Annotated in this window: 50 protein-coding genes and 1 tRNA gene (1 of these 51 running past the window's edge); 7 read left to right on the forward strand and 44 right to left on the reverse strand. The window is 46.7% G+C overall.

Annotation, left to right across the window (positions count from 1 at the left end; all coding sequences use genetic code 11):
* Positions 1-413: 413 nt before the first annotated feature.
* Positions 414-490: transfer RNA gene (locus E5336_RS01740), tRNA-Arg, on the reverse strand.
* Positions 491-549: 59 nt separating this feature from the next.
* Here E5336_RS01740 and E5336_RS01745 point away from each other — a divergent pair.
* Together E5336_RS01745 and E5336_RS01750 are read left to right on the forward strand one after the other, a co-directional pair.
* On the forward strand, positions 550-1,341 hold the full coding sequence (locus E5336_RS01745) for an InlB B-repeat-containing protein (RefSeq protein ID WP_168353510.1): 792 nt from the start codon (positions 550-552) through the stop codon (positions 1,339-1,341).
* Positions 1,320-2,690 (forward strand): MATE family efflux transporter, encoded by a 1,371-nt coding sequence (locus E5336_RS01750; RefSeq protein WP_135979377.1) that lies wholly within the window; start codon positions 1,320-1,322, stop codon positions 2,688-2,690. Before E5336_RS01745 ends, E5336_RS01750 begins: the two co-directional genes overlap by 22 nt.
* A 52-nt stretch (positions 2,691-2,742) precedes the next feature.
* Here the strand turns inward: E5336_RS01750 and E5336_RS01755 are convergent, their stop codons facing one another.
* Genes E5336_RS01755 through E5336_RS01775 form a run of 5 tightly spaced genes read right to left on the reverse strand, consistent with a single transcriptional unit; the run spans position 2,743 to position 8,850 of the window.
* Positions 2,743-3,282 (reverse strand): metallophosphoesterase family protein, encoded by a 540-nt coding sequence (locus E5336_RS01755; protein WP_135979378.1) that lies wholly within the window; start codon positions 3,280-3,282, stop codon positions 2,743-2,745.
* Positions 3,282-4,331 (reverse strand): M15 family metallopeptidase, encoded by a 1,050-nt coding sequence (locus tag E5336_RS01760; protein WP_277820735.1) that lies wholly within the window; start codon positions 4,329-4,331, stop codon positions 3,282-3,284. The genes E5336_RS01755 and E5336_RS01760 overlap by 1 nt, the downstream gene beginning before the upstream one ends.
* A gap of 18 nt (positions 4,332-4,349) precedes the next feature.
* Positions 4,350-6,110 (reverse strand): excinuclease ABC subunit UvrC, encoded by a 1,761-nt coding sequence (gene uvrC / locus E5336_RS01765; RefSeq protein ID WP_135979379.1) that lies wholly within the window; start codon positions 6,108-6,110, stop codon positions 4,350-4,352.
* A 15-nt stretch (positions 6,111-6,125) separates the two neighbouring features.
* Positions 6,126-8,447: an endonuclease MutS2 gene (locus E5336_RS01770; protein WP_135979380.1), complete on the reverse strand. Its 2,322-nt coding sequence runs from the start codon at positions 8,445-8,447 to the stop codon at positions 6,126-6,128.
* Positions 8,422-8,850: a CvpA family protein gene (locus tag E5336_RS01775; protein WP_135979381.1), complete on the reverse strand. Its 429-nt coding sequence runs from the start codon at positions 8,848-8,850 to the stop codon at positions 8,422-8,424. Before E5336_RS01775 ends, E5336_RS01770 begins: the two co-directional genes overlap by 26 nt.
* A gap of 63 nt (positions 8,851-8,913) precedes the next feature.
* On the opposite strand from E5336_RS01775, the gene rnhC reads away from it, so the two are divergent.
* Entirely contained in the window at positions 8,914-9,768 is an 855-nt protein-coding gene (gene rnhC / locus E5336_RS01780; RefSeq protein ID WP_135979382.1) for a ribonuclease HIII, read from the forward strand.
* Here the strand turns inward: rnhC and E5336_RS01785 are convergent.
* From E5336_RS01785 to E5336_RS01805, 6 genes are all read right to left on the reverse strand, one after another.
* Complete coding sequence (locus E5336_RS01785) at positions 9,758-10,258, reverse strand: deoxycytidylate deaminase (RefSeq protein WP_135979383.1); 501 nt, start codon at positions 10,256-10,258, stop codon at positions 9,758-9,760. The two genes, rnhC and E5336_RS01785, sit on opposite strands and share 11 nt — an antisense overlap.
* Positions 10,255-11,172, reverse strand: a complete 918-nt coding sequence (locus tag E5336_RS01790) for an RluA family pseudouridine synthase (protein ID WP_135979384.1) — start codon at positions 11,170-11,172, stop codon at positions 10,255-10,257. Before E5336_RS01790 ends, E5336_RS01785 begins: the two co-directional genes overlap by 4 nt.
* Positions 11,151-11,651: a signal peptidase II gene (lspA, locus tag E5336_RS01795; RefSeq protein ID WP_135979385.1), complete on the reverse strand. Its 501-nt coding sequence runs from the start codon at positions 11,649-11,651 to the stop codon at positions 11,151-11,153. The genes E5336_RS01790 and lspA overlap by 22 nt, the downstream gene beginning before the upstream one ends.
* 9 nt (positions 11,652-11,660) lie before the next feature.
* Positions 11,661-13,259, reverse strand: a complete 1,599-nt coding sequence (locus tag E5336_RS01800; protein WP_135979386.1) for an ABC1 kinase family protein — start codon at positions 13,257-13,259, stop codon at positions 11,661-11,663.
* Positions 13,256-13,420 carry a hypothetical protein gene (locus tag E5336_RS12335; RefSeq protein ID WP_168353511.1) on the reverse strand — a complete coding sequence of 55 codons (165 nt, stop codon included), beginning with the start codon at positions 13,418-13,420 and terminating at the stop codon, positions 13,256-13,258. The genes E5336_RS01800 and E5336_RS12335 overlap by 4 nt, the downstream gene beginning before the upstream one ends.
* Positions 13,421-13,507: 87 nt before the next feature.
* Entirely contained in the window at positions 13,508-14,950 is a 1,443-nt protein-coding gene (locus E5336_RS01805) for a leucine-rich repeat domain-containing protein (protein WP_135979387.1), read from the reverse strand.
* A gap of 305 nt (positions 14,951-15,255) precedes the next feature.
* On the opposite strand from E5336_RS01805, the gene E5336_RS01810 reads away from it, so the two are divergent.
* Both E5336_RS01810 and E5336_RS01815 read left to right on the forward strand, forming a co-directional pair.
* Positions 15,256-15,468, forward strand: coding sequence for a cold-shock protein (locus E5336_RS01810; RefSeq protein ID WP_135979388.1), 213 nt, complete (start codon positions 15,256-15,258; stop codon positions 15,466-15,468).
* Between the two features lie 85 nt (positions 15,469-15,553).
* Positions 15,554-16,015 carry an HD domain-containing protein gene (locus E5336_RS01815; RefSeq protein WP_135979389.1) on the forward strand — a complete coding sequence of 154 codons (462 nt, stop codon included), beginning with the start codon at positions 15,554-15,556 and terminating at the stop codon, positions 16,013-16,015.
* On the opposite strand, the gene E5336_RS01820 is transcribed toward E5336_RS01815, so the two are convergent.
* From E5336_RS01820 to sufC, 7 genes are read right to left on the reverse strand one after another with little or no spacing between them, the layout of a single operon-like run.
* Positions 16,012-17,076, reverse strand: coding sequence for a hypothetical protein (locus E5336_RS01820; RefSeq protein ID WP_135979390.1), 1,065 nt, complete (start codon positions 17,074-17,076; stop codon positions 16,012-16,014). The two genes, E5336_RS01815 and E5336_RS01820, sit on opposite strands and share 4 nt — an antisense overlap.
* A 55-nt stretch (positions 17,077-17,131) precedes the next feature.
* Positions 17,132-17,617 carry a 5-formyltetrahydrofolate cyclo-ligase gene (locus E5336_RS01825; RefSeq protein WP_135979391.1) on the reverse strand — a complete coding sequence of 162 codons (486 nt, stop codon included), beginning with the start codon at positions 17,615-17,617 and terminating at the stop codon, positions 17,132-17,134.
* Complete coding sequence (sufB, locus tag E5336_RS01830; protein WP_135979392.1) at positions 17,610-19,013, reverse strand: Fe-S cluster assembly protein SufB; 1,404 nt, start codon at positions 19,011-19,013, stop codon at positions 17,610-17,612. The genes E5336_RS01825 and sufB overlap by 8 nt, the downstream gene beginning before the upstream one ends.
* The gene (gene sufU, locus E5336_RS01835; protein WP_135979393.1) at positions 19,006-19,461 is read right to left on the reverse strand and encodes a Fe-S cluster assembly sulfur transfer protein SufU; all 456 of its coding nucleotides are present in this window, start codon (positions 19,459-19,461) and stop codon (positions 19,006-19,008) included. The genes sufB and sufU overlap by 8 nt, the downstream gene beginning before the upstream one ends.
* An 18-nt stretch (positions 19,462-19,479) precedes the next feature.
* A complete protein-coding gene (locus E5336_RS01840) occupies positions 19,480-20,733 on the reverse strand; it encodes an aminotransferase class V-fold PLP-dependent enzyme (protein WP_135979394.1) in 1,254 nt (417 codons plus the stop codon).
* Positions 20,717-21,508 (reverse strand): SufD family Fe-S cluster assembly protein, encoded by a 792-nt coding sequence (locus E5336_RS01845; protein ID WP_135979395.1) that lies wholly within the window; start codon positions 21,506-21,508, stop codon positions 20,717-20,719. The genes E5336_RS01840 and E5336_RS01845 overlap by 17 nt, the downstream gene beginning before the upstream one ends.
* Positions 21,509-21,510: 2 nt before the next feature.
* Complete coding sequence (gene sufC, locus E5336_RS01850; protein WP_135979396.1) at positions 21,511-22,329, reverse strand: Fe-S cluster assembly ATPase SufC; 819 nt, start codon at positions 22,327-22,329, stop codon at positions 21,511-21,513.
* A gap of 134 nt (positions 22,330-22,463) precedes the next feature.
* Between sufC and E5336_RS01855 the strand changes: the two genes are divergently transcribed.
* Both E5336_RS01855 and E5336_RS01860 read left to right on the forward strand, forming a co-directional pair.
* Entirely contained in the window at positions 22,464-23,492 is a 1,029-nt protein-coding gene (locus E5336_RS01855; RefSeq protein ID WP_135979397.1) for a peptidylprolyl isomerase, read from the forward strand.
* Entirely contained in the window at positions 23,485-24,390 is a 906-nt protein-coding gene (locus E5336_RS01860; RefSeq protein WP_135979398.1) for a hypothetical protein, read from the forward strand. Before E5336_RS01855 ends, E5336_RS01860 begins: the two co-directional genes overlap by 8 nt.
* Positions 24,391-24,479: 89 nt before the next feature.
* Here the strand turns inward: E5336_RS01860 and E5336_RS01865 are convergent, their stop codons facing one another.
* The 25 genes from E5336_RS01865 to E5336_RS01980 all read right to left on the reverse strand — a co-directional run.
* Positions 24,480-26,642, reverse strand: coding sequence for an ATP-dependent helicase (locus tag E5336_RS01865; protein ID WP_135979399.1), 2,163 nt, complete (start codon positions 26,640-26,642; stop codon positions 24,480-24,482).
* A 96-nt stretch (positions 26,643-26,738) separates the two neighbouring features.
* On the reverse strand, positions 26,739-26,873 hold the full coding sequence (locus E5336_RS12530; RefSeq protein WP_277820736.1) for a hypothetical protein: 135 nt from the start codon (positions 26,871-26,873) through the stop codon (positions 26,739-26,741).
* A gap of 18 nt (positions 26,874-26,891) precedes the next feature.
* A complete protein-coding gene (locus tag E5336_RS01870) occupies positions 26,892-28,133 on the reverse strand; it encodes a glycoside hydrolase family 5 protein (RefSeq protein ID WP_168353512.1) in 1,242 nt (413 codons plus the stop codon).
* Positions 28,134-28,233: 100 nt separating this feature from the next.
* The gene (locus tag E5336_RS01875) at positions 28,234-29,766 is read right to left on the reverse strand and encodes an LTA synthase family protein (protein ID WP_135979401.1); all 1,533 of its coding nucleotides are present in this window, start codon (positions 29,764-29,766) and stop codon (positions 28,234-28,236) included.
* A 134-nt stretch (positions 29,767-29,900) separates the two neighbouring features.
* On the reverse strand, positions 29,901-31,931 hold the full coding sequence (locus E5336_RS01880; protein WP_135979402.1) for an LTA synthase family protein: 2,031 nt from the start codon (positions 31,929-31,931) through the stop codon (positions 29,901-29,903).
* A gap of 106 nt (positions 31,932-32,037) precedes the next feature.
* Positions 32,038-34,260: a phage tail tip lysozyme gene (locus tag E5336_RS01885; protein WP_135979403.1), complete on the reverse strand. Its 2,223-nt coding sequence runs from the start codon at positions 34,258-34,260 to the stop codon at positions 32,038-32,040.
* A 103-nt stretch (positions 34,261-34,363) separates the two neighbouring features.
* Positions 34,364-37,255 (reverse strand): RICIN domain-containing protein, encoded by a 2,892-nt coding sequence (locus E5336_RS01890; protein ID WP_135979404.1) that lies wholly within the window; start codon positions 37,253-37,255, stop codon positions 34,364-34,366.
* 24 nt (positions 37,256-37,279) lie between these two features.
* Complete coding sequence (locus tag E5336_RS01895) at positions 37,280-39,574, reverse strand: RICIN domain-containing protein (RefSeq protein ID WP_135979405.1); 2,295 nt, start codon at positions 39,572-39,574, stop codon at positions 37,280-37,282.
* 15 nt (positions 39,575-39,589) lie between these two features.
* Positions 39,590-42,331, reverse strand: coding sequence for an RICIN domain-containing protein (locus E5336_RS01900; protein WP_168353513.1), 2,742 nt, complete (start codon positions 42,329-42,331; stop codon positions 39,590-39,592).
* Positions 42,332-42,646: 315 nt separating this feature from the next.
* Positions 42,647-43,504 carry a dTDP-4-dehydrorhamnose reductase gene (gene rfbD, locus E5336_RS01905; protein WP_135979407.1) on the reverse strand — a complete coding sequence of 286 codons (858 nt, stop codon included), beginning with the start codon at positions 43,502-43,504 and terminating at the stop codon, positions 42,647-42,649.
* On the reverse strand, positions 43,504-44,538 hold the full coding sequence (gene rfbB / locus E5336_RS01910) for a dTDP-glucose 4,6-dehydratase (RefSeq protein ID WP_135979408.1): 1,035 nt from the start codon (positions 44,536-44,538) through the stop codon (positions 43,504-43,506). Before rfbB ends, rfbD begins: the two co-directional genes overlap by 1 nt.
* Positions 44,535-46,226: a hypothetical protein gene (locus E5336_RS01915; RefSeq protein WP_135979409.1), complete on the reverse strand. Its 1,692-nt coding sequence runs from the start codon at positions 46,224-46,226 to the stop codon at positions 44,535-44,537. The genes rfbB and E5336_RS01915 overlap by 4 nt, the downstream gene beginning before the upstream one ends.
* 1 nt (position 46,227) lies before the next feature.
* Entirely contained in the window at positions 46,228-46,611 is a 384-nt protein-coding gene (locus tag E5336_RS01920; protein ID WP_135979410.1) for a GtrA family protein, read from the reverse strand.
* Positions 46,608-47,534, reverse strand: a complete 927-nt coding sequence (locus tag E5336_RS01925; protein ID WP_135979411.1) for a glycosyltransferase family 2 protein — start codon at positions 47,532-47,534, stop codon at positions 46,608-46,610. Before E5336_RS01925 ends, E5336_RS01920 begins: the two co-directional genes overlap by 4 nt.
* A gap of 14 nt (positions 47,535-47,548) precedes the next feature.
* Positions 47,549-49,654, reverse strand: coding sequence for a DUF7657 domain-containing protein (locus tag E5336_RS01930; RefSeq protein ID WP_135979412.1), 2,106 nt, complete (start codon positions 49,652-49,654; stop codon positions 47,549-47,551).
* Entirely contained in the window at positions 49,654-50,229 is a 576-nt protein-coding gene (rfbC, locus tag E5336_RS01935; protein WP_135979413.1) for a dTDP-4-dehydrorhamnose 3,5-epimerase, read from the reverse strand. The genes E5336_RS01930 and rfbC overlap by 1 nt, the downstream gene beginning before the upstream one ends.
* A 12-nt stretch (positions 50,230-50,241) precedes the next feature.
* Entirely contained in the window at positions 50,242-51,120 is an 879-nt protein-coding gene (gene rfbA / locus E5336_RS01940; RefSeq protein WP_135979414.1) for a glucose-1-phosphate thymidylyltransferase RfbA, read from the reverse strand.
* A gap of 68 nt (positions 51,121-51,188) precedes the next feature.
* Positions 51,189-52,361 (reverse strand): MerR family transcriptional regulator, encoded by a 1,173-nt coding sequence (locus E5336_RS01945; protein WP_135979415.1) that lies wholly within the window; start codon positions 52,359-52,361, stop codon positions 51,189-51,191.
* Positions 52,362-53,345: a glycosyltransferase gene (locus E5336_RS01950; protein ID WP_168353514.1), complete on the reverse strand. Its 984-nt coding sequence runs from the start codon at positions 53,343-53,345 to the stop codon at positions 52,362-52,364. It lies immediately after the preceding gene.
* Positions 53,342-54,049, reverse strand: a complete 708-nt coding sequence (locus E5336_RS01955) for a glycosyltransferase family 2 protein (RefSeq protein ID WP_135979417.1) — start codon at positions 54,047-54,049, stop codon at positions 53,342-53,344. The genes E5336_RS01950 and E5336_RS01955 overlap by 4 nt, the downstream gene beginning before the upstream one ends.
* Positions 54,037-54,834, reverse strand: coding sequence for a glycosyltransferase (locus tag E5336_RS01960; RefSeq protein ID WP_135979418.1), 798 nt, complete (start codon positions 54,832-54,834; stop codon positions 54,037-54,039). The genes E5336_RS01955 and E5336_RS01960 overlap by 13 nt, the downstream gene beginning before the upstream one ends.
* Positions 54,835-54,861: 27 nt before the next feature.
* Positions 54,862-55,980: a glycosyltransferase family 4 protein gene (locus E5336_RS01965; protein ID WP_135979419.1), complete on the reverse strand. Its 1,119-nt coding sequence runs from the start codon at positions 55,978-55,980 to the stop codon at positions 54,862-54,864.
* Complete coding sequence (locus E5336_RS01970) at positions 55,977-56,825, reverse strand: NAD-dependent epimerase/dehydratase family protein (protein WP_135979420.1); 849 nt, start codon at positions 56,823-56,825, stop codon at positions 55,977-55,979. Before E5336_RS01970 ends, E5336_RS01965 begins: the two co-directional genes overlap by 4 nt.
* Positions 56,822-57,412 carry a sugar transferase gene (locus tag E5336_RS01975; protein WP_135979421.1) on the reverse strand — a complete coding sequence of 197 codons (591 nt, stop codon included), beginning with the start codon at positions 57,410-57,412 and terminating at the stop codon, positions 56,822-56,824. The genes E5336_RS01970 and E5336_RS01975 overlap by 4 nt, the downstream gene beginning before the upstream one ends.
* A gap of 142 nt (positions 57,413-57,554) precedes the next feature.
* Positions 57,555-57,671, reverse strand: partial view of a nucleoside-diphosphate sugar epimerase/dehydratase gene (locus E5336_RS01980; RefSeq protein ID WP_277820737.1) — the 3' portion only. It continues 1,758 nt past the right edge of the window; only the last 117 of its 1,875 coding nucleotides appear in the window; its start codon lies beyond the right edge, outside the window; its stop codon occupies positions 57,555-57,557.

Here is a 57,671-nt window from a genome sequence, read left to right on the forward strand (position 1 = left end):
GGGCCTTTCATGATCACTCCGCTTAAGCTTTTTGGACCCCCAGACAATCTGGGGGTTTTTGAGTTACAAGAAAAAGGGCAGAACGGATCTGCCCAATATCGAAGAATTGTTAGTCAAAGAAATACTACCAGTCCGCCACAATCGCCAAAATGAGCGGAAGATAAAATCCAAAAATGCGATAGGATTCAACTATCGCTATGACTAACAGTTAAATTATAAACTTAAAAAAATGGAGTGACAACACTTCAGTTTTTTGTCGTGCACATTTCAAAAAAAACCATCTGGAAATTAATCTCCAGATGGTTAAGCCATTTCTTAACTAAATGACATTGCTTCGCAAAGCTCTTTTCTTTTGCCCGGTCCCCATGACGGATTCCGGTTTTTATGTTAAAGTTAATTCGTTCAAAAAAAAATGGCGTCCTTGGAGGGATTCGAACCCCCGACCGTGCGCTTAGAAGGCGCATGCTCTATCCAACTGAGCTACAAGGACAACACGGATATTATAAACGATAAGTATTGAAATTTCAATGGGAATAGAGGAGAAAGATGATGAATCAAGAAGAACGAGATGGGTATCGGTTTATCGGTTGGTATATTGATCCCGAATGCACGAAGCGAATCAATCCGGGCGGCAAACTGCCAAGCGCGATCACGCTTTACGATAAGTGGGTCCCGATTCTCTACCCGATCCATTACGACTGCCATGGCGGGATCAATTCCCGTCGCAATCCTCGCTATGTGACGGTGGAAACCGGGTTGCTGCGCCTGTTTCCCGCCCGCAAGCGCGGGATGCGTTTTATCGGCTGGTGTCTGGATGGCGAGCGAATCGAATACTTGCCGCCCCACATCACCAAACCGCTGACACTGGAGGCAATGTTTTGCGAGCCAAGCCTCGTGCGCTTTGAAACCAACGGCGGCGGGCGCATCGCCGAGCGAACGACAACGGACAGCGGCCTGCTTGAACGGTTCCGGCCGCCAATGCGGCTTGGATACACGTTCGATGGATGGTACCTGGACGAGCGGCTCACGTTTCCGTTTGATTTCGACATGCCGCTCAACGAATCCATCACGTTGTACGCGAAATGGAAAATCACATTGTTTCGGATCACCTACCATTTGGATGGCGGGCTGGCCAGCCGAATGAATCCAAGATCGTACTCGTATTTTGACTTGGATATCGAGCTGCTGCCCGCCCGCAAAAAAGGATATCGCTTTTTAGGCTGGTTTGACGCCCGCGGCAACGCGCTGGACTGGATCCGGCACAATTCGATTGGCGACAAAGAATTGTTCGCCCGCTATGAGAAAGAGAGGGAATTTGAATGCACGCCCAAAATCCGCTAGGTTATGAACGCCTGGGCAAGCTGCTGGCCCGCTTTGCGGTTCCCAGCGTCATTTCGATGCTTGTCAGCGCCCTTTATAACATTGTCGATCAGATTTTTATCGGACAAGGCGTCGGGTATTTAGGGAACGCCGCGACCAACGTCGCCTTCCCGCTCACGACGATTTCCCTGGCGATCTCGCTGCTGATCGGAATTGGTTCCTCTTCCCGCTTTTCTTTGTATCTCGGTCAAAAGAGGCCGGAAAAAGTACGGGAAATCACCGGGAACGCCCTCTTTTTGATGATTGCCTGCGGTCTTGCGTACATGGGATTGATTTTGCTCTTCGTCCACGACTTGCTTTTTGCTTTTGGCGCGACCAGCGAAGTGTATCCGTACGCGGTCGCCTACACAAACATCACCGCGTTTGGCTTCCCGTTCCTGATTTTCACCAACGCGATGAGCGCGCTGATTCGCTCGGATGGCTCGCCAAATTACTCCATGGTGTGCATGGTTGTGGGCGCCATCATCAACATCGTCCTTGATCCGATTTTTATTTTCGTATTCCATCAAGGCGTGGCCGGCGCGGCGTGGGCGACGATTTTAGGGCAAATCATCTCGTGTTTTGTATGCTTTGCCTATATCCCCAAATTCAAGCACGTCGAAATCAAAGCGAAAGACATTCGGTTCTCGTGGCAAGCTACGCTGGAGGCGTTTTCGATTGGCGTGAGCAGCAGCGTGAATCAAATCGCGATTTTGTTCGTGCAAATCGTCATGAACAACTCCATGGTGCACTATGGCGCGCTCAGTCCCTACGGAGCGGAAATTCCGCTGGCGGCCGCGGGCGTCGTCATGAAAGTGAACGCGATCCTGTTCGCGTTCATGATCGGCTTGTCGCAAGGCCTTCAGCCGATTGTCGGCTTCAACTATGGCGCGAAAAAATACACGCGGGTGAAAAAGACGATGCTTCTCGCGCTCGCCAGCGCGCTGGTCATCGGCGCCCTGGGCTGGACGTTGTTCGAGTTCGCCCCGTATCCTGTGCTTTCGTTGTTTGGCTCCGAGAACGCGCTGTATATGGAATTCGCGGTGCATTTTATGAAAGTGTTCCTGCTACTGTCGTGCGTCAATGGCGTCCAAATCATTTCTTCCGGGTTTTTCTCGGCCATCGGCAAACCGCTCAAAGGCTTGTTCTTATCCATGATTCGACAAGTCATTCTTTTCATTCCTTTGGCCGTCCTTTTGCCGCTCTCCTTCGGGCTGGAAGGCATTTTATGGTCGGCGCCCGTGGCGGACACGATCAGTTTTGGCGTGGCGATCGTCTTGCTGGCGGTGGAATTCCACAAGTTGGACAACCTGCAAAAAGAAAACGACTAAATCGAAAAAAAGAGACAAACCGCGAATTGAAACGTTTGTCTCTTTTTAATGCTTAAAAACGGAAAAATCTTTTTTTCTGAACCGGTGGCTTTTCCTTGGACGCAACCCATTGCGACTCGAATACAAGCTCGGCCTCGGCTTGCGGACCTTCGAGCGTCAAAACGGCGTAGCTTGGCTCCTTGCCATCGCGCGGCGACCACGTCGAGCCCGGATTGACAAGCAGCACGCCATGAACCCGCTTGATCATGGAACAATGCGTATGCCCGAAACAAACAATGTCGCAATCGTTTTCCTGCGCCATCCGCACAAGATCCATCTCGCGGTTCATATAAGAGCAACGATGCGAATGCACGACAAGCAGCCGGTGCTCCCCGACCCGGATGACTTGCTGTTCCTTCATATTTCCCGCGGAAAAGAAATCGTTGTTTCCTCTGGCGAAGATCCAGTTATCAAACAAAGCCGGATTGTCTTCCAAATCGCCGCAATGCACATACAGGTCCGCGTCCGGATTCCAGCGCTCAATCTCGCTCACGAGATTCGATGTGCCGTGCGAGTCGGACACGACCACCACTTTGTATTTTTTTTGATCCATTACTGAAGTTCCTCCTCGAAGTCCATTTCCTCCATCGTCTTGTTTTCATCGACCATCGCCTTGGCGGTTTTTTGGCCGACATACCGAAGCAAATACGGTTGGTAATAATGGCCTGTCACCTCTTCTTTTCCTTGCGGATAGCGAACGACAAATCCATACCGCCACGCGTTGGCCCGCAACCAGGCCTGCGTTTCCAGTTCAGCTTCGCCAAGCTCTTCCTCCACCTTGGTGTAGTCGTAGTCGACAAACGCTTTGTTTTCGGCGACAAGCGTGTCCCAGCGTTGGGCGCCGGTCAGTGCCACCGTGTACCCGAGCTGCTGCTCGTTCTCTCCGCCGGACAACGCGAAACGGTCGACATACTCGCCATAGACGAGCGTCGCCCGCAAATACCGGTCCAGCACTTGCTCGTAATTCAAGTATCCGCTTTCCAAGCCGAGGGATTCATTTTCTCCCACGATTTTTTTATAGTCGTCCAGCATGGCTTTCAACCGTTGCGCCGCTTCGCTCTTGAGCGAGGTTCCTTCCAAATCGCTCAACCCATCCGGGACGTAACGGTATACCGACAAGTTTTCATTCAGTACCAAATATGGATACGCCGGATCCGGCGCGAGCTGCACATCTTCATGCAAAATCTGCTCGTTTTCATAAAACGACGTTAAATCGGCGTAAGAATAGTGCGACAAGTACCGCGTCAGCGTGTCCAGCGAAAAATTCGAGCGGTACTTGTTAATGAAATTGACAATATACGCCGCCGGCGCGTCCTGGGCTTTTTTCGCCCGCGCGTAAAACAGCGTATTGTAAATCGAAAAGTCCGGCTCGTTGATAAATTCAAGATATTGATCCGGTTTCAGCTGCTGCGTAATCATGTAGTCGATTTCCTTGGCATCCAAATGCGCCAAAATAACAGGTCTGTTTTGTTCGGTCACATAAGGATAGCGCGCCAGAGGATCGTACGTCTCGTTGATTTTGATCATACACGTGATCGCCACGCCGGCGCATACGCCAAGCAGCAACAGCCTTAAACCGAGTGTTTTCGAATCCACTTTCATAAGTCAAATTATAACGAATCACTCCGAAGGATGCAATCGGTCGAACAAACGACGTGCCACATCTTCGGGCACGACCCGGGCGAGCGCCTCCACATCCGCCTGCCGCAAGCTTTTCATCGACTTGAACGTCTTCATCAGCTCTTTTTTGCGTGTTTCGCCAATGCCGGGCACTTCGTCCAAAACCGACTTTGTCATCGACTTGCTGCGCAGCTTGCGATGGTACTCGATCGCGAACCGGTGCACTTCGTCCTGTAGTCTGGTAAGCATAAAAAACAACGGGTCCTCCTTGGACAGCGGCACTTCCTTCAAGTCTTCCAGCATCAAGGCCCTCGTCGCGTGCCGGTCGTCTTTTACGAGTCCCGCGATGGGAAAATCGAGCATCAAGTCGTCGCGAATCGACTTGGCGGCGTTGATTTGCGCCGCCCCGCCATCGACAATCAGCAAATCCGGCATGGGCTTGCCGTCTTTGAGCAGCCGGAAATACCGCCGGTAAACGACTTCTTTCATCGAGTCGATATCGGAACGGTACGTATCCAAATGATAATGGCGATACTGTGCCTTGTCCGGCCGGCCATCCTCGAACACGACTAAGCCCGACACGTTGTTCGAGCCCTGGATATGCGAATTGTCAAAGCTTTCAATCGTGTGGACTTCGCGCTGGACGATCCGGGACAAATGCTGCATGGCCATGTCGAGCTCTTTGTCTTTTTTGTACACGAGCTGGAATTTTTGATCGTGCGCCTCCTTGGCGTTTTGAATGACGAGATCCACCAGCTTCTTTTTCTCTCCGCGCTCAGGAACTTTCACCTTCACATCGAGCGCGTGCTCCAGCGCCTCCACATCGGTGCCTTTGGGAACGAGAATTTCCTTGGGCTTGGTGTTGTTGGCGTAGTACTGCACGATAAAGCTGACAAACGCCTCGTCTTTTTCCTCGTAAATCGGCGTGATGGAAAGCGTTCGCTCCAGCAGTTTTCCGTCGCGGATAAAGAAGCCGTAAAAGCTAATATAGCCTTTGTCTTCGTAATAACCAAACACGTCGCGGGCCGTCCGGTCCGAAAAATCAATCGACTGCTTTTCCTTGATGTGCTCGATATGCTGGATCTGGTCCCGCAGCTCCTTCGCGCGCTCGAATTGCAGCTCCTCGGCCGCGTTTTGCATTTTAAGGTGCAAATCGTCCAGCACAACATCCACATCGCCCTTTAAAAACCGGATGACTTCCGCGCGGATCTTGGCTACCTCTTTCGGATCGGTTTTTTTGACGCAAGGCGCCAGGCACTGATGCATGTGGTAATACAAACAAGCCTGCTTGCCAAGGGTCCGGCATTTGCGAATCGGAAAAATTTGATTGACGAGCTTCACCATTTCATAGGCGGCGCTGGAACTCGGATACGGGCCAAAGTAGCGGGATTTTTTATGATTCGGCTTTCGGGATATGCGCACGGAAAAATCCTGATCGCCGCTTACTTCGATGTATGGATACATTTTGTCGTCCATGAACATGATATTGAACGGAGGACGATGCTTTTTGATCAAGTTGATTTCCAGTAGCAGCGCCTCTTTTTCCGAACCCGTCACGATGTACTCAAAGTCGCGGATATGGGAAACCAGGCGGGTGGTTTTGTTGTTGTGGACCCCCGTAAAATACGAACGCACCCGGTTTTTCAGAACTTTCGCCTTGCCCACATACAAAATCTTCCCCTTCTCGTCTTTCATGATGTAACAGCCGGGTTGTTCCGGCAGCAAAGACAATTTATCCTGCAAATGTTTTGAAACCGCCATAACTCCTCTTTTCTTTTATTTCAACGTCACGATAGTCGCGCCCAGGCCGCCTTCGTTTGGGCCGGCCGATTCAAACGACTTCACGGTGTTGCGCTTGCGTAAATCGTCCCAAACGGCCTTTCGAAGCTTTCCCGTCCCCATGCCGTGAATGATGCGCACGCTAATCGCTTTGTGGACGATGGCCTGGTCCAAATACCGGTCCAGCGCGTTCAGCCCTTCCTCGACCCGCATGCCAATCAAGTTCAATTCCAGCGGAAACCGCTTCGTGACGCGCTCCAGCCTTGGCTTGGGCGCCGTTTTCGGCACGTTGGGACGCTTCATTTTCGTCAACACGTTCGTTTTGACGTTGACTTTCATTCCGTTGGTCAGCACCGTGGCTTGTTTTTTGCGAATCTCGAGAATTTCGCCATGGGCGTTCAGCGAATCAATGTGGACATAGTCGCCGACCGCAAACGTTTCTTTCGCGGCTTTTTCCTCTTTTTGTTCGGGCGCGAGATCGTTGATCGCGTGCAGCGACTCGATTTGTTCATGCACCTTGACTTCGGGATGGTTTTTCATTTTCGCCAAAATGGCTCTGGCTTCCTCGCGCTTCTCGTCCAGCATCGCCTCCAGCTCGTGTTCGTACTCCGCTTCCAGCGTTTCGCGCTTGCCGATCCATTTTTGTTTTTCGGCTTCCGCTTCTTTTTGAATGCGATGCGCGTTTTGAATGAGGACGTCGAAACGCTCTTGTTTTTTCATGACTTCCTTTTGCTCGATTTCCAGCCGCTCCAGCGCCTTTTGCGACTCCTTCATGTTTTCCTCTTTCAGCGTCCGGGCATGCGCGATGATCGCCGGCTCCAGCTGAAGCTGCGAAGCGATCGCGAACGCGAATGATCCGCCCGAAATGCCCGGCAAGTACCGGTACGTCGGCCGCAGCGTTTCCACGTCGAATTCCACGCTGGAAACAAGCGTGTGCAAATCGGCCTTGCCAAACTCCTTCACCTGATCGTAATGCGTCGACGTCACAATGGTCGACTGGCAGTCAATCAAATACGCTAAAATCGCGGAAGCCAGACTCGCGCCTTCCAGCGGATCGGTTCCATTGCCGATTTCATCCAGCAAAATAAACGTATGCTCGTTGGCCGCCTGGCAAATCCGGGCGATTTTGGACATATGGGACGAAAAAGTAGACAAGTTGTTTTCAATCGACTGGTCGTCACCGATGTCAAACCACATCGACGTGTACCACGGCAGCATCGCGTCGTGCGCCAAAACCGGAAAGCCGGCGTGCGCGAGCACGACAAACAAGCCGATCGTCTTTAGCGTGACGGTCTTTCCGCCCATATTCGGGCCTGAAATCATTAAGCAAAACTGGTCTTTTTGACTGGCGTACGTGTTGGCGACGACTTTTTGCTCGTCAATCAGTGGATGGCGGGCATGCGCGAAACGAAACGAATGATCCCGGGTTTGGAACTTTGGAACGCACCCGTCGTACCGGTTCGCCCATTTGGCGCGCGCCATCACGGTGTCTAAAAACGTCATCGTTTCCAAATCGCTTCCAAGCGCGAGCGCGCTGGCCGCCACTTGCGCGGTCAACTCCCGGCAGATCCGGCGTTTTTCCTCTTCGATTTCCAAGGCGAGCGACTGGATCTTGTTGTTGCGCACCACGAACTCGCGCGGTTCCACATACGTGGCCATCCCGCTTTGACTCGTGCCATGGATCATGCCGCCAAAGCTGTTTTTTTCCGGCGTCTTCGCCAGCACGCAAAGGCGGCCCTGGATCGTGGTCGTCGTCGTGTCCATGAGCCGCGTCGCGTGCTGCTTCGTATAGCCGCGGGCGAACACGCTTAAATCCGCTTTCGCCTGACGCAGCGCCTGCGTCCGGCCATACAGCGTCGGCGTGGCATCTTCCTTGATGTCGCCGCCCAGGTCAATCATCGCCTCGATTTTCTTTCGAAGCTTGTCGCAAGGATCCATGGTCGCCGCGTACTCGGCAAGCCTTGGCTCCCGCTCTTCCTCAAACGCCTGGACGGCCCGGCGGACGGCGGACAAGAAAAGCGCGATGGCGTTGAGCTCGCCAGGCAGTAAAACGATGGATTTCGATGCCGAGTCAAGAAATGGCTCGATATCCGTGACACCACCCATGGAAAGATCCTTCCCGAGCCGGACGTATTCCATTCCTTCCTGGACAAAGTCCAGCTGCTCCCGGGCGAGCTGGACGGTTTCGAGCGGCATGGCGTTTCGGATCATCGCCACGGAACGCGAAAACGCCGCATATCCGGCAATTTGCTCCAAAACGGCCGCGTAGTCGATGGACCGATCCATTTGTTTTTTAAACCCCGATCGCTTGTCGGACATATGTTTCTACCTCCTTGAAATATGGATACACGATCGAAGACTCTGGCTGGATCGTGCCAACTGAAAAAAAAGAAAGCGCGTAAAAAACGAGCGCGTAAACGATATAAATTCGCACCAGCCCCAGCAAAACGCCAAGGATCCGGTCAAAAAGCGAAAGGATCCCTTGCCGCCGCGGCAGAAGCAGCGCCTGCACCATCGCGAGCGCGAGACGAATCAAACAAAAAACAATAAAAGAAGCCTGAAAAGCAATCGTTCCACGAACGACAAAATATCCGGTGAGCGCCAGCGACAAAAGCAGGCAGATGACATCGCACAACGGCCGAATAAACCCTTTGCGCCACGCCCCGATCAAGACTGCCGCCCCAAACACAAGCAGCGCCAAATCAATTTCATGTATGGACATACATCCATTCTAATCATTTCATCATAGTCTGTAAAGTTTTCCGGGATAGTGTATACTATGGTCATGCCTTCTATCACAAAAACGATGACCAAAGCGCAAATCGAAGCGCTGCGCGAGCGAATCGAGCCCCAGGCTCTTTCCGTCACCCGCCCCCCGTATACTTACTTTCAAATGAAACTCCCGTCTTTGACCATTACCGCCTACCAATCCGGCAAGGTCGTTTACCAGGGACAGGATGTGTCGTTTCTGGAACCATCCGAATCCTCCCGCGACGAGGAAACCTTTCCGCAGGCGGGAAGCGACGAAGTCGGAACCGGCGACTATTTCGGCCCTGTCGTGGTGGCCGCCTGCATTGTCAGCGCCCAGGCCGCGCCACGTTTACGGGCGCTAGGCATTCAGGATTCCAAGCAAATGGACGACACCCGGATTCGCGCCATCGCGCCCGAGGTAAAATCGCTTTGCCCTTATTCGCTGATGATCGTCAGCAATCCGAAATACAACGCCATTCACGCGCGCCACAACATGAACGCCATCAAAAGCCTGCTGCACAATCAGGCGTACTTGAACTTAATGGACAAAGGCCACGAGCTTCCCGCCCTTTGCGTCGTGGATCAGTTCGCCAAGCCGGCGGTTTACTACCGCCACCTGGAAGGACAGCCGCGCGTGGTGCGCAACTTGACGTTCGAAACAAAAGCTGAAAACAAGTACCTCGCCGTCGCTTGCGCGAGCGTCCTTGCCCGCGCGGCTTTTTTGGACTATTTTGACAAAATGGCCGCGAAATACGATTTTCCTTTTGAAAAAGGCGCGGGACCGAAAGTTGATCAATGCGGGCGCCGCTTCGTGGAGCGCTATGGATTCGAAAAGCTTGGCGAAGTCGCGAAAATGCACTTTAAAAACACAGAAAAGATCAGGAGCTGACTTCCTGATCTTTTTTGACGGGTTCCACATTCACCTTTAAGGCGTACGGCAGCCGGACAAGCTCGACTTGCGCATCTTTGAACATTTTCTTGCTTGCGACGTTGTTGGGTGTGCCGTCGTACTTGTCGTCTTCGTACACGACTTTCGAGATTCCCGACTGGATGATCGCCTTGGCGCACTCGTTGCACGGAAACAGCGACACATACAGCGTGCATCCTTTTAAATTTTGGATGCTGTTGAGAATCGCGTTCAACTCGGCATGCACGACGTACGGATACTTCGTGTCCAAATATTCGCCTTCCCGCTCCCAGGAATACACGTCGTCGTCGCACCCCATCGGGAATCCGTTGTAACCTAGGCCGACGATCCGTTTTTCCGGATTGACGATGCAGGCGCCGACCCGCGTGTTTGGATCTTTGCTGCGTAACGCGCTCAAGTGGGCGACCGCCATGAAATACTGGTCCCAGCTCAACACATCGTCGCGTTTCATTCGATTTCCCCGCTTTCCAGCTTGTGGAGCACTTCTTTGAAAATAGGCGGCTCTTCGGCTTCGAACCGCATTTTTTCACCTGTACGTGGATGGATGAATTCCAATGCGTACGCGTGCAGCAGCTGTCCATCGGTTTTTAACGTTTTGCGCGGCCCGTATTTGGGATCGCCAACGATTGGATGGTCGATATACTGCATGTGGACGCGGATTTGATGCGTCCGGCCGGTTTCCAGCGTGCATTGGATGTAGGCGTAGTTTTTAAAGTTTTCGAGTACCTCGAAATGCGTGATGGCCTCTTTCGAGTTTTTCGCGGTCACCGTCATGTTTTGACGGTTGCGCTCGTCCCGTCCGATGGGCGCGTTCACCGTTCCAAACGTGTGGGAAAACGGATGATGGACAATGGCTTTGTATTGCCGGTGCGCCGTCTTGGAAGCGAGCTGTTCCGAAAGCGAGGCGTGCGCCAAGTCGTTTTTACAGACGACAAGCAAGCCGCTCGTATCTTTGTCGATGCGGTGCACGATGCCAGGACGCATGACGCCGTTGATCCCGCTTAAATCTTTGCAGTGGAACATCAGCGCGTTGACCAGCGTACCCGAATAATGGCCGGGCGCGGGATGCACCACCATGCCCCTTGGCTTGTTGATGACAAGAACGTCTTCGTCCTCGTACACGATATCCAGCGGAATATCCTCGGGTTTGACTTCGGTTTCTTCCATCGGGGCGCCCGAAACCGTAATTTGATCCCCGGCTTTTACTTTATAGGACGCTTTTTCCAAAACCCCGTTCACGCGTACGGCTTCGCCGTCAAGCAAATCACGCGCCCGTTTGCGGGAAATATCGAGCAATGAGCAAAGCGCCTTGTCCAGCCGCTCGTCCACGCCTTTTTCTTCCACTAAAATTGTTTGTTCTTCCATGATTTCTGCTCCTTATACTCATCGACAAGATAGACGATCACCAGCATCGCGAAGCCTACGCTAATGCAAATATCCGCGATATTGAACACGGGAAATCCCCAGCCGAAAAAATAAAAGCTGAAAAAATCCACGACATAGCCCAGCGCCATCCGGTCGATAAAGTTGCCGACGGCGCCCGCGAAAATGACAGTCAGGCAAAACTGGATCTTGCGATCCTTGGTGTGATAAAAATAATAGGCGATCGCCACCAGGGCGGCGATGGTCAAAACCGCGAAAAACGGTTTTCCATAGCCTTCGAAAATGCTGAAGCCCGCGCCCGTGTTTTGCACGTAGGTAATATAAAAAAAGTTCTTAATCACCTCAATCGACTCGTGCAGCTTCATGCGGCTCGCGATCGCGAATTTCGTGCACTGATCCAGCGCGACGAGCACGACAAGCAAAATGCCGGACGCGAGCGAAGCCTTTGTATGTTCCTTCATAAATTCCTCCTAAAATGGTTTGTTTTTCTGATGCAGGAACAACATCTTCACGAACAGCCACAGACTCATTCCAAACGCGATCAGAAATCCAAAAACGCCCAGCAGCGGAATGCCTAGCAGCTTTGGATGCATATTCGTCGTGCAAATGACGCTGGACCCCAGCAAAAGCGAGGCAATCAAAATACAAACGACGATTCGGTTGATCATTCGATCCAAATTGGCCAGCGGCACTTCGGATCCGAGTAAATTCAAATTGACTTTCAGCTGGCCCTTTTGAAGCGCCTCCATCAAGTGTTTCGCGTGAATCGGCAGCTCGATGGAATCCTCCCCGGCCTCCACCGCTTTGACGAGCATGGATTTCAGCTTCCGGTTCCAGTTGATATTCAGCAGTTCCATTTCATACGACGACAGCACTTGCATGATGTTCGTTTTTGGATCCAGCACGCGCATCGTTCCTTCAATCGTGATCAAGGAGCGCGCCAGCATGGAAATGCCTTTGGGCAGCATAATGGCGTATTGATGGCAAATGGCGAACATTTCCTGCACCATTTGCGGCAAATTGATGTCCGACAGCGACATATTGATGTACTTATTCATGAACCGGTCCATTTCCACGGTGAATTTGGCGTGGTCGATTTCCTTATTGGATGTTCCCAGCGTCAAAATCGTTTCGACAAGCAGCGCGCTGTCCCGGTTGACGAGCGAGCGGACGCCCTGCTTCATCAAGTCGCGGTCCCGGGGCGTGAGTTCTCCCATCATGCCGAAGTCGATCCAGACGATTTTTCCTTCGTCGATCCGCAAGTTGCCGGCGTGCGGATCCGCGTGGAAAAAGCCCACATCAATGATTTGGTTGACGTAGTTGTACGCCAGCTTTTCGCAAATCTCGGAACGCGCGTACCCTTCTTTATCCAACGTCACGATGTCGTCGATTTCAATGCCGCCAATGTACTCCATGACGAGAACGTGGCTTGTCGTATAGGCGTCGACAATCGTTGGTGCGCCAATGTATTGCACATCCGCGTACATTTCTTTAAACCGTTTGGCGCTGGCGGCTTCATGCCGAAAATCCATCTCCTGCTGGGCGGTTGTCCAAAACTCGTCTACGACCGTGTCCATGTCGACAATCGAAGTCAGCGTTTCCGACAAATTCAGGATTTTGACCGCTTTGCGAATGAGTTCGACGTCTTCCTCCATTTCCTTGTAAATCCCCGGCCTTTGGACTTTGATCACGACTTTTCGTCCGTCTTTCAGCGTCGCGGCGTGCACTTGCGCGATGGAAGCCGAGCCGAGCGGAACCTCGTCAATCGTTTCGAAAATCTCGCTTGGCGCCTGGCGGTACTGGGATTCCAGCACTTCCAAAATCGTTTCGTACGGAAGCGGCGTGACGCTGGAGCGCAGCTTTACGAGTTCCTCGCAATACCGTTGGGAAAATACGTCTTGCCGGGTGGACATGATTTGTCCGATTTTGACATACGTCGGCCCAAGATCCTCTAAAATCAGCCGAAGCTTCACCGGATCCATTCCCTTTTGGATGTGATGCTTGCGCAAAATGGAAACGATTTGCTTGAAGCGTTTCCAGCTCGACCCTTGGTTTTTGGACGAGCTCATTGTTCTTCATCCTTGATCGTTCGGTGGAGCGGCTGGTTGAGGGAGGATTCCTTTTCCAGCGCGATGCGCAGGATCCGTCCGGACGCGTCCACGAGCTCGCGCGTAATCGCGATTTGTTTTTTTAAAATGGTTTCTATCGTTGTTTTATTTCCTTTACACATGGACTTATTGTACCACTTCTTTCGCTTTTTTCGCCACCACAAACCTGTGTTTGCCTCCCATAGGAAAAAACCTCGATTCATCGAGGTTTAATCGGTAAATTTATCGTAAAATTCCATACTTTCCAGCACGGATGTGTCCGCGATTGGATTGTCGTCCAGACGAAGAGCCTCCAGCAGCTTCAAATCCTTGAGCGGCGACACGTCGGTGATGTAGTTGGCTTTCAAAGTCAGCGAGCGCAAGTACTTCAAGTCGGCCAGCGGCGTCAAATCGGTAATGGCGTTGTGGTCCAGACGCAAATACGATACGTATTCGAGATGCTTCAGCGGCTTCAAGTCGCGGATCACATTGTTGTAGAGGTCGATGATGCACAAATTCTCCAGGTCCTTCAATGGCGAGATGTCGTGCACGTCGTTGTTTTCCAGCGACAGGATCGCCAGATTTTTCATATCTTTCAAACACTCGATGTCGCGGACCTGATTGCGTCCAATGTTGAGTTCGACGATGTTTTTATCGTGCTTGAGCACTTCGATGTCCGTGATCCGGTTCGTGAACAAATCCAGGCTTTCCAGTTTGTGCGCGTCTTTGAGAAAGTCGATGTTCGTCAGCTGGCAAAACTCGGCTTTCAGGGTTTCCAGATTTTTCACGTTGTAAAACTTGTCGACGTCGTGCAAATCGTTTTTCGACACGTTCAGGGCGCATAGCTTCTTCATGTGGTTGAGCAGCGGCAAATCGTGGAATCCGGTTTGCTCCATGGACAGCTCCTCCATCTTTGGCAGGTTTTTCAAGAAATCAAAGCTGTCCGGCGTATTGTAGTTCATGTTCAGCTTGCGCAGCGAAGGGAACTGCTCGAGAATCGTATAGTCTTTTAAGTACGGACAATTCGACACATTGAGCTCCTTCAGGTCTTTCATCGCCAGCAGCGGGGAAATATCGCTCATTAAATTCGTCGCCAGATTCAAGCTTTCCAAATGGGACAAATACGTTAAATCGTCAATGTTGAAACGGCGCATTCCGGACATGTCCAGCTTTTTCAAGTCTTTCAGCGTTCCCAGCAAAGAATAGTTGAATGGTCCGTTTTCGGTGTTGATATTGAGCTGCTGCAGCTTTTTGCAGTGGATGATGTATTCGAGCGAGTCGATCTTGGCCCGTTTCAGGTCAAGCACTTCCAGGTGCAGCATTCCCGCGATGCTCGAAATATCCATCGTGTACAAATTATTTCTGGAAATGTTGAGTTTTTTCAGCTGGCGGAACCCGTGCAGCGCCTGAATGTCCCGCAGCTGGTTGCTCGACACGTCGAGCGTCAGCACGTTGCGAAGATCGCGTATCGGCTCAAGCGACTGAATCGAGTTTCCCGACGCATCCAGATATTCCAGGTTTTCCGCGTATTCCAAACCTTCCAGCGATTTGATTTCCATATCCGGAACTTCCAGATGAATGAGCCCGGTCATCATTTCGGGGGTGAGCTCTTCCGGTGTCGTTCGAAGATTGCGCGCCACGGCATCACGCAGGGCTTCATCTTTGATGAACATAAAAAATATACCTCCTGTATTGTTTGTTGCTTCTATTATAAAGCTTTTTTTTGGCGATTGCATTCTTATGTCATGCGATGTTGGTTTTTTCGAATTTATGCTATACTTTTCTTGTTATTAGCGTCTGATTGTGTTTTTCCACCTATAACATTTCTCCAACGATTTTTAAAATTTGTTTGACTCTATGTTATAGAAAACGTATAATTAACATAGGGATAGCCTTATCATCCAAAAAAGCAGTCGGTATTGTTGACGTGCCGCGCCTGCTTTGCGGACCGATCGAGGCACGTCCAGGGGGTTATACTATGAACACAGGTAAAGTAAAATGGTTTAATGCTGAAAAAGGGTATGGATTCATTACCGGCGAAGACGGAAAAGACATTTTCGTTCATTACTCTTCGATCAACGCGGATGGATACAAAACTCTCGAAGAAGGTCAGACCGTTACTTACGACGTGGTTGAAAGCAACCGCGGACAGCAGGCCAGCAAGGTCACTGTAGTTAGCACGACTGCGTAAGCGACGAACGATCAATATCAGCAGTCAACAGGCGCATGGATTCACTTCATGCGCTTTTTCTTATCAGAAGGAGAAGAGAACAAGGATGGAACGTTACAACAAAGTCAAAGACCACGTTTACGGCACGTATCACAAAATAAACAACGAGCTTTTACGCACCGCGGCTTTTCTGCATACGAACAGTGTCGACAACTGCATTACCCTGCTCGCCATATCCCGGAACCTGCCCGTCGAGCTGGCGAAGATCGCGGCGCTGCTGCACGATTTCGCCCAGTACGCCCAAAACTGCCCCCACAAAGACCACGCCCGGCTGTCTTCGCTGTACGCCCACCAGTATTTGGAGCAGTCCGGCTTGTTCAAGATGCGCGAAATCGACGAAATCGGCTATATGATCGGCCAGCATTCCTACAAAAACCATATTGACTCGCCGATGTGCGAGCTGCTCAAGGACGCCGACGTGCTCGCCCGTTTTCTGGAGGATCCCTACCAGACGTTTTCCGGCGCGAAAAAAGAGCGCCTGCTCAATGCATGCGCTGATTTAAACTAATTCATAAATTCATGAAACGTGACATAATGCAGTTCGACTTTCGGGTCGAGCTGCTTTTTGATTTGCGCGAACGCCTTTTCGAACCCTTCCGGATCAAACACGATCCAGTCGATGTAGGAAAAGCTTTTTCCCATCGCGCCGCCAATGACCTTGCCTAAATTGAGCTTGGACATCGAAGCGTCCAGCTGTTTGGAAAGTTCCTGCCGAAACAGCGCGTTGTCCTTTCCCGCGAAAGGATTGGCGTAATACATGTATCCGTACTCGCCTTCTTTGGCTTTCAAGTCGAGCAGGACGTCGTTTTTTTCGCCCAGCGTTTCTTCCACAAGCATCGGATGGGTGGTAAAGATGATTTTCATATCCTTGCGCAGCGCGTCGTGGGCAAAATCCTGATTAGGCTCGTAAATCGAGTAAATATCAAGAGGCGAGTCGTACTCTTTCCAATGGTCCTTTTCAACGGTTTGCGCGATCAAGTTGTAAAAATCGACGAGGTTGCAGAAGTTTTTCGAATCTTCCGGTGCCGTCAGCGGCTCCACGCGGTCAATGTACGCTTCGTAATCCGTCTGCCCAATCGCCAGCTCCAGCAAATACATGCTCATTTCTTTTGTGTACTCGTCGTTTTCAATGAGCTGGTAGCCCGGGCAGTACACCCGGGTGCTAAACGTTTGCGTTTCCGGATGGACTTCGTAAAACACCAGAAAATCGACGAGGGTGTACGTTTCGTCCTTGATTTGCACGGCCGCCTCGATCGCCTTTTGCGAGAGTGGCTGCAAAACCGCGTTAATGCGCCATGACGCTTTGACGTTGTCCGGCGCCATCATTTTGATGCGCTGGGCGATGTACTGGCTTGTTTTGTTGGGACCGGGGTCGATCGTCATCTCAAAGTCCTCGCTGACGTCCTCGACGAAAAAACTGCATCCGCTAATCGCGTTGACTTCCTCGTTCAGTCCTCCCACGATTTCATTGATCCGTTCATAATTTTTATCTTTGAGCGCCTGTTCGAGATTGGATTGCTCGTCTTCGAACCGCTCCCAGAATTTTCGAATATTTGTGATCACACTCATACTTGTTCTCCAGTTTCTTTTTTTGATTATCTCATGATTTTTCCCATTCGTCAGCTCATTCGATAGTTCTCGATTCCGTGACGATCACATCCATCGGTACATCGTAAAGACTGGGCTGATAATCGTAAACTTCCTGGTCGTCGAACGCGACACCGATTTTTAACCCCTCAAAGGTTTTTAAATACCGGTCGTAATATCCTTTTCCGTATCCAATGCGGTACTTTCCGTCGAAGGCGACCATCGGCACGACGATGACGTCGATTTGCGCGCTCAAAACGACAGCCTCGCTCTCTGGCTCCAAAACGCCAAACGCGCCCTTTTTGAAATGGACGGGCGGCAAAAACACCATCCTGGTCGCGCTTACCACTTTTGGCACAAAATCAATCCAGGGACCAAACACATTGGCTTCCCCTCGGATCGGCATATAGCCGGCGGTCTGTTTCCCTTTTAAAAAAGGCAACAGCCTTTCAACGATTGCCTTTTCTTTTTCTGCTCGATTCGCGACTTGAAGCCGCCTTTCGATGAGCGCTTTTCTATCCAATGGAGTCGCTCATATCCAGTTTGAGCAGCTGATTGAGTTCGACCGCGTACTCCATCGGCAGCTCTTTTGTGAATGGTTCCAAAAAGCCCATGACGATCATTTCTGTCGCTTTCGCCTTCGTCAAGCCTCGCGACATCAAATAAAACAACTGTTCTTCGGAAATGTTCGACACGGTCGCCTCGTGTTCGATTTGACTCGTTTTGGAGAACGATTTATTCAGCGGGATCGTATCCGAGCGGGACTGGTCGTCAAGAATCAGCGTGTCGCATTCCACTTTGCTTTTGGAGTACTCCGCGTTTTTGGCCTGGACGACCCAGCCGCGGTAGTTCACTTCCCCGCCGTTGCGCGCGACGGATTTCGAAATGATATTGCTTGAGGTGTGCGGCGCCAGATGAATCATCTTGGCCCCCGCGTCCTGCTGCTGTCCTTTGCCGGCGACCGCGATGGAGATGCACGTTCCTTTGGCGTACGGCTCGGCTAAAATACACGCCGGGTATTTCATGTTGATCAAACTGCCGATATTTCCATCAATCCATTCCATATGGGCGTTCTCGTACACTTTCGCCCGCTTCGTCACAAGGTTGATAATGTTGTTGGACCAGTTTTGCACGGTGGAATACCGGCATGTGGCGTTTTTGTGGACAAAGATTTCGACAACCGCCGCATGCAGCGAGTCTTTGGAGTACGTCGGCGCGGTGCACCCTTCCACGTAATGCACGTCGGCCCCTTCGTCGACGATGATGAGCGTCCGCTCGAACTGTCCCATTTGCATCGAGTTGATGCGGAAATACGATTGAAGCGGTTTATCGAGCTTTACGCCTTTAGGGACGTAAATAAACGAGCCGCCCGACCACACGGCCGTGTTGAGCGCGGCGTACTTGTTGTCGGAATACGGAACCAGCTTGCCAAAGTATTCTTTCACGAGCTCCGGATGCTCCCGAAGCGCGGAATCGGTATCCAGAAAGATGACGCCCTTTTCCTCGACTTCGGCCAGCATGTTGTGATAAACGACTTCGGATTCGTATTGGGTTGAAACGCCGGCCAGAAATTTTTGTTCCGCTTTCGGGATGCCGAGTCGTTCGAATGTGTCGCGAATCGTTTCCGGCACTTCATCCCACGATTTTTCCTGCTTGTCGCTTGGTTTGATGTAATACGTGTAGTCGTCAAAGTCGATGCCGGAAAGATCCGGTCCCCAGCTTGGGTTTTTTAATTCACGAAACGCGTGGTACGCTTTCAAACGGATGTCGAGCATCCACTGCGGTTCTTTTTTGATTTTCGAGATCTCGCGAATCGTTTCCTCTGTCAATCCTTTGTTGGTTTTGAAAACGGAAACGTCCCGATCGTGAAAACCGTACTCGTATTCGGAGGATCCGGGAATCTCTTTGTGATCAGCCATTGTTTTCCTCCTTTTTTTCTTCGTCGATGAGCGCCTGCAGCGCGTTCCAGCCAATCGTCGCGCACTTGATGCGGTTGGCTTGGCGGCCGACGTTTTGGAAAGCGACGGCCTCGTCGAGCAAGTCTTCGTCGTACTCTTTTTCATCGACCATCGCCATGTAGTTGTCGATGATTTTCTGGGCTTCTTCGATAGTTTTGTCCTTCACAAGATCGGACATGATGTCGGTCGCCGAAGTGGAGATCGCGCAGGCGACGCCGTCAAACGCGACGTCCTCGATCGTTCCATCTTTGAATTTGGCTTGCACGGTGATATCGTCGATACACGAGTCGCTCGCCATATGTTTGGATTTATATTGTGGATCCTCTACAAGCGGATGCTTGTTTCTCGGATATTGATAATGGTCCATAATGATATCCCGGAGCATCGCTCCGTCGATACTTGTTGCCATACCATTTCCTCCTTTCAATTAAAAGAATATATCAAGACACGTCTCGAAGGAGGCATCCTTCAAGGCTTCGACCAGTTTGTCGATGTCCTCGAATGTGTTGTAAAAATAGACGCTCGCCCGGCAGGTTCCCGGCACTTTGAGCACTTCGCCCAATAGCTTGGCGCAATGCTCGCCACTGCGCACCGCGATGCCGCGCGTGTTCAAAAAGCTGGCCACGTCTTGCGGAAAAATAAGCTTTCCCTGATCGTACACGTTGAATGTGATGATTCCGCTTTCCGCTTCGGCGTTGTAGACTTTCACTTTTTCCACATCTTTGATTTTTTCCAAAAAATGATGTTTGAGCGCCAGCTCGTAGCGGTGAATGTTTTCCTTGCCGAGCTCGTTGATGTATTTCATGGCGGCCGCCATGCCCAGCGCCCCCTCGATTGGCTGCGTTCCGCTCTCGTATTTGAGCGGCGTCTTTTTCAACGACACTTTTCCGCATTTGTTGAAGCGGGCGTTCGATTCCCCGCCAAAGAAAACCGGCGTCAGCTCTTCGAGCAAGTCGAATTTTCCATAGAGCACGCCAATGCCTGTCGGGCCGCACATTTTGTGGGCCGAGAAGCAGAAAAAGTCGACATCGAGATCTTGCACATCGACTGGCAAATGCGCGATGGATTGGGCGCCGTCCACGACGACTTTCACCCCGTGCTCGTGGGCGATTCGAACAATGTCCTTGATGGGCGCCTCGTATCCCAGAACGTTGGACACTTGCGCGAGCGCCACGACTTTCACCTTGTCGTGGAGCGCTTTTTTGAAGTTGTCCACAGTCACTCTTCCCTGCTCGTCCAGCGGAATGTATTCGACTTTGATGTTTTTCGATTTTCCGGCTTCGAGCCAAGGCAGCACGCTGGACGCGTGCTCCGCGACGGTCGACAACACGACGTCGTTTTCATGAAGCCAGGTGTTCGTAATCGTCATCGCTAAAATATTGAGGCTTTCCGTCGTGCCGGATGTAAAAACGATTTCCTCATCGCGGCGGGCGTGAATGAATTCTTTCGTGAGTTTTCGAGCGTTTTCGTAAGCAAAATCGACCTGGGCGCTCATTTCGTAATCCCCGCGATGGGCGTTGGCGCCTAAATATGTATAGTAGTTCACGACTGTGTCAATCATCGACTTCGGTTTAAGAGTCGTCGCGCTGTTATCCAAATACACAAGCGGATGATCGCACATCTTTCGCTTTAAAATCGGGAAATCTTCCCGGATTTCGTAAATTTTATCCTTGATGTCCATAGACGCCCACCTTTCTTTCCATGTCCTCGCGGACTTGCTCGCGCAGCGTTTCGTCTTCGATCTTGCGAATCGTCGGCATGAAATAGCCAACGCTCAACAAGCCGAGCGCCATTTCTTTGCTGAGGCCGCGCGACTGCAAGTAGTACAGCTGTGCTTCGTCGGGCTCGCCGATCGTGAGTGCGTGCGAGGCTTTGACTTCGTTTTCATCAATGAGAAGCAGCGGAATGACTTTGGCTGCATGGTCTTTGCCCAAAGTCAGCACCCGGGTTTCCTGATGGGACGCGGACTCCTTGGCTTTTTTTTCGATATTGCCATTGGCGACCATTTCGTATTTTGCGTGGTCGAACAAGACGGCGAAATTGTGCATGTGGCCGCTTGTGTAGGCCGCCTCGTGGCGAATTTCGATGTTGCCTTTTTTCATTCCGTCACGGACGAGCTGGGAGGTGGTGTTGTCGATCGAGGCGCCTTCCTGAAAAAGGCGGACATGCTCGTCGAACGTCACTTCCTGCTCTTCCAAATCGAGAAAGGAGAACTCGACGTGCGCGTTGGCGTGAATCAAGCCGCGCATGTCGATATGGAGCGGCGCTTTCGCCAGGTTGCGGATAAAAAGCTTTAAAGTCGAGCTTTCCATCACATCCAGTTCAAATCGAAGCGTCCCGCCTTCTACGACGTCGACCATCGACTCGCCTTTCGAGCGCGGCGAAACGACGATTTTGAAATCCTCTTTGATTTCAAGCCGGTCCTGGAAGACGTCTTCGTAAATCCGTTCCATCATATTTACCGGCTCCTTTTGGCGCCGCAGCTTCCCAACGAGATCGGTCTTTCTTTTTCTTTTTCATGATGCGCTTTGACGTGGTATTCCTGCTCGATCCAGTCGTACCCTTCGCGGTCGATGCGGTCGATGAGTTCCGTTCCGCCGGATACGACGATTCGGCCGTCGACCAGCACATGCGCGTGCGTAGGCTTCAAGTAGTCCAGGAACCGGGCGTAGTGGGAAACAATGATCATGCCCATGTCGGTTTCTTTCTGGCACTGGTCGATCGCGTCGGCCACGATGCGCAGCGCATCGACGTCAAGACCCGAGTCGATTTCATCGAGCATGGCGAGCGTTGGCTTGAGCAGCATCATCTGCACGATTTCGTTGCGCTTTTTCTCTCCGCCGGAGAAGCCGTCGTTGAGGAAGCGGTGCGCCAGATCCGGCTTCATATGAAGCTCTTTGATCGCGCGGTCCATTTCCTTGATAAATTTGAACAGGGAGATTGGCTTTTCACTGCGCGCGTTCATCGCGGTGCGCAGAAAGTCCGAGTTGGTCACGCCCGGGACTTCGCTTGGATACTGCATCCCCAAAAAGATACCAAGCCGGCTTCGTTCGTCAACCGGCATCGCAAGGACATCCTTGCCATCGTATGTGACCGTGCCTTCCGTCACGGTAAATTTCGGATTGCCCATGATCGCGGCCAGCAGCGTGCTTTTTCCGTTGCCGTTCGGCCCCATCAGAGCGTGTCGTTCGTTGGCATCAATTTCCAAATCGACGCCTTTTAATATTTCTTTCTCTTCCACTTTGACGTGTAGGTTTTTAATTACTAATTTCGGCATATCGATACCTCTTTTCATAGCTTCAATCATAGCAAACTTTACGGTAAATCTCAATGCTTACGATTTGGTGAGCAGATTGCTTTTTACGGGAAAATCTCATATAATTGTAGGGAAATTTTAACAAGGAGGTCTATATGTCAGACTTGATCAAAGACAACTGGTTTGTCATTCTGATCGCAGTGATTATCATCGCTTTTGTCGGATATTTTATTTTTGATTCCAATAAAGATAACGTATCCGCGAAAACGAGTGAGGGCAAAGATGTGCTTGCGACCCTGGCCGACACGGATATCACGGCGGATGCGCTGTATGACGACTACACACCGTTCGATGGCGATCTATTATATAATATGTATCGCAACGCGGTGGTCAAACAGAGCGTAAAAACGACGAAAGAAATGGAAGAGGAAGCGAAGAAACTCGAAAACACCATCCGTTCCCGCGTTTCCTCACAAAACAGCGACGTGTATCGGGACGCGATCGAAGCGGAACTCGCCTCGTATGGTTTTGACAGCTACGACAAGCTGTACGACTACTGCCTGATGACGGTGGAGCAAAAAGCGTTGAACAAGGACTATGTGGACGCCCATTTCGATACGCTGAAGGATTCGATGAAGGACGCGAAGTCCCGGATCGTCAGCCTGATCCAGCTGGAAGTGGCGGATCCATCCAATTTGACGGAAGCGGAAACAAAGAAGCGCGACAATATCGACAACGCCATTGAAACCGGAACGTTCGCCGATGCGGCCACGGCTTTCTCGGATGAAGCGGAAACGGCGGCGAAAGAAGGTTTGTTTGGATATTTGGATTCTTCAAGCAACGCCAGCTCGACAGGTCTGGATGCCAATTTGATTGCGAAAGCGCTAGAAATCAACGAAGGCGAGACGAGCGACTGGATCGAAGTGCAAAACCAGTCGACGGGAATCACTTCGCTGTACAAAGTGCACGTCGACACGACGGATCTGGATACGATTCATCAATCCAAAGACAGCGCGGTGCAGGATTCCTTCTTGTACGCCGTGCTGAACGCCACGCCAGGTCTGGAGGTCACCGTGCTTGAAAACGCGGCGAAAGATCTGGATATCCACTTTGAGGACAAAGCCGTTCAAACGAAGCTGGACAACTATATGAACCAGCTGAAAGGAGGAACGACGAATGAATAAAAAGATTCCTATGCTCGTACTGGGCTCCTTGCTGCTGGCCGGCTGCTCGGTTCATACGACTTCGATTCAGGACGCAGGCGAAAAGCTGATGACGATTGGCGACACGACGTACACGAAGGGCGACGAATACACGATGATCAAGCGCAGCAATGGTCCGGCGCTTGTGATTCAGCAGGCGCAGGAGATCATCTACAGCAAAGAAGTGCCAGCCAGCGACGAGCTGAAAAAAGAAGCGGAAAAACAATACGATGAAATCGCCAAAGCCAACCCGGACACCGAGACGCAGCTGAAAAATCTAGGATACGCCAGCAAGGACGAGTATATTGAAAAAGTGCTCCTGCCATCTGTGCAGGCGCAGGCTCTGATGGACAAGTACTTTGTCGACGATCAAGACACGATCGAGGCGCAATACAAACCAAGTTACGCTCAAATCGTCCAATGCGAAAACGAAGACGCGGCCAACAAAGCGCTACAAGCTTTGAAAGACGGCAAAACACCGCAGGAAGTCGCGCAACAGTACGCGGCGGAAACGACGTCCTACAAAGGGGACGAGGCTTTGGTCACGACCAACGACACGGCGCTGCCGACGCGGTTGATCAACGCGCTGGCGACCGCGAAAAATCCAGGCGTGATGGAAGAGGTTTACTCGTCGGATGACGAGAATCCAACGTTCTTCGTGGCGGTTTTGGATTCAAACGACTACGATGAGAACGTGGAACGAATCGCGGACACGCTCGGTTCGGATTCCTCCCTTTCCAAAGGCTGTCTCGTTTATTATTTAACGAAATACGATTTCGAAGTGCACGATCAAGATTTATTTGACTATTATAAAACCAACTCTCCGGAATATCTGGTCACCCGGCCTGACTTAACGGAAAAAGCGGACGAAACAGACTAACCCAAGAAAACTGTCGCCTTAGCGGCGGTTTTTTATTTGGCCAGTTTTTGGATCGGAAACGCGAAAAAATCCGAGTCGCCTCGGATCGTTTATTGCGCTTCTATTTTTTTGAGTTTGGCCCGGTACGAGATTTTTCGTTCCGTGTTCAGCTTGTCAAAACGAATGGTGTGGACGTTGTTCAACGGATCGGTGTCGACAATCGTTCCCGGACCGAATACGGCATGTTCGACGCGGTCCCCGGCTTTCCATGCGGGCTGGTCGATTTTGAATCGTAAAAACCGTTCGTGGATCTCGATGTACTGCCGGGCGTCTTCGATAAGCGTTTCGGACATCGGGGGCGTAAACGTCAAATACCGGGGATCTATGTCGAGAATAAAGCGGCTTGGGTATTTGGGCGACCCGTCAAAATTCCTTCCATTGGATTCGGTGAGAAAAAGGCTTTTTTTCGCTCTTGTCATGGCTACGAAGGCCAGCCGCCTTTCCTCTTCCATCGACTCGAGACTGTTGACTTTTTTCGTTGGAAACATGCCTTCGTTCATTCCTATTAAAAAGACATGCTCGAACTCCAGCCCTTTGGCGGTGTGGACGGTCATTAGTTTGACCGAGTTTTGTTTCATTTCCAAATCGGCGTTCGTAAACAAGGCGATGTGGGCTAAGTAGTGTTCCAAATCCGCCTCTTCCCCGCAGCTGATTTCATAATCCAAAATGGATTGCTTGAGTTCGGCGAGATTGTCGAGCCGCTCCTGGCTTCCTTCTGTTCGCAGCATCGTTTCATAGCCGCTTTGATCCAGCAGGCTGGTGAGCACTTCACTGACGGGCTGACCTGGATATTCTTTGGAAAATCGTTCGATCAACGCGATGAACGCCTTTCCTTTGGTGGCTTTGAAAAGGTCGTCGTCTACGCAAAGTTTGAGCGCTTCGTACAGACTGACATGGTTTTGTTCGGCGTAGTTTTTTAAAAATTTCATTCGTCGTTCGCCGATGTTCCGTTTGGGCGTATTCACGACGCGCAGAAAGGAAAGATCGTCTTTGTACACGATCATCCGCAAATAGGAAAGCGCGTCTTTGATTTCCATGCGGGCGTAAAACTGCACCCCGGAATAAATCGTGTATGGAAGCTCTTCCTTTAAAAACTCGTCTTCAATGGATCGGGTGATGTAGTGAGCGCGGTATAAAATGGCGATGTCGCGGTACTCGATTCCTTCCTGATGCAGGCTTTGAATCGTTTGCAGGATCCACCGGGCCTCCTCTTTTTCCGTTTTGGCTTCGTGGACTTGCACGGCTAGTCCATGCGGACATACAGGTACGAGTTCTTTGCGGATTCGTTGCTCGTTTTTTGCGATCAAGGAATTGGCGGCATTGAGTATTTCGGGTGTCGAGCGATAATTTTGCGGCATCATGATCGTTTTGACGTTGGGAAACTCCCGATCAAAATCCATCAAATATTGGATGCGGGCTCCCCTCCATGTGTAAATGGTCTGGTCGGGATCGCCGACGATGAACAAGTTTTGGTGGAATCCAGCTAAAACTTTCATGAGCCGGTATTGCAGATCGTCAATGTCCTGGAACTCGTCGATCATGATGTATTCGAGTTTTTCCTGCCACTTTCGTTTGATGTCTTCGTGGTTTTCGAAAATGTACAAAGTGAGCAGGATCAAGTCGTTGTAGTCGAGGCCAAAGCATTTCTTTTGCTGGTACAAATAGCCGTAAAAGATGATATCTTTCGGGGTATGGGCGCGTAAATACTTTTCTTTGAGCTGCTCGACGTTCATATGGATCAAGTCGAGGTAATACTCTGGTCTTTCTTTCAATTTCACGATTTCGATCATATCCCGCGCTTTGGAAAATGTCATGTGGCGCAGGGTGAGATTTCGTTCTTCGTATATCATGCGTAGCATTTCGTCGATATCGGCGTTGTCGAGCACGATGAAGTTTTTTGGATAGGACACAGCGTACGATTCTTCGAGCAGGATGGTGTTGCAAAAGCCGTGGAACGTCGAAATGAAGCCGGTGTCGTTGTCGCCGGTTAAGTTGTGAATGCGTTGGCGCATTTCGTTGGCGGATTTGTTGGTGAAGGTCACGCAGAGGATGTTGCCGGGCATAATGCCGATTTCATTGACGAGATAGGCGAACCGGTGCGAGAGCGCCCGGGTTTTTCCGGAACCGGCGCCGGCGATGACGCGGATGCAGCCTTCGGTGCTCGTGACGGCTTCGTATTGCTGGGGGTTGAGTGTGTCGAGGTAGTTTTCCATAGGTTTATTTTACCATAGGCGTTCAAGATTTCTGAACTTATTTTTGAAATCAAAAAGCGACGTGGCCGAATCAGCCTGACGTCGCTTTAAAAAAAATTATTTCACCTGGATTTGGTCGACTTGGATCGATTGATCGCTTTGCACGATCAGACCAATATCGGAAATGGATTGTCCCGCGTCGACTTTTCCATTGTAGTCGAGATTCGTGATTTGGATCGTTTGATCATCCATTCTTTGGATATCGCAGTTCTAATGGTCGCTGACTTGGACCGCTTCAGGAAATTGGACTGTGAATGTCCAGGACGTGATGGCGTCCGGAGAGGCGTTGTCAAGGGTTCCCTCAAGCTGGACAACGGGTTTATTTTTTTCAGTCCACGTATTGCTCGACTGAAAAGATAGAGTCGCTTTTCCTTGCGTGGAAGTCGATTGGATCGGTGAAATTTTTTTAACAGGTGTAGCCGCCTTGTTTTGGGCAAGAAGCCATTGTCCGGAGGGCGTTAAATCAGCGGTAGTCCAATCATCTAGGTTTGTACCCGGTTTCAATATGGACGACGATTCGTCTTTGTTGGACGCGTTCCATAAAATACGACCGGTATCGTACTTGTTCAACAACCGGATCCAGGTGTTCCCGCTTTCCTCGTCGATTGCGCCGTTGCCGCTGGCATCGCAAATTCCAAACTCGCTGACCACGATTGGAATCTCGTTTACGACTTGCTCGTACTTGGCGCGCAAGTCGTCTTTATGCGTGGCGGCGTAAAAATGAAGCGTATAGGCCACATTTTTAAAAGACAGCGGCGATTGGGCAGCCTGCTCAATATCCTGGGACCAGTTAGGAGTTCCAACCAGAATAAGAGTATCGGAATACTTGCGGATGACAGGAATGATTTCATTGGCGTATTCACTGACTTCCTGCCACGTTGTTGAACCATTGGGCTCGTTGCATATTTCAAAAATCACATTCGGGAGTTTGCCGTATTGTCTGGCCATCTTTTCAAAAAATCCTTTCGCCGAATCAAGATGCTCCAGCGGATTTTGATCGGATAAAATGTGCCAGTCGACAACGCAATACAGGTTGAGCGATTGGCAGAGCTTGATTCCTCGATCAATGAGGCTTTCCAGCTTTTGTGGATAGCCATCGGTGCAATACCCTCCGGATTCGGCTGTGTACATCGCGAGCCGGACTGTGTTTAAACCAAAATCGTTTTTAAAATTTGAAAAGCTTTTTTCATTCACGATTTCCGGGAACCAGGCAAGCCCGTGCGTCGATATCCCTTTGATCACGTACGGATTGCCGGATTCGTCGACCACGCGGTTGTTCGTCGTGGATAAGCACGAAATTCCCTTTTCTTTTTGTACCGGATCGGATTTTTTTTCGACTGCTGATTGTTTTGTTTGCGAGTCGGATCGTTTCGTTGTGTTTTGACATCCGCATAGGACACATAGCAATGCCAAAGCGATCATCGAACATTTTTTGAAAAAGTTTCGTTCCATGAATTTCATTCTCCTGTTTTTCTTCTATACTATATCAACTTCCTTCGGAATGTATAAAATAAAACTCGATGTGTACATTCCTACATATCGAGTCGTTTCGTTAATCCGCTTTTTGAATATGGTCTTGATAGTAGATCGAAAACCGTTTTAGCTCTTCTTCCAATTTGTCCGGCCCCATTTTCTCTGCCAACGTCGGCGTGGTACTGTACAAATCGGTTCCCAGCCCGACCCGGTCCCCTTCGTATTGCACCCCTAAAGCGGTCAATGTCGTTGGATAGAAGTCAAAGGCGGTCAATGTCCGATCTTCCTCGCTTTGTTTTTTTGCTGGCGAGTTGATAAGCGTATAGTATCCTTTGCGTTCGTAATCATTCCCTATGTGTTCATTGGCCCAACTATCATCCATTGTCAAATGATCCCCGGCAATTACGATAGTGGTGTTGTCGTAGAAGTCTTGTTTTTTAATCCATTTCACAAAATCACCAATTTGTTTTGAAGAACAACGAATCACATTCGAGTACTGATCCGGATACTCTTTAGGACAGTCTTTACATAAATACCCTCCGGTAAAATGAGTATCACACGTCAACATTGTAAAATTAAAAGGTTCATTTTGAGAAGCCAGTTCCAGAAGATCCTCCTTGGCGTATTCGAACAGCTTTTTATCCTCGTATCCCCACCAAACTCTATAGTCTTCAGGAAATTTCCCTTGTTCTTTCTCATAATAATAATCGTGAATTTCGTAATTTCCATGCTGCGTAAAAAACAAATCCCGTTGGGCAAAGCCTGCATCCGATCCCATCAAAAAGATTTGGTTATAACCTTCCTTTTCTAAAATCTCACCTAATGTATACGCGCCATCCATAAACTGAAATTCAATGGCTGTATTGTCCTGAGCAACTGGCGTCTTTAAATTAGCCCCTGATGTTGAAGCGATCAAAGAGGCTGCCGTCCAGCCATTGGATGGAATGATCGTATAGCCATTTCCACTTGTAAAAGTGTTTTTATTCGTAGCAAGCTTTGACAATTCTGGAATTAAACTTTCTTGGAAGGCTCCACCATGTTGCATATCGCCATAGCTCGTTTCCATAGATTCAAGATAAATATAAATCAAATTTCTTTTTTTCTCCGGGAAGACATACGTTAACTGCGCCGGATCTACATATTCATCTTCATAAAGTGTTGACGGATTTAAATAACCATCCATATACTCATAAAAGCCAATTTGCTTTGCGAATGAATCAAAGCCATCCCACATAATCGCCAATGAGCATAAAAGGAAAATAAACGTACAAATCCGACGCAAAATATTCTTTTTAAAATAAAACATGAGCGCGTTAAGGCAACCTAAAAAGACCGCTAGCGACAACGCGCAAAGAAGCGGCTGTTGAATGCAGGCTTCCCAGAACTCGTTCATTACCCCTTCCCCGGCCCCGTCAACCGAAGTATTTACAGTGAATAAAATTTGCTCGAATGGAATATTTCCGAATTTTTCAGGAACCCACTTGCAGGCTTCAAAAAACCCTAGCCCGATAAACACCCCTAAACAAATCAAAAGATTGACAAGTATAAATAAAACCCAACGGAGAACTTTCAATATTTTTTGTGTTTTTTTATTTTTTAATATTTCTTTCATATTTCCTACCAATTTGAAATTATAGCGAAAACAAATCGAAATTGCGAATTTTTTATAAATACTCGTCAGGTTTTATCTTCTCACGTAAAAATTATGAAAAGGCAGGTCGCTTTTAACCTGCCTTCAAATGAAAATCACTGGGAATCGGGCGCTCCCGGATCAATCGTTCCTCCTCCAGTTCCTGGATCAATCGTTCCTCCTCCGGTTCCTGGTTCAGTCGTTCCCCCTCCGGTTCCCGGTTCAATCGTTCCTCCTCCAGTTCCCGGGTCGGTCGTTCCTCCTCCGGTTCCCGGATCGGTCGTTTCTCCTCCGGTTCCTGGTTCGGTCGTTTCTCCTCCAGTTCCCGGATCAGTCGTTCCCCCTCCGGTTCCTGGTTCGGTCGTTCCTCCTCCGGTTCCTGGTTCGGTCGTTCCTCCTCCGGTTCCCGGATCGGTCGTTTCTCCTCCGGTTCCCGGATCGGTCATTTCTCCTCCGGTTCCCGGAGTCGTTGCCGGCTCGGAATACGAAGGAATCCAAATATAATCGGTATTGGAAAAACTCTCTTTATTCGCCTGATATTGTTGCGCAGTCGGAGCCTGTACGGGTTGTGTATTTTCCTTGAAATCCGATTCTTCCTTTTCATCTGTCGGGGTCGGGATTTTTCCTTCATCTCCACTTAGAATTACATCCTCATAAAATTTGGATTTATAGCTCATTTGCTGATCCAGCTCCTCATATCCCAAAATTTCAATCAAAGTTGGAATGTCGGAATAGAGCGATGTGCCAAGCCCTAAGCGATGGCCATCAATCTTTGCTCCCAGAGCCTCTAATATCGTTGGAAAAATATCCATGGTCGAATACGCTCTTGTTTTGTTTAAGGAATATTCAGGACCATTGATTACAGTAAAATATGTCCTTCGCGGGTAATCTTTGTCAATGGATTCGGGAACGAGTCCATCCATACTTAAATGATCTCCCGAAATCACGATTGTCGTGTCCTTGTAAAAATCCTGTTTTTGGCACCATTTGACAAATTCAGCAATTTTTCGGTCCGAACAATTAATTACGTTTTCATACTGCTCGTCGAAAGTATCTGGACAATCTTTGCATTTATAGCCGTTTTGGAAATGCGTATCCACCGTCAACATGGTAAAATTGAACGGCTCGGACTGCTTTGCCAAAGTGCTCAGTTCTTTTTCAGCATACTTGAATAAGTAATTGTCTTCATAGCCCCACCAGACATAGTAGTCTTTGTCGATGATCCCGTCGTCAATCGCGCTATAATAATCCAAAACTTTATAATCACCATGCTGCTGATAATAATTTTTTCTTCCCGCAAACGCGCCATCGGATCCGCACATAAAGTAGTTTTGATAGCCTTCTTCTTCTAAAATGTCACCTAGTCCCTTTACTGAAGGAAGAAATTTGGATTGCTCTTCAAAATTTCGATTGTAATCATTGTTGCCAATATTCAATGGAACACCCATCGACTGGGCCGCGATTCCGGCAATCGTCCACGTCGTATTGCCAGGCGTATACCCGCCATTTAACTGACTATCTTCTTGGCTTGTAAAATCAGTATTTTCCTGTGCGAGCGCTGTCAGTTCAGGAATCAAGTTTTGCTGGAATCCACCACCATTTTTCTTGTCTGTATACGTGGATTCCATCGACTCGCAAATAATGTAAATCAGATTTCTCTTTTTTTCAGGAAATTCAATGTTCGTTTTGCGGGCGTCCGCATAGTATTTATCATACAAATCGCTTTCCTTATTTAAACTTTCGTTATACTCTTTAATGCCCAAAGAATCATAAATTTTTACACCTAAAAACACATCAAAAAGCAATGTAAAACATGCGAGTCCAATCAATACCCTTTTTAAAATTTTCGTAAATTTCATTGGCTCGATCTTTGTTTGAATTTTCCCTTTTTTATCCATAAGATACAGCCAAATCATTCCCCCGAATACCAGAGTGCCTAAAAGAAGCAGCAGCCAGTTGTGTTCGAAAAAGCCTTTCACCGCATCCAAAACCGTATTTTCAGAACCAGACATACTGTTTTGCATGGTATATAAAATTTGAGCAAATCCCCCTACGCTCAATTTCGTTGACAAATAGTATTGAGCGTAACTTAAAATATTAAGAACAATAAATAGTAAATATATCGCAATAATCAGTGCGATCCACACGAAAACCCCTCCTCGCTGTATTGAGTTTATCGACAAAAAAGAAAATATACAAGAAAAAAAAAGAGAATCGGCATCTTACAATCCCGACTCTTGCTTTTTACACATTTTATAATTTCATTAGATGATTATACCAATAACGGGCATACACTTCCCGTTGCGGCTGATCATAATTATAAGGTCGCTCATAATTATAGATAAAAGCCTTTGCCAAATATTCCGGGGTCTGAGTAGAATGGGCAAATTCGTAAAAACTTAAATTAAACGCGTTCGTCGCATAATATTGAATATGGTTTTCCAATTCATAAATGATTCTGGCACATTGTCCAAATCCGCTGTTGATGGCGTATCCATTTCCTTCCAGCCAGTTGATTACATTCGTCGCCGGGGTCCACTGAACCAAACCAAATCCACAATTCAAGTTTCCTTCCTGACGGCTTTCCCATAATCCCGGGTTGATGTTGGATTCGCCTTGCATGTTTCCTAAAAGAGCGGCAACAGCGTTTCGAGTCCAGCCATAGCTTTTAAAGAAATTCCAAACCAGCTCGGCGTTGTTTTCCATTTGGGAAACCGTCAAATAATTGTTGGAACTGATCCATAAGGAATCATCATTATGCAGCGAGCTGAATGTAAACTGCTGCGCTTTGCTTCCATTCGACTCATAAATTTGAATATTACTTCCATTGACAGCCAACGCGGCTGTGATATCCAGAACAAACGAATCGTTTAAAGCGGATACGATGCGGTATGTGTTGTTTGTCCGCATAATGATCCATTTTTGATTCCAGGCGTTGGATTGCGCGCTTTGAAGCACATTATCGGCATTCCATCCTTTTCCATCGACTGCCATGAATTTCCCGGAACCGACATTTTTGATTGTCACATAGCCTTTTGCGTCGTTGACGATCACAAATTGCTGCGCCTTGCTCCGGTTATATTCATACAGTTGGATATTAGCGTTGTTCGCCGTGGATCCTCCCGCTATATCGAGAACCATATTCTCATTCAAGGCTGAGCGAATCACATATGCCCCATCCTCAATCACATTTAAATTTTTCTTCGCAATCGCATCCAGGCGCGTACGCAAATCCTCCGCTTTCTTCAAGATCCATTTTTCCGCCATCTGGGTCGCGTGAAGCTTTCCGATTTGCACGTTGTTGTCCGACTGGGTTATAGATCTTTCCGGATCCAGCGCCGAAATGATTTCGTAATTGCTACCATTTTTCCGGATGACCCATTTTTGAGCGCGCGTTCCATTGGACGCGTATTGTTGAAGATTGGAACCAATCGTCGTATTCGCCGCCTCCAAATCGAGAACTTTTCCCGATCCTATATTTTTAAATGTGACATAGCCTTTGCTGTCATGGCTCACTTCCCATACTTGCGAAGAAGCCTGGTAGTTTTTTTCAAGATCAACGTTCGCTAGATTATTGACCGATTGACCCTCTACACTTAAAACTTTACCGGTTTGCGAATTGACAATATAATACTGTCCATTTGCGACTAAGTTTTTGTTAAGCGCCGCCATCGCATCCATCGTTTGCTCTTTTGTGATGTATTTATTAAAAAACCAGCGTTGAGCGTTTGTATTGTTGGATTGATAAATCTGGATGTTGGATCCATTTTGAGGATTGGCGCCTGCCAAATCCAAAACATACGAACCATTTAGGGCTGACGCGATCATATACCCTACATCCATCTTCTTAATGATCCATTTCTGCGCTTTTGTATTGTTCGAATCGTATTGTTGCACATTGTTGCCATTGAAAGCTTGACCGGCGTTTACATCAAGCACCTTGTTGGATTGGATGTTTGTAAACGTATAATAGCCATCCGAACCCACATCGACCCGCCAGATTTGCGCGCCCGAATCGTTGTTTTCATAAATTTGCACATTGGCTCCGTTATAGGTTGCCCCGGCATTCACATCCAATACTTGACCGGTCGAAACAGCGGATGAAATCGTATAAACGCCGGAAGAAATCGCCGCATTTTCCCCGCCGGCTGCGCCAAAAGAGATCCCGCTTACATTCGAGACAGGCTCCTGTTCTTCCAATTCCGCTTCTTCTGCTCTTTCTTTTTCTTCGACCAGCTCGTTTACCGGTAATTCCTCCGCGACGGTTTTCACTTCCGGAACAGCGGAATCTTCTTTTGATTCATCCACATACACCGCCTCTGTCATTTCCAATTCATTCATAGGGGAAGTTTCGATTGAATTGGGGATGGATTCACTTTCGCATTCTTCCGCAAGAATGGCCTGCCCTGTTACGGCCAGACCAATCCCTACACCACTCAGGGCGGCAATATTTCTTAACTTGTTTTTTTTCACCATTTACGCTCTCCTATCTCTCTCTTAAACCCTCGTGCTATCAGTATACTATGAAAAAATATCCCGGAGCAATGCCATAGGCATATATTTCCAGGATATTTCGATTTTAAATTTTAATAAAATTCCAGCGTTGAGCGAGGGAGCCATTATCTTGGTAAATCTGAATATTTTGATTATTTACGGTATATCCCGCATTCAAATCCAGGACAAGAGACTGATTCAAAGCGGAAATGATCTTGACTCCATTTCCCGCTTTCTGAACGATCCATTTTGTCGCGTAACCGCTTTGACTCGTCTGCGCCACATTCATTCCACTTACCGCCTGATTTCCCATGATTCCTAAATATAAATTAGATCCTGCGTTGCGAATGCTCACATAGTGGTTTTGATCATGTTCAACGATCCATCGTTGCGCATTTGTATTATTGTCCGCATACAGTTGAACGTTGGCCCCTTTGGATTTAGAGCCTGCTGTGACATCCACATTATAAGATGGATCCTTACTTGAATGAATTTCGTATGTTCCGTTTTGGAGGCTGTCTTTATTTTCAAAAGCCAACTTATTTAACTTGTTTCTTGGATCTTCTACTTGCTCGAAAACCCACCTTTGTGCCAAAGTATTGTTCGACTGGTATAGCTGGATATTCGTCATGTCCCTCGTGCCTGCACCAGACAAATCGAGCACAAAGTTTTTATCCAACGCGGAAACGAGCTTGATTCCATTTCCCATTTGCACCGCAATCCACATTTGCGCTCTTGTTCCATTCCATCCATATTGCGAAACATTCGTTCCGTTGGCTTTCCGGGCCCCGGCTACATCTAGCACTTTACTCGAATTGATATTTTCAATTTTTAAATAACCGCCATTCACATGGGATAATTTAAAAATTTGCGCATTGGAATCGTTGTTGGTATAGATTTGAACATTGGTTCCGTTGCTTGTTCCCGCGCCCGCGATGTCTATGACTTTGTTTTTATTTAAACCTGTGGAAATTCTGTAATGACCATCTTTGAGCACATCCTTGTTTTTGCTGGCCAACGCATCTAGTTCTTTCAATGGTGCGATTAAGTCTTCTAAGCGCCATAATTGGGCTTTGGATCCGTTTCCAGTATAAAGCTGCAATTTGTTTCCATTTCTAAAAGAAGCCGCCGGCACATCCAAAACAAACTTGCTGTCCCAAGCTGTTGAAATCACATATCCGTTCGCCGTTGAACGAAGCATCCAGTAAGAAGACAAATCGTTTCTTAATTTTTGCTGCGTCACCGCCAGTCCGTCATGAACACTCCTCCAATCCGAAGCTGTAGTCAGGTACAACCCGGAATTGACATTTTGAATCGTGTAATATCCATTCGAATGTTTTTGGATCTTATATTGCTGCGCGGCCGTTCCATTGTTTCCATACAACTGAACCGTCACACCCGGATTTTTGCTTGCCGCGTTTATATCCAGCACTAGATTTTGGTTCCCCGCCGATTTAATAGTGTACGTAGAATCAGAAATCGCTTGATTCACAATATGGAAAGCTTTTTTAATCACGCCTTTATACATTCCTTTTCCAGTGACCGTGACCGTCGCCTGCCCAGGATTGACATTGTTGGCATATGACAAGAAATAGTCTTTTCCTTCGCTCAACTGAATATAGCGGCCATTTTGATAAAACCCCACAATCGGTTTCGTGGTGATTGCCTTTCCGGTATATGCCTGATCTCCAATCACGATGGTTCCATTGCTGGAAAAATTCGTGTTCAATGTCGGGATCGTTCCACGTCCAAGCGCAAAAACCGGACCGCCATCCTGGATGTCTTCCCACGCGCCGGACAAAACCGAGAACACCGAGGAAAGCGAGGCCTGTCCGCTTTGGTAAGAGTGGAGCGGATCATAAACCTGTGTGTTGCCTTGATTGTACCCTGTCAAATAAATTTCATGAGTAATGCCTACATATGGGCACCAGCGACTATACCCCACAGCGCTCGCGACGATTTTCCCTTCTTTTAACGCTTTTTCCGCCTCGGATCTTGTCAAATTATTTTGGTATGTCAATCCAAAGCGATTTGCGATATATCGCCAGGCTGACGACACGGTTCCATCCACGCCACCCGGATTGTAATAACCTGCCGCGTAAAGAATATTTCCCATATCCACCGGAGAATAGGAACTTCCCGTAAAATAATTCACGATTGCTGTCGCGGTCATGACAACGCAACCCGTCGAACTCATAGATTTTCCATTGTAAGTCAAATTTCCCCACCGACCATCTGTTTGATTGTAGTAAGGAACGTTATTGAGTGAAGTCGCGTAAATATTACCAGTCTGATCGGCCGTAAAACTCATATTTCCAACCTGATGTGTTCCTTTTAAAACCTTTCCCTGGCTGTCACAGTAAATATAGCGGTTATTATAGTACATGAATCCAGTCAGTGGATTGCCGTCGTTGTTGAATAAATGGGTATCTCCTCCAATGAGTACTTCCCCTTTAGAAATCTCATTATTCACGTAATATTTATTGCCCACCCAGCCATTTAAATTCGCTTTTGGCGCGTTTTGTCTGGACAGGGTCATCTTCATTGGCGCGGCTTCTTCTTTTACAGTTTCCAGCGTATCAAAACCTTTCTCCTGCGTTTCCTCTAATTTTACAGAAGAATCCAGATCTTTTTGATCTTCTTGTTCATTTTCGTTTTCTTCGTTATCCTGAATCGTTTGGAAATTTTCTTTTTTCTTATCTTCCTCGTTTCCTTGATTGACTTGGAAATCGCTTTGACTCAACGAAGAATCTATTTCCTCTTCCGATTCTTTTTTTGCGGAAAGCATCTCTTCTTCCGATTCAGCCGCTGGAGTCGACTCCCCATTCTCCTGAATCGCATTTCCCGACTCTTCGTTTTCAATCACTTCCGGAACGACATTATCCTCATTCGCAAAGATATTTTGATTTAATGCGGCCCAGCCTGAGCCAATCCCAAGCATTAAAGCCGATAAAATGATTTGGTGTTTCTTGTTCATATTTTCCTTTCTTGCTTTCCCTTTTTAAAAGAATCCATTCAGTTTATTTGATGAAGCAATAATTTGTGAAAGCTTTTGACGGATATATGGTCCCGGGCAACTTGTAGCGGCCACATCCCCATGGACGTTGATATTCTGCCCGTAAATCAGCTTGCCTAGATGATTTCTTGACGCAATGTCGGCGACCAGTCGAATCAATGAATTTAAAGTCGCATCGGTAATCTTGTATTCCGGCGCCAAAGTCCAGTCCGAGTTTTCAATCGTTACCGAATGTTTATTGCTTTCCCAGTTCGCGTTCGCCCAGGCCGTATCCTTTTCCGCGACATATTGACAGATTTCCCCGTTATAACCAATTCCGTAATGCGCCGAAGTCTCTCGGTTTGGATTTTGGAATACACCGCCGCACGATTCCGCTGTCGCTCTTCCATCCATATGGTGAATCGTTATGTTCGTGATCAAGCAGCCCTCTCTTCCTACCGTATAATTGTTCGTGTGAGCGGGAACCCACTTATATGCCAAATTGGAATTTGAAAATTGAGTGGATTGATCGGTCATATTTTGTTTCACCAGCTTGAATTTTTGCGCGTTCGTTCCATTGGACTGATAAATTTGCACATTTTGCCCGTTGGCTCCAATGCCACTCAATACATCAATCACAAACGCGGTATTCAAAGCCGACATAATTCTATATGTTCCGTCGCTATTCTTGCCAAAAATCCACTTTTCGTTCCACTGGTCCGCCAAATGATCGCTCAACTGCAAGTTCGAACCATTTCTCGCTCCACTCGCGACACCTAAATATTTTTTAGAGTGAACATTCATGATTGTGGAATACCCTAGCCCGTCTGTTACGATTTTGTATTTTTGGGCATTTGTCCCATTCGCGGAATACAATTGAACATTCGTTCCCACCTCGGTGACAGCGGCCGCGACATCGAGCACAAATTTTGAATTGATTCCGGATTGGATTTCATAAAAGCCATCCGAAATCGAACCTTTATTGCTGGCTGCGACCTGGTTTACCGTGTCCCTGGTCGATAAAGTTGACGCAAAGATCCACGCCTGCACCGCGTTCGTCCCTTTATTCAGCTCAATATCCACGTTCGATCCATTCGCGTTCAAACGGACACGCGAAGTAAGCGCCGAAACCAAATGATACGCCTCGCCATTTTTAACAGCAACCCACTTTTGCGCACGCGTTCCATTTCCCGCGTATTGCTGGACATTTGTGCCATTCGTCGACGAAGCGCCCGTCACATCCAATACTTTTCCTGAAGAAAGGTTGATCAAAGTAACGTATCCTTTTCCGTCATGTTGAACTTGCCATTTTTGAGAATCCTGATTCGCGCTGGATACAAGATTGACATTGGCGCCCGATGAGCTTTGATTGACATTCATGTACTTTCCGGTACCAACATTTCGAATCGTATAAGAACCATCTTTTAAAACGTTTTTATTTTGCGAAGCCAACTGATCAAGATATGCGATTTGATCAATGACTTTCCAGAATACCCAGCTTTGCGCTTTCGTGTTGTTGTTTTGATAAAGTTGAATGTTCGCGCCATTGCTGGTGTTGGCGCCCGCTAAATCGATCACATACGCGTTATTCAAAGCGGATACGATCTTGTATCCCGCATTGGTTTGCACGAGTTGCCATTTTTGAGCTTTCGTGCCATTCCCGGTATACTGCTGAATATTTGATCCATTGGCCACCTTCGCCCCCGTGACATCCAAATACTTTCCAGATCCGATATTTTGAATGGAGTAAAATCCATCGGCGTTATTGTATTCGAGTTTCCAAATTTGCGCGTTTGACTCGTTGTTATCGTAAATTTGCACATTTCCGCCGTTGTACTTCGCTCCCCCGGCTACATCTATGCTTTTATCCGGATTCAATGAACTGAAAATCTGATAATTTCCATTTTCAAGAATCGGACCACCCATCGCTCCAGTCTTTAAGTCGACCGTTGAGTTTTCTGAATCGTTATTTTCAGGCACTTCCCATAAAATGGATTCATCAACCCTGAAATCTTCCGTTTCTTGTTCAGGATCCGGCGACTCGTTCGATGGTTCAGCACTTTGGTCTTCCAAAGACGAAACAGTTTCAGCCGGCGTTTCCTTCTCGCTCTGATCTGGCACCTTGTCGCCTGGATCGCCTGCCATCTTTTCGCTTGCGATTTCAACAGAAGCATCCGATACAAGAACTGGATCTGTCTCCTCCTCGCATGCGTAGATTGCGGAGCCAGCCACCGTTATCATCCCAATCCCAAATCCACTGACAACCGCGAGTTTCCGAATTGTTTTTTTCTTATTATTCATAGGTTTTCCTTCCTCCTATACTTTCACAAATTTCCATTGCTGAGCTTTCGAACCATTGTTCGCGTAAAGCTGGATATTTCGTCCATTGACCGAGTGCGCGCCGGAAAGATCCAACACGTAATCTTTATGCATCGCCGAAACGATTTGAATCGCTCCGTTTAATTGCTGGAAAACCCACTTTTGCGCATACGACGTTCCGCTCGACTGAATGATATTTTCACCACTTTGCGCCTTGGCGTTCGCCACGCTCAAATACTTGCCAGAATTGATATTTTGGATTTGCGCGTACCCTTGCGCGTCGAATGAGACTTTCCAACGTTGCGCGTTGGTGTCGTTATCAGAGTAAAGCTGCACATTCGCGCCATTGCTTTTATTCGCTCCTGTCACATCCAGGTTATAATTTCCATTAACCATGGAATGAATTTCATATACTCCGGCAGCGACTAAACTTTTACTTTTCGCCGCCATGGAATTCAACGTCGCGCGTGGATCTTCCGCTTTCTGAAATGTCCATCGCTGCGCTTTCGTATTGTTGCTTGCGTAAATGCCAATGTTGTTGCCATCATAGGTTGCCGCGGCATTTAAATCCAGTACGAGATTTTGATCAAGCGCCGAAACAAGCTTGATTCCATCCGTCGTGCTGATGGCGATCCACAATTGCGCTTTGCTTCCATTCCATGCGTATTGCTGGACATTGGTTCCGCTTTTCCCGATTCCGGCATTGACATCTAGAACTTTTCCGGAAGCGACATTTGTGATCTTTAAAAAGTTATTGACGTGCGACACTTGGAAAATCTGCGCCTGCGTACCGTTTTTCGTATAGATTTGCACGTTCGCGCCATTCGCGCCGCTTGCGCCCGCCACATCGACGACTTTATTTCCATTGATTCGGGAGGCAATCGTGTAAAAACCATCCGCAATCGTTTTTACATTTGCCGCCGCAAGATCGTTGATGGATTGGGCTTTTTGATCCAAATTGTTTAAATTCCAAGCTTGCGCTTTCGTTCCGTTGCCAGCGTACAGTTGAATTTTGGAACCGTTTTTAAACACCGCGCTTTGCACATCCAGGACATAGTTCGAATCCCAGGCGGAAGAAATCACATATCCATTCGCTGTGGAGCGAATCATCCACAAGCTGGATTTATCATTTTTAAAGTTCTGCTGTGTGACACCCAATCCATTGTGTATCTTTCGCCAATCCGAAGAGGATGTTAAATACAAACCGGAATTTTTATTTCGAATCGTATAATATCCATTCGCTTGTTTTTCAATTTGAAATTGCTGGGCCATTGTGCCATTGCTCGTATAAATCTGAAGCGCTGCTCCCGTCGACTTCGATGCGGAAGGAATATCCAAAACAAGCGATCCATTTCCTTTGGAAGCTAAGGTATACGTCGCGTTGGCGATCGTGTTGTTGACGATATAAAAGCCTTTTGAAATCGCGCCCTTATACAAACCTTTTCCGGTCACGGTGACACTCGCCTGTCCGGCGTTGACGTTGTTTTTGAAAGAAACCGTGTAATCCTTTCCTTCCTTCAGCTCGATATACGCGCCATTTTGATACAATCCAACGACCGGTTTCGCCGTAATTTGTTTTCCTGTATAGGCCTGGTCGCCAATCACGACCGTTCCATAGCGGTTAAACGAGCTTTCGATTGTTTGAATGATTTTCTTTCCTAACGCGACAAACGGTCCGCCGGCCCGCGTATCCTCATCGTATGGCGATTGCGCGTTCATGACTTCCTGCAAAGTAAAATATCCCATTTGATCCGTATTGTATGGATCGTAAACCCGGACTTTTCCATCCTGATATCCTGTAAGATAAATTTGATGGCTGCTGTCCGGCGTGCACCAGCGGCTTTGCTTCACACGAACCGCCACGATATTTCCGCCAAGCAACGACTCTTTGATTCCATTGGCGTCCAGATTTCCCTTCCAAGTCAAATTGTATTTATTGGCTACCCATTGCCACATATCGTTGGTGGAACCTATCATTCCATTATTGAAATAACCGGCCTGGTACAACTGTTTTCCCATATCCACCGGAGAGTAATTCGTTTGATTGAAATAATTGACGATTGTCGTGGCGGTCATGACCGCGCAACCCGCGTTTCCAAGCGTGCTTGAACCAATAACGATATTTTTCCAGCGCGCGTCGTACTGGTTATAATACGGGATCTTGTCAAAATCGGATTTTATGATCTCCCCCGTGGAGGATGCGGTAAACTTCTGGTTTCCCACTTGGAAAGTTCCGGTTTTTACTTTTCCCAAAGACTCGCAATAATACGTTTTCTCTCCATATTGAATAAATCCATTCAAAGGATTTCCATCGTTATCAAATAAATGGAGGTCGTTTCCGATTTTTGTTTCTCCAATCGCCATGACATTGTTCACATAATACTTGTTGTTGTTCCAACCGTTTAGAGAGGCCGCTTTCAAAGCCGCCGGAGCTGGCGCGACTGCTTTTTTTGGAGCCGCTTGCATCGCCACGGTTTCCGTCTTCTGGACAACTGGAGTCTCTTCGATTTTCTCTACCGGCACGATTTCTTCTTTTTTTTCGAATTCATGATTTTGATTGGAATCCGTTATATCCAAATCAATCGAATCGTCCTGACCTTGATCCAGTTCCTTTCCTTCCTCTTCGTTTGGTACCGTTTGATCAATTTCTCCGTCGCTAAAATCATCCTCTGTAGTGATTTCATCCGCCGTTTCGTTTTCAGTAGCCAAGTCGGAAGCCCCCTCTTCTATACTTGGCATTGAAACGGGCTCCTCTTCCGTCGCGAAAACATCCTGATTCAACACAGCCCAACCACTGCTTAGCCCAATGAAAGCGGCAATTAAAAGTGAATAATCTTTTTTTCTCATCCTAATTTCCTCTTTGTAATCATATCCTTAATGATTCTATGGTATAACCTTTATACAAATATTTCAATAAAAAATATGTGATATTACAACGATTTATCGAAAATTATGGTATCATAATGTGTTTTATAAAGAAAAACTTAATTTTATTCCATAATAAAAAGGCGTCGATCAAAATGAATATTTCATTTTCTCAACACCTTTTTTCATCTATTCAATGACTTCGATGACCTTCAAATAACGATTCAACGCATCTTTCCAATCCGGAAGACGGGTAAAGCCATGTTTGTCCAATTCCGTTTGATTCATTCTCGAATTGTGCGGACGTTTCGCCTTGGCTGGAAACTGACTCGAATCCACCGGAGTCACTTCCACATCCATGCCGGCTTGCTTGAAGATTTCCTTGGCAAAGTCGTACCAGGAAATAAAGTCGCCCGAATTGGTGGCGTGGTATGTTCCATACTCTTCCGTTTCAATCATATCCACAACGAGTCGAGCCAAATCATACGTGTAGGTCGGCAATCCGATTTGATCGTTGACTACGCTGACGGCGCCGCGCTCTTTACCTAACCGCAACATCGTCTTAATGAAGTTGTTGCCGTTTTTGCCAAAGACCCAGGCAATGCGAATAATGAAGTGCTTTGGATTTTCGATAACGTACTTCTCCCCTTCGCCTTTCGTAATGCCGTACACATTCAAAGGCTCAAATTCATCGTATTCGTTCCAAGGCGTTTCCCCTTCTCCATTGAATACGTAATCGGTCGAGAAATACATAATTGGAATATCCAGCTCTTTGCATACGTCGTTGATGTATTTTGTTCCCAACGCGTTGACTGCCCGCACTTTTTCAAAGAGTTCCGGCTCTTCTCCCTTGTCGACAGCCGTCCACGCCGCGCAATGCACAACTGCGTCGTAGTTTCCGGCTTTGATAACTTGTTCCACTTGTTCCTTGTTGGTGACGTCCATTTCATCAATGTCCACACCAACCGCTTCGATTCCGCGCTTTTCGGCTTCATTGACGACGTCAAAGCCAAGTTGTCCCTTGACGCCTGTTACTAAAATTTTCATTATTCGTCCACTCTTCCTTTATTCACATACATTTCCTGGAAGTAGTTTTGATAGTCGCCGGAAATGATATTTTCCCACCATTCCTTGTTGTCCAAATACCATTGGATCGTTTGCGGGATTCCCGTGTCAAACGTGTATTTTGGCTTCCATCCAAGCTCGGTTTCCAGTTTCGTCGGGTCGATCGCGTAACGCATATCGTGGCCTTTCCGGTCCGACACGTAAGTAATCAGGCTTTCCGGTTTATTCAACGCTTTCAAAACCGTTTTTACAACTTCCAGATTTGTCCGTTCGTTGTGTCCGCCCACATTGTACACTTCCCCATCTTTTCCTTTTCGGATAATCAAGTCGATGGCGACGCAGTGGTCGTACACATGCAGCCAGTCCCGCACGTTTTCACCCGTTCCGTAAACCGGAATTTTCTCATCGTTCAACGCGCGAGAAATGATCAGCGGAATCAGTTTTTCCGGGAAATGGTACGGACCATAGTTGTTCGAGCAACGGGAAATCGTCACTGGAAGACCATATGTTCTATGGTAAGCCTGCACGAACAAATCAGCCGCCGCCTTGGCCGAAGAGTATGGCGAGCTCGTATGCAATGGCGTGCTCTCCGTAAAGAACAAGTCCGGGCGATCCAAAGGAAGGTCGCCATACACTTCATCGGTGGAAACCTGATGGTAGCGCTTGATGCCATATTTCACACAGGCGTCCAGCAAGGTTGTTGTTCCAATCACGTTTGTGCGGACAAAAATCTCCGGATCATCAATGGAGCGGTCTACGTGGCTTTCAGCCGCGAAGTTGACAACCACATCCGGTTTTTCTTTTTCAAACAAGTCGAAAATGAAATCCCGGTCCGCGATGTCTCCTTTAATAAACTTGTAGTTTGGCTTGTCTTCCACCGGTTTACAGGTTTCCAAATTACCGGCGTATGTCAACGCATCCAAATTGATGATTTCATCTTCCGGATACTTGTTGACCATATAATGTACGAAATTTCCGCCGATAAATCCGGCGCCACCAGTTACTAAAATTTTCATATAGTTTTCCTCCTTTTAAACCAAAAATATACATTTACCAAATTTGTAAAATAACTAAACGATAAGATTGCCGGTAACCCTATTGAATAAAAATTGAGAGTCAACGGTTGTATGCCAGCAACAAATAGAAAATCTGAAAACCACGCAATAGCGAACGCATAAGCAAAACTTATTCCAAGAAAAATAAGACAACCTAATCCTAAAAAAACATTTACTGTCCCTATCGACTTTTCCTTAATTTGCTTGACTAATATTATCAAAAACAAAATTATACCAAGCATTACAGAAATAAACAGAAGTGTATTTATAATCGAATATACCATAAATACTATATTTATGAACCCTATCACCACTCCGCTTATTTCTTTCTTTGAATAATCGGTTAAATAAGAGATATGAGTTAAATTTCTTCCTGCTTCTGCTATTTCTCGAGGCTCTACTTCAGCCACCGCTCCTGCTCCTGATTCATAACCATTTAACTGAACTGCCCCAATATACTCCTGAACTATCAAAGGATTCAAATTTAATATTTCTTGGATAGACTTTCCTCCGGCAGAAGATAGCAATTGAATTCTTGAATCTTTTTGAAGCTCTCCTTTATCAAATGCATCTTTTATTTCCTCATTCACTTTGTTAAATAGCGCGTCTACTTCTCTTTCATTTGTCCAGCGACCTGTATCATTCAATGCGGTTCGCAATACCCAAGTTAAAAAATCTCCTTGAATAGGATGCTTTTCAATATCTTGGCTATACCAAGGCGTATGGGTAATCGATTCGTATAAATCGGGCATCTTCTGTAAAGTAGGAGAAGCATTCCATGCTTTATCTACGGCATCCTTTGGTGCCCACACTACATTATTCCGATCAGTAGACTCAATTTTATAAATAAGAGATACAAATTCACCCAGATTTCCACCATTTCGAGTCTCAACTTCCGAAACGCCAAAATAATAATTGTTCACACATTTATATATTCCGGTTATCCCGATAAAAACAAAAATCGGTATCCAGATAGTTAAAAGAATCATGGTGAACCGTTTTCCTCTTCTATTTTTTACAAATTTTATGATTTCTATAATCGTATTTACTAAAATCGCAAAGAGTAGACACGCTAATATCCACAATCCATCTTCCTTAATATAATATGTAAAAGAAAATAGCACTCCAAATATAATGGAAATAATTATATCCAAATAACTTATTTTGCTTTTTATGTTTTTCCATGTAATTATAAGCAAATAAGAAAAAAGCATAATAACAAATGGAGCTATAATTGCATTTCGATATAATCGAGTTCCTTGCCATAATTCAAACGCAGTTGGAAAGAATAATATATACGCAAAGGATACCCACCCAATTATCTTATTTTTATCAGATATTCGATAAAAAACAGATCCGAAATACAGTGCCGTACAACACCATACACAACTTAAAACAAAAGTATATGAAAGTCCACTTACTTTTACAAAACTCAGAAATAAAGGATAACTCATTGTTTTTAATAAGGAATCAATATTCGGTTCAAAAAAATGGGACGGCAGATAGGCATATCGAATCAAAAGTTGATCATCATAAACTTGACTGGCATAAAATTGATTCCCAACTTTTTCTCCAAGCCAAACTCGAAATATTAATAACAAAACCAATAATACCCAAGGAATTAACTTCGAAATATCTATTTTTCTCATATTACTTTTCAAAATACCACTTTCGGGTAACGTAATTGAAGACCATAACGACCGCTGTCGCAAACAGCTTCACAATCAAATAGCTGATTTGTATTTTATCCACACCAAGCCACATGATCAGCTGGTTGATTCCCAATCCAATGATACTAAACGTCACAAAGAAAATAAGATTTTGGGTTTGCGTTTTTCCGTTGTCGACATTGAACACCCATTTTACACTCATTACATAGTTGAAGATGACGGAAACAGTAAATGAGATCAGCGAGGACCATAAGTAGTAGATACCTAGAACTTCGGTGCAAAAAACCATAAGTCCATAATCAATGATGAACGCCAAAACCCCGACAATGCCAAATCGAAAAATTTGTTCAATCAGCTTTTTCATTTTCTCTTTGTCCTTATATAGAACATTTCAAAAATCTGTCTATTTTTCTTTACAATAACTTCCAGGATCAGTCCGCTCATAAACAGCAACAACGCGATGATTAATAAAAAGCCTGCCACGATCAGTGTCGGGAATCTTGGAACCAATCCTGTCGCAAAGTATTCATTGAATACAGGAATGAACATGCAAATCGAGATAATCAAAAAGATCAAGGCAAACAGACCAAAAAAGGCCATGGGCTTGTATTCTTTAAACAGACGGGCGATCGTTCCCAATACTTTCGCGCCATCGCTATACGTGTTCAGCTTCGATTCGCTGCCTTCCGGACGATCGCGGTAATTGGTCGGCACCTCGACCATTCGAAGATTGTGCGCGGCTGCATGAATCGTCATTTCGGTTTCGATTTCAAAGCCTTTGGATAAAACCGGGAACGTTTTCACAAATGTGTAACTAAACGCCCGGCTTCCCGTCATAATATCGGTCACATGCACATCGAACAACGTATTGATCAATCCGCGAACCATTCGGTTTCCCGTATTATGGAAGAGCCGCTTATTTTCGGTAAAGTATGTACTGGACAACCGGTCCCCAATGACCATTTCCGCTTCTCCACGCAAAATCATATCCGCCATTTCCGGCACGGGCGGATTCGTGTCGTCCCCGTCGGCCATAATATAGCAATCGGCGTCGATGTCCTTAAACATCGCCCGAATAACATTTCCCTTTCCTTGAGAATACTCTTTTTTCACGATCGCGCCGGCTTTTCTGGCGATCTCTCCTGTTCCATCGGTAGAATTGTTGTCGTAGACATAAATGTCGGCTGTAGGAAATGCCTCTTTATAATCTTTGATTACTTTTTCTACCGTAAGTGCTTCGTTATAACAAGGAAGAAGCACTGCGATTTTTTTATTTTCATTCGTCATTTTAATACCTCGCCTTAATAAATCAACTCTATGATTTCCTCATTTGACGCATCATCCGTATACAATTTCCTGGTTGAAATCCCATTCGTGTTTAATAGTTCCTCAACAGAAGCTTGTGGATTTGATACTAAATATTTAACATTCCACTTTTTTAAATCTTCTACATTTAGATTTAATACAATCGAATCCGGTGTCGACTGCACATAAGAAGTTGGATCTCCCGTCAATACAATCAACATATGCAAATACCGGTTATAAAAATCTTCATTTTCTTGCGATGGATCTATCAGCTCCCATTTTTCCATATCAGGATAAAAATTAACTGCATTCAATACCTTTACTCCATTCGCCAAAAGCAATTCCTGAGTATGCAATGAATTCGTAGTTAACCAATAAGCTTCCGGATCTTCCTCACGAATTTCAATGGCTTTCGTTATCAAAGTATGATTCGAAATGGATTGCGCACCAATTACGATTGGATTAACAAACATTCCCGATAAAATAATCCAGCTTCCAAAAATGGGAAAAAATAATCTTCTAAATTTAGTAAACACCAAAAATGCGCTTCCCCCCAGCACAAGTGGAACAAAATAGTAAAACCACATCCCTGTTTTTTCTAGAAATGAAGCATCTAGATAATTTAAATAACCCTTCAAATACAACAAGGTATATATTAAAGCCGCTAAAAGCCCAAATTGCCAACGAACTTTTTTTCGGCTTTCCCAAATCGCCTCCATAGACCAAAAAGAAAATAAAAGTGCGGTAAATCCATATACTAATGTCATCCGGTTCATATACGAAAATAAAGTTATCTTCGCTAACCACTCCGGGAATCCAATGAGCATAAAGAGGATTTCAATAACCAATATCACAAATAAGCAATTTCCAATAATCATTCGTCGGGAATTTTCCGTTTTCTTATTGATATACCATAAATAAGGGTAATAAATCATAAATAAGATTCCAAAATGATTAAAACAGCTAATTTCACATTGATTCAACCTTGACGGCGCAACAAATGGATTCAATATCATCGTCGGATCCGTAAATAAGTTAGCCAAGAAATAGTCTCCCCCTACACTTATCCGCTTTCCGGGATATACCGTATTGTTTAACAATCCAATGGCGTCTTTCGCTTGAATAAGAAATTGTCCCAGCACAATTCCAGCGCCTAAAATCACCACTCCAACTCGAATAAAATCACTTTTCTTCCATACGAAGCTCTCTTTATTTTGTATTAAACAACATATCAACAAAGACAGCATGATCAATCCGGTTGGCACTTGCAATGAAGGAAAAATAGAGATGACAAATCCAATCAAAGAGCAGATTGACAAAATAGTAAATAAAATTTTTTGCCATCTTTTTTGTCCCATAAAGAAATAATATCCAACCACAAACAAGGTGCTGGCCCAAAAGAAAACCTGATACATGTGTGGAGCAAACCACCACTGCAAGGCCGGACTAAACACCAAACAGATAGAGGCAAAACAAGAAAGATATTTATTCCTAGTTAAAATATGAAATAGCTCATATCCAACAAGAAGGAATAAAATAATTCTTGAACACCAATACCATGAAAGTCCTATTTCATTTCCAAATAAAATATATCCCCATATATCTGGTTTTCCTAAGAGTGTAAGTCCTATAACAGGACTATTGTACCCGATAATCATGTTTTGGCCTGAAAGTGACATATAATTAGAATTTAATTTAAAATCATTATATGTTTGCGAAAAGAAATATGGCACCTGAACATTGAATTCGTCTCCGCGAATAGGCCGCCCCTTTCCAAATATTTCCGTCATAACGTTCGGATCTTCTTTTCCAAAAATCGTATCATAAACCCCGATAGAGGATCCATTGAGTTTCACACTAACGCAAATAATAAAAACGAGTAAAGCTATCACATATCGATATTTAATAATAAAATCTAAAACGGTTTTTATTTCTTTTTCAAACCAAATCCTTAAAGTATTAATTAAAATCAAAAACGGTCCAATGAATAAAATCAGTTTTGAATTTTCTAAATAGTTAAAGACAATATAGGTAATAATTAGTATTCCTAAATCTCCTAATATAACATCCAATTCCTTGCGATGTTTATATATAAGACTCATTAACTATTCACTCCATACACAAACCGATTATCCGATTCTTCCAATGCAGGGCCGTTCTCGTCTTTCTCACTCAACACAGGCTCCAAGCCTTCCAGCAACGTGCCCCAATCCACATTCACCGTTGGATCGTCGTAGCGCATGCCGCCTTCCGATTCCTTGTTGTACACATTGTCCACCTTGTAACGGAACTCGACATTTGGGGTCAATGTCAAAAAGCCATGCGCGAAACCTTGCGGAATAAAGAACTGGCGATGGTTGTCCTCGGAAAGCTCCACACTCACCCACTGGCCAAACGTCGGGCTTCCTTTTCGAATGTCGACAGCCACGTCAATGACCCGTCCTTTCGTGCACGATACAAGCTTCGATTGCGCGTAAGGTGGATTTTGCCAATGCAAACCGCGCAGCGTGCCTTCCTGCGCGCTAAAAGACATGTTGTCTTGTACAAATTCAACGTCGATTCCCATCTTCTCGTATTTTGGCTTGGAATACGTTTCTGTAAAATATCCGCGATGATCCCCAAACACGTCCGTGTCGATGATCAATACGCCGGGAATTTTCGTTTCTGTGACTTTCATCTTTTCTTCCTCCTACTTAATATACTTGCGATCCATGATTTTTTTCAAATACGCGCCATACTGGTTTTTCTTATAGATCTCGTACGTTTTTCGCAACTGATCCAAGTCGATCCAGCCATTGTCGTACGCGATTTCCTCCAGACACGCGATCTTTCGGTGCTGGTGCTCTTCCAGCGTCTTCACAAAGTTGGTGGCGTCCACAAGCGATTCATGCGTTCCCGTGTCGAGCCAGGTGAATCCATCCCCCAGCAGCGTTACGTTCAACTCGCCGTTGTTCAAATAAATCTTATTCAAATCGGTAATTTCCAGTTCGCCGCGCGCGCTTGGCTTTAGATTTTTCGCGTAGTCCACAACTTTGTTGTCGTAAAAATACAAACCCGTCACCGCGTAATTCGATTTTGGCTGTGCCGGTTTTTCCTCCAGGGAAACCGCCTTGCCGTTGTCGTCAAACTCCACGACGCCAAAACGTTCCGGGTCTTCAACATAGTAGCCAAACACTGTCGCGCCTTTCTCGTTTTCAGCCGCCGCGCGTAGCCGTTTCGCCAAACCATGCCCATTGAAAATATTATCGCCCAAAATCATCGCGACGCTGTCGTCCCCAATAAACTCCTCGCCCAAAATAAACGCCTGGGCCAGACCATCCGGCGAAGGCTGCACCTTGTAGGAAAGATTGACGCCAAACTGGTGTCCGTCCCCTAACAGCTCTTCAAAGCGCGGCGTGTCCTCCGGTGTGGAGATGATCAAAATATCTTTGATACCAGCCTGCATTAAAATCGACATCGGGTAGTAAATCATCGGTTTATCGTAAATCGGAAGCAACTGTTTACTCGTCACTTTCGTCAAAGGATATAAGCGTGTTCCGGAACCTCCGGCCAAAATAATACCTTTCATCGTAAGATCTCCTTTTATTCAAGTATAAATATAAACCCTTACGTAACGTAAGGGTCAACTTATTCTATTCATTTTATTGATTTTTTATTTTGCGCGATAAACAAACAGGCCTCTTTTGTCACTGTGATTGAACCTTGATTTTCGATTTTTGTTCTCACAAATTCATAAAACTCATGCAGTCTTCCACTCAAAATCTCGTTTTGATTCCCATGACAGCTCACGATATAGTCAACGACTGGTTTTGCCTGATCAATAACCAATGTGTCGGTGTAATCAAAGCGCTCCACATCGTCAAAATAGCGAGATAAGATCTCTTTCCCGTTTTCCTTTCCAAACTGTTCCGGAAGAAACGTTGTCGACAAACGAATCCGGGAATCGACCTCCTGCGCCAGCTCGTTGATTTCCTTCATATGGCTCTTTCCGTATGTGCTGGCATAAAAAACGCCACTTTTTTTTAAAACTCTTGTGATTTCAGAAAGACCTAGGGGAAGATCGGATAAATAAAATAAAAGATGATTGGCGACCACCGCGTCGAAAAAATCCTTTTTAAACGGAATGTTTTGCGCATCCATTTGCATAAACGAGTACTCGTCGCTTAACCGCGACTTCGCGTCTTCCAGCATCCCTTCCGAAAGATCCGAAAGAAAAATTTCCCGATTTCGAAGATCCACCGCGTTTCCGATCCACAAGTCCCCGTTTCCGCATCCAAGTTCCAGAAGGCGGTTGATTTTTGAAAAGTCGATTTTCTGTCGCAGCCAGGAAAACCACTCAACAGGATTGGTCGAATATAAATGATGAAGCTGGATTCGCACCCGCAAATTTGTCGCGTTTCGATACTGTTCCACGATTTCTTCATCGCTTGATAAAAGATTTAATAAGTCGACCGTTTTTTTTAAGGACATGCCTTCATCCGCCACAATTTCAATGGCTTTTTTCAAAGTTTCTTTCAAAGAGGAAAAATATCGAATTTTTTGGTCGACCAAATTCACTTGCATTCGAAGCGTGTCAACCCATCCTTCGTCATTTTCCACCAGCATAATCGTAATCTCTTCCAAAGGAAACCCGAGCTTTTTAAGTAATATGATTTTTTGAAGGCGGAACAAATCGTCCTTCGAATAATTTCTATATCCATTTTTCTTGATTTTAGAAGGTTTCAATAACCCAATCTTATCGTAATAGCGCAAGGTCCGCTCGCTTACATTGGCTAGTTTCGCGAATTGTCCCGTGGTGAAGTATTCCATTTATTTTCCCTTTCCGAGCGCAAACACCAAATCATAAAGCCTTGCCTTCCATGGCTTTAGTTTTTTATAGTTCGGATCCCCGTTTTGAAGCAGCAGTTTCCAAAACTGCTTTTTTTCTAAGTACGCGCAATGATCTTTACAAAAATCACGCATTCCTACGTATTCTTTATGCGACTGAAAAAACTCAGGCGCGATTTGTTCCAAAGCGGTCAGCGACTCCACTCTTTCCTTCGCGAACTGGCAGCGGACCTTCAAATCGTTCATCCGGTTCCATTTCGCCCTCGCGCCTTTTTCCACTTCGCCAGCCATTCCAATCGTATTTTGCGCGTGAATGCGATACGCAAACAACGGATGGTCGTAATACACCATTCCGTTTTCTTTGGCCGCCAGCATATTGATCAGCCAGTCATGCGGAATCAAATCGGTAAAATGGTCCAAAAACAGTTTTCGGATTTTTTTTGTCATCACTAGCGCGCACCCTTGAAAATAATTATGATACGCGAATTCCTCCAGCGTCATCGGCGTAAGCGAGTCTTTTTCAACCTTCTTCAATAAAAAGTTATGATTCGAACGATTCGGATCTTCCTCGATCCGCAATGGATTTCCTTCCTGGTCAATCAAGTCAAAGCTGGAAGCGAGAACTTGAATATCCGCGTTGCCTTCCATGATTTTCATCATGGCTTCCACTTTCCCTTCATGCCATACATCGTCCTGATCGCTCAAGAAAATGTAGTCGCCGTTCGCCAGCGCAATCGCTTTTTCAAAATTGCGCTTATATCCTAAATTATTCGTATTCACATATACTTTGATATTCCAGTCCGGATGCTCTTGTTTGACATGGAGAATCATTGGAATCGTCTGATCTTGCGAATGGTCATCCACGACGATCAGCTCGTCCACGGGCCGGCTTTGATGAAAAATCGAATGAATTTGCTCCAACACAAACATCTCGCCATTGTACGTCGTCATCGCGACTGAAATCATAGTATCCCTCTTTTCCACAGCGCTTTCAATAAATGGACCCGCCACGCCAGCATTTGTAACACGGAAGCGTGATCCATACTCGATTCGTTTTCCTGATGGCGTCGATACGAAAGAAGCGGCCGATCCAAAATCTTGACCTTTCCTTTTTTTAACGCGACAAGTCCAATCCATTGATCGTGCATCGGCAAATCGTCGGGAAAAGGCAAAATCTCTTTTTTCAACCGCTTTCGAAACGCCATACAGCATCCCATAAACGAGTTTTTTAAAATATTTTTCCTGAAACTCGCCGTCGGGGGATGGATCTGGAAAAAAGAAGGATGAAGGACATGAAGCGAAGCGTCCGTCACTTCGCAATCATGCAGGACCAAATCGGCATCCTGCATTGCCGCGCAAACATGCTCTACTTTTTTAGGATCCCACAAGTCGTCTTGGTCACATAGAAAAACGATGTCGTTTTTCGTTTGCCGAATCGCGTTTTCAAAGTTTTTAATCAATCCTTTTCCCGGACCGGAAATCCATCGAATTCTCTGGTCGCCAAACGCCTCGATGCGCTCAATCGTACGATCGTTTGAAGGATCCACGGAAATCACGATCTCATCCTCGGGTCCAAGCTGTGAAAGAATGGACTGGATTTGCGCCTGAATATATTTTTCCCCGTTATACGCCGCCATCGCGACCGAAACGCTTTCTTTTACTGAAGCCATATGTTCCAATCTTTCGTATGCCGGAAAATACTCGCTTTGTGGCGCAAAATGACATACTCGCAATACAGCCGTTCCTTAAACGAGCCCTTATAAAATTCATGAATGTCTCTTTTAAACACATGAAAACGTTTCAAGGCTTTTTTTCCATCGGTTTCATACGCGGAAAACGTTTGCTGGAGCAAGGTGTCTAAAATTTGGATTCGCGCGTTTCTTTTTCGCATCGAGCGAATAAAATCATGATCCACATGATCCAAAAACAAGTCCTCGTTGTACCGGTAATCTGAAAATAAAGACAAACGAATGACCATACCGCTATTAATGCCGCAAATTTCTTCATTGGAAAGTTTCCATGGCTCTTTGGCGCGATGCAAATACACATCTTGCATCAGCGAAGGGGACAAATACCCTTGCTCCGGATGCCCGTCCGTAATCAACGGCAAATAAATATCCGCGTTGTTTTCCCGGATCGCTTTTCGAACGCAGGAAAAATAGTCATCGGGAATCGTCGTGTCGTCGTCAAACAACATCACGAAACCTTCCATGACCGGATTTTCCTCCTGAATGAAATCCAGCGCCCGGTTGTACGCTTTGGAAAGCCCGCGATTGCCATGCATGGACAAATAGACGTTTCCGTCGTTTTGCACTTTCTTCTGGTCAATCGTCGGCTTTGTGCTATTGTCGCAAACAATCGTAACGATATCCTTCTGCCGGGTCAACGCCTGATACGAAGGCGAAGTTTCCAATGGTTTATTGTAATCGACTAAAATCGCATATATGGGAATCATATTGTCACTTTCACACTCCTGTCCCTGTCACAATCCTGTGCTTTTTAATGTATTCGCAAACGAGCCGCCCCGAAAGAACTCCTGATAAACCTTGCGGCAGTTTTCCCGCTGTTCGAACTGCTCGGACAATGGCGTGCTACAAACCCGCTGCGCCACCGCGTCCAAGTTTTCGCGGTCGATGTTGAAGCCGATTTGAAACTCTTCCACCAGCCGCGCGGTATCGGCTGGAATCGTATTGATAATCGGCACCCCGCCACACCAGTAGTCGAGCGATTTCATCGTCAATCCCACCACAACGCTTTCTTTCATAATGTTGAGGGCGTAATTGCATTGATCGAAAATAGCTTGTTTCTTTTCCTGTTCAAACACCTTTTTATGGTCGATCACAGGCACATGCGCTTCCTCCAGTTTCTGCACCAGCACCGCTTTGGATTCGCCCTCGCCGATAATATGCAAAAAGGAAGGCTTGTATTGGTTGCAATGGGTCAGGAAATCCACAATAAAATCAATGTCGATAATGTTGTTAATGGAACCCAAATACACAAAATGGACTTCCTCTTCGCTAATCAAATCCGCAAACGAGCATGGCAGCTCCGGACGCGCCCAATACAGCGTTTTAAATTTCTGATTGTCCTTTTGTCCAAGCACATCCTGGTACAAGGCACATTCTGTAAAAACCTGATCGGCCGCGGGTAAATACTTGTCGCGCAGCTTTCGCCAATACTGAAAGGGCGGAAGGGATAAATATTTCTCAATCGGCATCGCTTCCGGCCACAAGTCGATCACGTCAAAATACAATTTGACTTCCGGATGCTCCCGCTTGTACTGCGCCATCATTTTCGCCAGCGAATTGGCGGGAACCAGACAATAAATCACGTCCGGGCGGATTTCCTCCAGCTTTTTTTTCATATTCCGCGCCAGCATATAGTGCGAAAACAGCCTTTGGATCGAAAGGTTTTTCGAGTAAGGAAACGCATGGACTAAATGATCGGCGCCGGATAAATATTTCATCGACTGCTTGTTGCGGTGGGAAAAATCGGAAGTCACCACACACACTTCGTCTTGTTTTTGCTCAAAATACGTCCGAAGCATGCGGACTCGATCAAAATAAGTGTCAAACGCGCAGACAATCGCGACTTTACTCATGGTTTCCTCCTTTCTGTTTTTTCAATCGACGATTCAAAATCGACGATTTGGTACGGGAACGAATACCGGGACAGCGCGGGATCAATCACAAGCGATCCGAACACTTTTTGAAAAAGGGTCTTTTTGCGATTCATCGCGATCCATCCGTTCATCCCTTTGATCCATACGATTGGATGCTTATGAACGCGGGCGATTTGCCGGACAATATCCGTGGTGGAAACGATTTTTTCGTTTTGAGGCAAAAAAATTCCCTCCGCGTTTGTATCCACGATGCCTTGCAAACACGCGCAGAAATTATCGACAAACAATACGCTTCGCTCATTATAGATGTTTGGAAAGAGCGGTGTCACGCAAGAAAACCGGGAAAGCTTTTGATAGTTTCCTTTCGATCCCGGGCCATAAATCATGGGCGGGCGCACAATGGCGACACGGAAGTTTGGATCCGCCAAGGGAGTGATTCCCTCTTCCGCTTGTTTCTTGCTGTCGCCATAAAAATTATCCGGCTCGAGCGGCGTTTCTTTTTTGATAAGCGTGTGATGGCTTCCATACACAAGAACGGAAGACATAAAAATAAATTGACGGCAACCATCCGCTTTGGCTTTTTTGGCCACCTCAATCGCCAAATCGCGGTTGACGGCGTAGTAAAGCGCTTCTTCGTCCTTTTTCGGATTGGAATGCGCCAGTCCGGCCATATGCACGACCACATCGTATCCGGAAAACGAATTTTGCTTCCACTGCCCGCGCACGCGAATCAAATCCACTTGGTATCCTTCTTTTTGCTCTAAAAAAGCTTTGCATTGATTGGCCAAATACGAATGGCTGCCTGTAATTAAAATCCGCTTCATGATCGTTTTCCTTCCTGCACGCCATCGTGACGAAGCACAGAAAAAATCGTAGCGAAAAAGATCCGGGTATCCTCTCCAAATGTAATATGGCTCGCGTATTTCCCATCCAGGCCGGCTTTCACTTCGATTTCAAGCTCGTCCCGACCGGAAATTTGTGCCAGCCCGGTTAATCCGGGACGAATTCGCGAAGAACCATTTTCATCGCGCAAGGCGATCAAATCAAATTGATTCCACAAGGCGGGGCGAGGACCGACGATGGCCATGTCTCCGGAACAAATATTGAACAGCTGCGGCAGCTCGTCCAGGCTCGTCTTGCGCAAAAAGCGGCCAACCGGTGTAATAAACTGGTCTGGATTTTCCAGCAAGTGCGTCGGCATATCGGTTGGCGTGTCGGTTCGCATCGTTCGAAATTTATAAATCATAAAATGGGTATCGTCTTTTCCAACCCGTTTTTGGCGAAAAAAGACCGGCCCTTTGGAAGTGCATTTAATAAGAATGGATAAAAGGATCAACACGGGCGAGAGCACGACAATTCCCAATACGCTCAACGCAAAGTCAATCACTCGTTTCAAACAGTTTTGATACATACGATTCCTTTCTGAATTCCCGTCTATTCTATCATAGTTCGCCAAAAAGAAAAAAGCCCATTCCTAGGAATGCGCGTTTTTCACATAGATGACGATAAAATTTAGATTTTATAAGAAACAAAGTCCCTTTTTCCAAAGAACGTTACTGCCCGCGTTTCGACATCGTTTGCGGATCGTCTTTAATCAGTGTTAGAAGCTTGGCCTTGATGAGCGCGGTATCATCCGTTTTTGAAATCGTTTCATACAACTCGTCCAGTTT

This window comes from Dubosiella muris (assembly GCF_004793885.1).
Lineage (GTDB): Bacteria > Bacillota_I > Bacilli_A > Erysipelotrichales > Erysipelotrichaceae > Dubosiella > Dubosiella muris.

Excerpts from the sequence above, each read along its gene's own strand:
- E5336_RS01745 (WP_168353510.1), top strand. The coding sequence starts at position 550 with ATGAATCAAGAAGAACGAGATGGGTATCGGTTTATCGGTTGGTATATT.
- E5336_RS01750 (WP_135979377.1), top strand. The coding sequence starts at position 1,320 with ATGCACGCCCAAAATCCGCTAGGTTATGAACGCCTGGGCAAGCTGCTG.
- E5336_RS01755 (WP_135979378.1), bottom strand. The coding sequence starts at position 3,282 with ATGGATCAAAAAAAATACAAAGTGGTGGTCGTGTCCGACTCGCACGGC.
- E5336_RS01760 (WP_277820735.1), bottom strand. The coding sequence starts at position 4,331 with ATGAAAGTGGATTCGAAAACACTCGGTTTAAGGCTGTTGCTGCTTGGC.
- uvrC (WP_135979379.1), bottom strand. The coding sequence starts at position 6,110 with ATGGCGGTTTCAAAACATTTGCAGGATAAATTGTCTTTGCTGCCGGAA.
- E5336_RS01770 (WP_135979380.1), bottom strand. The coding sequence starts at position 8,447 with ATGTCCGACAAGCGATCGGGGTTTAAAAAACAAATGGATCGGTCCATC.
- E5336_RS01775 (WP_135979381.1), bottom strand. The coding sequence starts at position 8,850 with ATGTCCATACATGAAATTGATTTGGCGCTGCTTGTGTTTGGGGCGGCA.
- rnhC (WP_135979382.1), top strand. The coding sequence starts at position 8,914 with ATGCCTTCTATCACAAAAACGATGACCAAAGCGCAAATCGAAGCGCTG.
- E5336_RS01785 (WP_135979383.1), bottom strand. The coding sequence starts at position 10,258 with ATGAAACGCGACGATGTGTTGAGCTGGGACCAGTATTTCATGGCGGTC.
- E5336_RS01790 (WP_135979384.1), bottom strand. The coding sequence starts at position 11,172 with ATGGAAGAACAAACAATTTTAGTGGAAGAAAAAGGCGTGGACGAGCGG.
- lspA (WP_135979385.1), bottom strand. The coding sequence starts at position 11,651 with ATGAAGGAACATACAAAGGCTTCGCTCGCGTCCGGCATTTTGCTTGTC.
- E5336_RS01800 (WP_135979386.1), bottom strand. The coding sequence starts at position 13,259 with ATGAGCTCGTCCAAAAACCAAGGGTCGAGCTGGAAACGCTTCAAGCAA.
- E5336_RS12335 (WP_168353511.1), bottom strand. The coding sequence starts at position 13,420 with ATGTGTAAAGGAAATAAAACAACGATAGAAACCATTTTAAAAAAACAA.
- E5336_RS01805 (WP_135979387.1), bottom strand. The coding sequence starts at position 14,950 with ATGTTCATCAAAGATGAAGCCCTGCGTGATGCCGTGGCGCGCAATCTT.
- E5336_RS01810 (WP_135979388.1), top strand. The coding sequence starts at position 15,256 with ATGAACACAGGTAAAGTAAAATGGTTTAATGCTGAAAAAGGGTATGGA.
- E5336_RS01815 (WP_135979389.1), top strand. The coding sequence starts at position 15,554 with ATGGAACGTTACAACAAAGTCAAAGACCACGTTTACGGCACGTATCAC.
- E5336_RS01820 (WP_135979390.1), bottom strand. The coding sequence starts at position 17,076 with ATGAGTGTGATCACAAATATTCGAAAATTCTGGGAGCGGTTCGAAGAC.
- sufB (WP_135979392.1), bottom strand. The coding sequence starts at position 19,013 with ATGGCTGATCACAAAGAGATTCCCGGATCCTCCGAATACGAGTACGGT.
- sufU (WP_135979393.1), bottom strand. The coding sequence starts at position 19,461 with ATGGCAACAAGTATCGACGGAGCGATGCTCCGGGATATCATTATGGAC.
- E5336_RS01840 (WP_135979394.1), bottom strand. The coding sequence starts at position 20,733 with ATGGACATCAAGGATAAAATTTACGAAATCCGGGAAGATTTCCCGATT.
- E5336_RS01845 (WP_135979395.1), bottom strand. The coding sequence starts at position 21,508 with ATGATGGAACGGATTTACGAAGACGTCTTCCAGGACCGGCTTGAAATC.
- sufC (WP_135979396.1), bottom strand. The coding sequence starts at position 22,329 with ATGCCGAAATTAGTAATTAAAAACCTACACGTCAAAGTGGAAGAGAAA.
- E5336_RS01855 (WP_135979397.1), top strand. The coding sequence starts at position 22,464 with ATGTCAGACTTGATCAAAGACAACTGGTTTGTCATTCTGATCGCAGTG.
- E5336_RS01860 (WP_135979398.1), top strand. The coding sequence starts at position 23,485 with ATGAATAAAAAGATTCCTATGCTCGTACTGGGCTCCTTGCTGCTGGCC.
- E5336_RS01865 (WP_135979399.1), bottom strand. The coding sequence starts at position 26,642 with ATGGAAAACTACCTCGACACACTCAACCCCCAGCAATACGAAGCCGTC.
- E5336_RS12530 (WP_277820736.1), bottom strand. The coding sequence starts at position 26,873 with ATGGATGATCAAACGATCCAAATCACGAATCTCGACTACAATGGAAAA.
- E5336_RS01870 (WP_168353512.1), bottom strand. The coding sequence starts at position 28,133 with ATGGAACGAAACTTTTTCAAAAAATGTTCGATGATCGCTTTGGCATTG.
- E5336_RS01875 (WP_135979401.1), bottom strand. The coding sequence starts at position 29,766 with ATGAAAGAAATATTAAAAAATAAAAAAACACAAAAAATATTGAAAGTT.
- E5336_RS01885 (WP_135979403.1), bottom strand. The coding sequence starts at position 34,260 with ATGGTGAAAAAAAACAAGTTAAGAAATATTGCCGCCCTGAGTGGTGTA.
- E5336_RS01890 (WP_135979404.1), bottom strand. The coding sequence starts at position 37,255 with ATGAACAAGAAACACCAAATCATTTTATCGGCTTTAATGCTTGGGATT.
- E5336_RS01895 (WP_135979405.1), bottom strand. The coding sequence starts at position 39,574 with ATGAATAATAAGAAAAAAACAATTCGGAAACTCGCGGTTGTCAGTGGA.
- E5336_RS01900 (WP_168353513.1), bottom strand. The coding sequence starts at position 42,331 with ATGCCAAGTATAGAAGAGGGGGCTTCCGACTTGGCTACTGAAAACGAA.
- rfbD (WP_135979407.1), bottom strand. The coding sequence starts at position 43,504 with ATGAAAATTTTAGTAACAGGCGTCAAGGGACAACTTGGCTTTGACGTC.
- rfbB (WP_135979408.1), bottom strand. The coding sequence starts at position 44,538 with ATGAAAATTTTAGTAACTGGTGGCGCCGGATTTATCGGCGGAAATTTC.
- E5336_RS01915 (WP_135979409.1), bottom strand. The coding sequence starts at position 46,226 with ATGAGAAAAATAGATATTTCGAAGTTAATTCCTTGGGTATTATTGGTT.
- E5336_RS01920 (WP_135979410.1), bottom strand. The coding sequence starts at position 46,611 with ATGAAAAAGCTGATTGAACAAATTTTTCGATTTGGCATTGTCGGGGTT.
- E5336_RS01925 (WP_135979411.1), bottom strand. The coding sequence starts at position 47,534 with ATGACGAATGAAAATAAAAAAATCGCAGTGCTTCTTCCTTGTTATAAC.
- E5336_RS01930 (WP_135979412.1), bottom strand. The coding sequence starts at position 49,654 with ATGAGTCTTATATATAAACATCGCAAGGAATTGGATGTTATATTAGGA.
- rfbC (WP_135979413.1), bottom strand. The coding sequence starts at position 50,229 with ATGAAAGTCACAGAAACGAAAATTCCCGGCGTATTGATCATCGACACG.
- rfbA (WP_135979414.1), bottom strand. The coding sequence starts at position 51,120 with ATGAAAGGTATTATTTTGGCCGGAGGTTCCGGAACACGCTTATATCCT.
- E5336_RS01945 (WP_135979415.1), bottom strand. The coding sequence starts at position 52,361 with ATGGAATACTTCACCACGGGACAATTCGCGAAACTAGCCAATGTAAGC.
- E5336_RS01950 (WP_168353514.1), bottom strand. The coding sequence starts at position 53,345 with ATGATTTCAGTCGCGATGACGACGTACAATGGCGAGATGTTTGTGTTG.
- E5336_RS01955 (WP_135979417.1), bottom strand. The coding sequence starts at position 54,049 with ATGGCTTCAGTAAAAGAAAGCGTTTCGGTCGCGATGGCGGCGTATAAC.
- E5336_RS01960 (WP_135979418.1), bottom strand. The coding sequence starts at position 54,834 with ATGATTCCCATATATGCGATTTTAGTCGATTACAATAAACCATTGGAA.
- E5336_RS01965 (WP_135979419.1), bottom strand. The coding sequence starts at position 55,980 with ATGAGTAAAGTCGCGATTGTCTGCGCGTTTGACACTTATTTTGATCGA.
- E5336_RS01970 (WP_135979420.1), bottom strand. The coding sequence starts at position 56,825 with ATGAAGCGGATTTTAATTACAGGCAGCCATTCGTATTTGGCCAATCAA.
- E5336_RS01975 (WP_135979421.1), bottom strand. The coding sequence starts at position 57,412 with ATGTATCAAAACTGTTTGAAACGAGTGATTGACTTTGCGTTGAGCGTA.